Source organism: Pseudomonadota bacterium, from assembly GCA_023229365.1.
Lineage (GTDB): Bacteria > Myxococcota_A > Polyangia > JAAYKL01 > JAAYKL01 > JALNZK01.
Genome location: JALNZK010000041.1, coordinates 1 through 42,297, shown reverse-complemented (window position 1 = coordinate 42,297; position 42,297 = coordinate 1). Strand labels below are relative to the sequence as shown.

At 68.1% G+C, this 42,297-nt stretch carries 33 protein-coding genes; 21 read left to right on the top strand and 12 right to left on the bottom strand.

Annotated features, from left to right (window positions below; translation table 11 throughout):
• Both M0R80_16610 and nadA read right to left on the bottom strand, forming a co-directional pair.
• A partial coding sequence (locus M0R80_16610) for a pyridoxal-phosphate dependent enzyme (GenBank protein MCK9461251.1) occupies positions 1 to 540 on the bottom strand: 540 nt, incomplete at its 3' end.
• Positions 537 to 1,469, bottom strand: coding sequence for a quinolinate synthase NadA (nadA, locus tag M0R80_16605; GenBank protein MCK9461250.1), 933 nt, complete (start codon positions 1,467 to 1,469; stop codon positions 537 to 539). The genes nadA and M0R80_16610, both read right to left, overlap by 4 nt.
• 258 nt (positions 1,470 to 1,727) lie before the next feature.
• Between nadA and hcp the strand changes: the two genes are divergently transcribed.
• The 5 genes from hcp (at position 1,728) to M0R80_16580 (ending at position 7,225) form a co-directional block, all read left to right on the top strand.
• A complete protein-coding gene (gene hcp, locus M0R80_16600) occupies positions 1,728 to 3,368 on the top strand; it encodes a hydroxylamine reductase (GenBank protein ID MCK9461249.1) in 1,641 nt (546 codons plus the stop codon).
• Positions 3,369 to 3,371: 3 nt separating this feature from the next.
• The gene (nrfH, locus tag M0R80_16595; protein MCK9461248.1) at positions 3,372 to 3,917 is read left to right on the top strand and encodes a cytochrome c nitrite reductase small subunit; all 546 of its coding nucleotides are present in this window, start codon (positions 3,372 to 3,374) and stop codon (positions 3,915 to 3,917) included.
• 77 nt (positions 3,918 to 3,994) lie between these two features.
• On the top strand, positions 3,995 to 5,461 hold the full coding sequence (locus M0R80_16590) for an ammonia-forming cytochrome c nitrite reductase subunit c552 (protein ID MCK9461247.1): 1,467 nt from the start codon (positions 3,995 to 3,997) through the stop codon (positions 5,459 to 5,461).
• 2 nt (positions 5,462 to 5,463) lie between these two features.
• Positions 5,464 to 6,189 carry a 4Fe-4S binding protein gene (locus M0R80_16585; GenBank protein MCK9461246.1) on the top strand — a complete coding sequence of 242 codons (726 nt, stop codon included), beginning with the start codon at positions 5,464 to 5,466 and terminating at the stop codon, positions 6,187 to 6,189.
• Between the two features lie 85 nt (positions 6,190 to 6,274).
• Positions 6,275 to 7,225 (top strand): 4Fe-4S binding protein, encoded by a 951-nt coding sequence (locus M0R80_16580; GenBank protein ID MCK9461245.1) that lies wholly within the window; start codon positions 6,275 to 6,277, stop codon positions 7,223 to 7,225.
• Positions 7,226 to 7,240: 15 nt separating this feature from the next.
• Here the strand turns inward: M0R80_16580 and M0R80_16575 are convergent, their stop codons facing one another.
• Positions 7,241 to 7,957 (bottom strand): polyprenol monophosphomannose synthase, encoded by a 717-nt coding sequence (locus tag M0R80_16575; GenBank protein ID MCK9461244.1) that lies wholly within the window; start codon positions 7,955 to 7,957, stop codon positions 7,241 to 7,243.
• The gene (locus M0R80_16570; protein ID MCK9461243.1) at positions 7,950 to 8,489 is read right to left on the bottom strand and encodes a GtrA family protein; all 540 of its coding nucleotides are present in this window, start codon (positions 8,487 to 8,489) and stop codon (positions 7,950 to 7,952) included. The genes M0R80_16575 and M0R80_16570 overlap by 8 nt, the downstream gene beginning before the upstream one ends.
• 102 nt (positions 8,490 to 8,591) lie before the next feature.
• Here M0R80_16570 and M0R80_16565 point away from each other — a divergent pair, with 102 nt between their 5' ends.
• From M0R80_16565 to M0R80_16550, 4 genes are all read left to right on the top strand, one after another.
• On the top strand, positions 8,592 to 9,356 hold the full coding sequence (locus tag M0R80_16565) for a hypothetical protein (GenBank protein MCK9461242.1): 765 nt from the start codon (positions 8,592 to 8,594) through the stop codon (positions 9,354 to 9,356).
• Positions 9,357 to 9,393: 37 nt separating this feature from the next.
• On the top strand, positions 9,394 to 10,668 hold the full coding sequence (locus M0R80_16560) for a hypothetical protein (GenBank protein ID MCK9461241.1): 1,275 nt from the start codon (positions 9,394 to 9,396) through the stop codon (positions 10,666 to 10,668).
• Between the two features lie 24 nt (positions 10,669 to 10,692).
• Complete coding sequence (locus M0R80_16555) at positions 10,693 to 11,847, top strand: hypothetical protein (GenBank protein MCK9461240.1); 1,155 nt, start codon at positions 10,693 to 10,695, stop codon at positions 11,845 to 11,847.
• A 70-nt stretch (positions 11,848 to 11,917) separates the two neighbouring features.
• Positions 11,918 to 12,976 (top strand): hypothetical protein, encoded by a 1,059-nt coding sequence (locus tag M0R80_16550; protein MCK9461239.1) that lies wholly within the window; start codon positions 11,918 to 11,920, stop codon positions 12,974 to 12,976.
• Positions 12,977 to 13,359: 383 nt separating this feature from the next.
• On the opposite strand, the gene M0R80_16545 is transcribed toward M0R80_16550, so the two are convergent.
• Positions 13,360 to 13,590, bottom strand: a complete 231-nt coding sequence (locus tag M0R80_16545) for a hypothetical protein (protein MCK9461238.1) — start codon at positions 13,588 to 13,590, stop codon at positions 13,360 to 13,362.
• 219 nt (positions 13,591 to 13,809) lie between these two features.
• On the opposite strand from M0R80_16545, the gene M0R80_16540 reads away from it, so the two are divergent.
• Entirely contained in the window at positions 13,810 to 14,844 is a 1,035-nt protein-coding gene (locus M0R80_16540; protein MCK9461237.1) for a TonB C-terminal domain-containing protein, read from the top strand.
• On the opposite strand, the gene M0R80_16535 is transcribed toward M0R80_16540, so the two are convergent.
• A complete protein-coding gene (locus tag M0R80_16535) occupies positions 14,831 to 15,454 on the bottom strand; it encodes a CPBP family intramembrane metalloprotease (protein MCK9461236.1) in 624 nt (207 codons plus the stop codon). The genes M0R80_16540 and M0R80_16535 overlap by 14 nt on opposite strands.
• 122 nt (positions 15,455 to 15,576) lie before the next feature.
• On the opposite strand from M0R80_16535, the gene M0R80_16530 reads away from it, so the two are divergent.
• On the top strand, positions 15,577 to 16,839 hold the full coding sequence (locus M0R80_16530; protein ID MCK9461235.1) for an amidohydrolase: 1,263 nt from the start codon (positions 15,577 to 15,579) through the stop codon (positions 16,837 to 16,839).
• On the opposite strand, the gene M0R80_16525 is transcribed toward M0R80_16530, so the two are convergent.
• A complete protein-coding gene (locus tag M0R80_16525) occupies positions 16,801 to 18,444 on the bottom strand; it encodes a B12-binding domain-containing radical SAM protein (protein ID MCK9461234.1) in 1,644 nt (547 codons plus the stop codon). The two genes, M0R80_16530 and M0R80_16525, sit on opposite strands and share 39 nt — an antisense overlap.
• 158 nt (positions 18,445 to 18,602) lie before the next feature.
• Positions 18,603 to 19,670, bottom strand: coding sequence for a response regulator (locus M0R80_16520; GenBank protein MCK9461233.1), 1,068 nt, complete (start codon positions 19,668 to 19,670; stop codon positions 18,603 to 18,605).
• Positions 19,671 to 19,817: 147 nt separating this feature from the next.
• Here M0R80_16520 and M0R80_16515 point away from each other — a divergent pair, with 147 nt between their 5' ends.
• From M0R80_16515 to M0R80_16480, 8 genes are all read left to right on the top strand, one after another.
• Positions 19,818 to 21,857, top strand: coding sequence for a PAS domain S-box protein (locus M0R80_16515; GenBank protein MCK9461232.1), 2,040 nt, complete (start codon positions 19,818 to 19,820; stop codon positions 21,855 to 21,857).
• Positions 21,854 to 22,798 carry a diguanylate cyclase gene (locus M0R80_16510; GenBank protein MCK9461231.1) on the top strand — a complete coding sequence of 315 codons (945 nt, stop codon included), beginning with the start codon at positions 21,854 to 21,856 and terminating at the stop codon, positions 22,796 to 22,798. Before M0R80_16515 ends, M0R80_16510 begins: the two co-directional genes overlap by 4 nt.
• A 203-nt stretch (positions 22,799 to 23,001) precedes the next feature.
• On the top strand, positions 23,002 to 23,763 hold the full coding sequence (locus M0R80_16505; protein MCK9461230.1) for a hypothetical protein: 762 nt from the start codon (positions 23,002 to 23,004) through the stop codon (positions 23,761 to 23,763).
• Between the two features lie 91 nt (positions 23,764 to 23,854).
• Positions 23,855 to 24,664 (top strand): hypothetical protein, encoded by an 810-nt coding sequence (locus tag M0R80_16500; GenBank protein MCK9461229.1) that lies wholly within the window; start codon positions 23,855 to 23,857, stop codon positions 24,662 to 24,664.
• A 223-nt stretch (positions 24,665 to 24,887) separates the two neighbouring features.
• Positions 24,888 to 27,101 (top strand): protein kinase, encoded by a 2,214-nt coding sequence (locus M0R80_16495; protein ID MCK9461228.1) that lies wholly within the window; start codon positions 24,888 to 24,890, stop codon positions 27,099 to 27,101.
• A 77-nt stretch (positions 27,102 to 27,178) separates the two neighbouring features.
• Positions 27,179 to 30,865 carry a PAS domain S-box protein gene (locus M0R80_16490; protein MCK9461227.1) on the top strand — a complete coding sequence of 1,229 codons (3,687 nt, stop codon included), beginning with the start codon at positions 27,179 to 27,181 and terminating at the stop codon, positions 30,863 to 30,865.
• Between the two features lie 336 nt (positions 30,866 to 31,201).
• The gene (locus tag M0R80_16485; GenBank protein ID MCK9461226.1) at positions 31,202 to 34,414 is read left to right on the top strand and encodes a PAS domain S-box protein; all 3,213 of its coding nucleotides are present in this window, start codon (positions 31,202 to 31,204) and stop codon (positions 34,412 to 34,414) included.
• Positions 34,415 to 34,425: 11 nt separating this feature from the next.
• Positions 34,426 to 35,586: an EAL domain-containing protein gene (locus M0R80_16480; GenBank protein ID MCK9461225.1), complete on the top strand. Its 1,161-nt coding sequence runs from the start codon at positions 34,426 to 34,428 to the stop codon at positions 35,584 to 35,586.
• Positions 35,587 to 35,599: 13 nt separating this feature from the next.
• Here the strand turns inward: M0R80_16480 and M0R80_16475 are convergent, their stop codons facing one another.
• From M0R80_16475 to M0R80_16460, 4 genes are all read right to left on the bottom strand, one after another.
• Positions 35,600 to 36,547, bottom strand: coding sequence for a GGDEF domain-containing protein (locus M0R80_16475; protein ID MCK9461224.1), 948 nt, complete (start codon positions 36,545 to 36,547; stop codon positions 35,600 to 35,602).
• Complete coding sequence (locus M0R80_16470; protein MCK9461223.1) at positions 36,547 to 38,250, bottom strand: HAMP domain-containing histidine kinase; 1,704 nt, start codon at positions 38,248 to 38,250, stop codon at positions 36,547 to 36,549. The genes M0R80_16475 and M0R80_16470 overlap by 1 nt, the downstream gene beginning before the upstream one ends.
• Positions 38,251 to 38,376: 126 nt before the next feature.
• Complete coding sequence (locus tag M0R80_16465) at positions 38,377 to 38,670, bottom strand: hypothetical protein (protein ID MCK9461222.1); 294 nt, start codon at positions 38,668 to 38,670, stop codon at positions 38,377 to 38,379.
• Positions 38,671 to 38,853: 183 nt separating this feature from the next.
• Positions 38,854 to 39,615 (bottom strand): M10 family metallopeptidase domain-containing protein, encoded by a 762-nt coding sequence (locus M0R80_16460; GenBank protein MCK9461221.1) that lies wholly within the window; start codon positions 39,613 to 39,615, stop codon positions 38,854 to 38,856.
• A gap of 269 nt (positions 39,616 to 39,884) precedes the next feature.
• Here M0R80_16460 and M0R80_16455 point away from each other — a divergent pair, with 269 nt between their 5' ends.
• Positions 39,885 to 41,666, top strand: a complete 1,782-nt coding sequence (locus M0R80_16455; GenBank protein ID MCK9461220.1) for a sigma 54-interacting transcriptional regulator — start codon at positions 39,885 to 39,887, stop codon at positions 41,664 to 41,666.
• Positions 41,667 to 41,704: 38 nt separating this feature from the next.
• A partial coding sequence (locus M0R80_16450) for an HD domain-containing protein (GenBank protein MCK9461219.1) occupies positions 41,705 to 42,297 on the top strand: 593 nt, incomplete at its 3' end.

Below are 42,297 nucleotides of genomic sequence, written 5' to 3'. Positions count from 1 at the left end.
GTGGTCGTCGCCGGCGACGACCACGTCCACCGCGCCGTCCGTGTCCCGCCAGATCTCCTCGGAGGTGCGCGCCCTGTGCGCCGCCGGGTTCGCGGGGTTCTCGAACTGCTGCAGCATGACGTGGTTCGGGCGCGACGCGACGAGCTCCTCGGCCCGGGCGATCGCGCCCTGCATCCCCCCCGCGCCCGGCGTGAGCACGAGCTCGGCGCCGAACGCGGCGAGCAGCTTCCGCCGCTCCACGCTCATCGTGTCCGGCATCGTGAGCACGAGCCCGTAGCCGCGCGCGGCGCAGACGAACGCGAGGCCGACGCCCGTGTTGCCGCTCGTCGGCTCCACGAAGACGGTCCCGGCGGCGGCGCGACCCTCGCGCTCCGCGGCGTCGATCATGGCGACGCCGATGCGGTCCTTGACGCTCGAGCACGGGTTGAACGACTCCAGCTTGACGAGGATCGTCGCCCCGAGCCCCCGCGCCATGCGGTTCAGGCGCACGAGCGGCGTGTCGCCGACGAGCTCCGTCACGTCCTTCGCGATGCGTGTCATCTCCCGGGTCCTCCGTCGGCCGGCGCCAGCATCCGCTCCACGGCGGCGCGCGCCCTCCCGGCGACGTCCGGGGGAACCTCGACGCGCGGCGACATCTCCTCGAGCGATCGGATCATCTTGAGGAGATCGATCTTCTTCATGTTCTCGCAGACGGCGCCGTCGAAGAGCGGCACGAACCGCGCGCGGCGGTTCTCCTTCCGCAGGCGGTGGAGCATCCCGATCTCCGTCCCCACGATGACCGTGTCCGCGCTCGTCTCGCGCGCGAAGCGGACCATGCCGCCGGTGCTCAGCACCTCGTCGGCCAGGTCACGGACCTCGGATCGGGACTCCGGGTGCACGAGGATCGGCGCGCCGGGGTGGGCGGCCCGCGCCGCCGCGACGTGCGCCGGCAGGAGCCGCGCGTGGGTCGGGCAGAAGCCGGGCCAGAGGACGAGCGCGCGACCGAGCTTCCGCTGCACGTGATCGCCCAGGTACCTATCCGGGACGAAGACGACCTCGCGATCCTTCGGGAACCGCGCGACGATGTCGACCGCGTTCGCCGAGGTGCAGCACACGTCGCAGGCCGCCTTCACCGCTGCCGAGCTGTTGACGTAGCAGACGATCGCGGCGGCGGGGTGCTTCGCCCGAAGCCCCTCGACGTCCTCTGCCGTCACCATGTCCGCCATGGGGCAGCCGGCGCTCGCGTCGGGCAGGAGCACGATCTTGTCGGGGGACAGGATCGCGGCGGTCTCCGCCATGAAGTGGACCCAGCAGAAGACGATGACGTCGGCGGACGCGTCGCGCGCCGCGTAGGAGAGCTCGAGCGAGTCGCCCGTGAAGTCCGCGGCGTCCTGCACCTCGGGGAGCTCGTAGTTGTGGGCGAGGACGACGGCGTTGCGCCGGGCCTTCAGGGCCTCGAGCTTTTCCAGGAGCGGTGAGTTGTCGGGCATGCGAGCTCCTTCAAAAGTGTACTAAAAAGTATGAATAATCAGCCGAACGCCGCGGGTCAACCGAATACCTGATAAAAGGGTTGTGCTAAGATGGCGACTTCACCGCAGAGGGGATCGGCGGGCACGAGGAAAACGCACGAAAAAGACTCGGAGGGGGTTGACTCCGCGGCTGTAAGCGATAAACAGGAGTCGGAATACCTGAATAGAGACTGTCCGGCCGCGGTGGGGCGGCCCCAACACGGGAGAAGCGCGATGGGAATGTTCTGTTACCAGTGTGAGCAGACCGCGAAGGGGCAGGGGTGCACGAACGTCGGCGTGTGCGGCAAGGACGCGGACACGGCGACGCTCCAGGACCTCCTGATACACGCGACCAAGGGCGTCTCGATGTACGCGCACCGCGCGGCGGCGCTCCGGGCGCGCGATCGCGAACTCGACACGTTCGTCGTCGAGGCGCTGTTCACCACGGTGACCAACGTGAACTTCGACCCGGAGCGGCTCGTCGCCTTCATCGGGCGGGCCGGCGCGATGCGCGACAGGGCGAAGGCGCTCTACGCCGCGGCGTGCGACAAGACCGGCGCGAAGCCCGCGGCGCTCGGCGGGCCGGCCGCGTTCGAGCTGGCGGCGACCCGGGAGGAACTCGTCGAGGCTGGGCGCGCGGTGGGCTTCGAGGCGCGCAAGGGCGCGCGGGGCGACGTCCTGACCGGCCTCGAGGGGCTCTGCCTGTTCGGGCTCAAGGGGATGGCCGCGTACGCGGACCACGCCCAGATCCTCGGCCAGACCGACGACGCGGTGTTCGCGTTCTTCCACGAGGCGCTCGACTTCCTCGCGCGCGACAACGACGCCAACGCGCTCACCGCGATGGCGCTCCGGATAGGAGAGGTGAACCTGCGCGTCATGGAGCTCCTCGACGCCGCGAACACCGGCGCCTACGGACACCCGGAGCCCACGCGCGTGCGCGTCACGGGGAAGCGGGGCAAGGCGCTCCTCGTCTCCGGCCACGACCTCGCGGACTTCGAGGCGATCCTCGAGCAGACGAAGGGCAAGGGGATCAACGTCTACACGCACGGGGAGATGCTCCCCGCGAACGCGTACCCGGCGTTCAAGAAGCACCCGCACCTCGCCGGCAACTACGGCGGCGCGTGGCAGAACCAGGCCAAGGAGTTCGACGCCTTCCCCGGCGCCGTGGTGATGACGACGAACTGCATCCAGCGGCCGCGCGACGGCTACAAGGGCCGGATCTTCACGACCGGGCTCGTCGCCTACCCGGGCGTCGCGCACATCTCGAACCGCGACTTCTCGCCGGCCATCGCGGCGGCGCTCGCGGCCCCGGGCTTCGCCGCGGACGAGCCGGAGCAGGCGATCACGGTCGGCTTCGGGCGGAGCGCGGTGCTCGGCGTGGCCGACAAGGTGATCGACGCGGTGAAGAGCGGCGCCATCCGGCGCTTCTTCCTCATAGGAGGCTGCGACGGCGCGAAGCCGGGCCGCAACTACTACACCGATCTCGCCCAGGCCGTTCCCAAGGACTGCGTCATCCTGACGCTCGCCTGCGGCAAGTACCGCTTCAACAAGCTCGACTTCGGCGACATCGGCGGGATCCCGCGCCTGCTCGACATGGGCCAGTGCAACGACGCCTACTCCGCGATCAAGGTCGCCGTCGCGCTCGCGGACGCGTTCCAGACCGACGTCAACAGCCTGCCGCTGTCGATCGTGCTCTCGTGGTACGAGCAGAAGGCGGTCTGCGTCCTCCTCACGCTGCTCCACCTGGGCATCCGCAACATCCGGCTCGGGCCGACGTTGCCGGTGTTCGTGACGCCGCCGGTGCTCGACGTGCTCGTGAAGGGCTTCGCGATCGGGCCGACCACGACGGTCGAGGCCGATCTAAAGGCGATGCTCGGCTGATCGATGGCGGCGGGGCGCAGAGGGACCGGCTGGTTCGCGCTCGAGCGCGTCGCACCCCTTTGGCGATGGCCGATCCTCGTCGCCCTCGCGCTGCTCTTCGGCGTCGGGCTCGCCACGGCGCGCGCGTCCAACGCGACGTCGTACCTCTCGGACGACCCGGCGACGTGCCTCAACTGCCACGTCATGCGGAACGCCTACGCCACCTGGATGCACGGGAGCCACGGCCGCGTGACGGTGTGCAACGACTGCCACGTGCCGCACGTGAACCCGGTGGCGAAGATGGCGTTCAAGGGCGGCGACGGCATGCGCCACTCCTACGTCTTCACGACCCGAGGCGAGCCGCAGGTTCTGCGGATGAACCCGGGCGCGGTGCCCGTCGTGCAGGGGAACTGCGTGCGCTGCCACGCGGACCAGTTCGCGATGATCCGGCTCGCCGCGTCGGGAGAGCGGCGGTGCTGGGACTGTCACGAGAACTTCCACGGCGACGTGCGGAGCCTCTCCGCGACGCCGAACGCCCGCGTGCCGGCGCTCCCGCCGGCAGGCCTATGATGCTGGCCGCCTTCCTCTGCCCTCCCCTTGCGGGGGAGGGCTAGGGAGGGGTGAGATGAGGAGAGAGAGGAGCCCGCATGAACGACAACGCAACGCAACCGAAGGGCGGCCTGCCGCGCTGGGTCCCGGCCGCGCTCTTCCTGCTGATAGCCGCGGTCGTCGCGCTCGTCGCGATGCTCGCGATGTCGGTGATGGAGCGGCGCTGGGAGGCGGCGCGCCCCGAGATCGTCGTGCGGCCCCTCAAGGCGTTCGAGCCGGACAACGCCGTGTGGGGGCAGAACTACCCGCGGGAGTACGAGTCCTACCGCATGACCGAGGACTCGACGACCAGGACGAAGCACGGCGGCTCGTTCCCGCGCGACTACCTCGAGGAGGATCCGAACCTCGTGGTCCTGTGGGCGGGTTACGGCTTCGCCAAGGAGTACAAGCAGGCGCGCGGCCACTTCCACGCGGTGGAGGACGTGACCGCGACGCAGAGGATCAAGAAGCCGAGGAACCCGGGCACGTGCTGGAGCTGCAAGAGCACGGACGTCCCCCGCATCATGGCCGAGATGGGCGCGAAGGAGTTCTACGCGTCCAACTTCCACGACCTCAAGGGCGAGATAAAGAACCCGATCGGCTGCCAGGACTGCCACGATCCCGAGACGATGCGCCTGCGCATCACGCGGCCCGCGCTGCGCGAGGCGTTCGCGGCGCAGGGCAAGGATATCGACAAGGCGACGCACCAGGAGATGCGGTCGCTGGTTTGCGCGCAGTGCCACGTCGAGTACTACTTCCAGAAGGAGCCGCAGGACTACCTCAAGTTCCCGTGGGACGAGGGGCTCGGCGTGGACGGCGCGCTCGCGTACTACGAGGAGATCGGTCACGTCGACTTCGTGCACGCGATCTCGAAGACCCCGATCTTGAAGGCCCAGCACCCCGACTACGAGATGTGGCGCCAGGGGATCCACGCGTACCGGAACGTCGCCTGCGCGGACTGCCACATGCCGTACCGCACCGAGGGCGGCGTGAAGTTCACGGATCACCACGTGCAGAGCCCGCTCAACAACGTCGCGGGGAGCTGCGCCGTCTGCCACAGGTGGTCCGAGAAGGAGATCACCGAGCGCGTCACCGCGATCCAGGACCGTGTCTACGAGGCGCGCCTCCGCGTGGAGGCCGCGCTCGTCAAGGCGCACTTCGACATCGCCGCGGCGATGCAGGCGAAGGTCGGCGACGCCGAGCTGACCGAGGCGCGCGGGCGCGTGCGACGCGCGCAGTTCCTCTGGGACTACGTCGGCGCGGCCAACGGCATGGGGTTCCACGCGCCGCAGGAGTCGACGCGGATCCTGCTCGAGGCGGCCGACGAGGCGCAGCAGGCGCGGCTGCTCGTCGCGCGGCTGCTCGCGGCCAGGGGGATCGCGCTCGAGCCGAGCTACCCCCCGTTCGCGAGCAAGATCGACGCGACCGAGGTGAACCACGGCTTCGCGGACGGGCCCGCGCCCGCCCTCCTGGCCGCGCCGCCCGCGCCGGCCGCGGAGCCCGACGCCGGCCAGCAGGAGATTTGAGGATGGCGAAACGGAGCATCGTGAGGATCGACGAGGAGAAGTGCACCGGCTGCGGCGTCTGCGTGCCGGCCTGCGCGGAGGGCGCCATACAGATCGTCGACGGCAAGGCGCGGCTCGCCGCGGACAACCTGTGCGACGGGCTCGGCGCCTGCCTCGGCGACTGCCCGGAGGGCGCCATCACCATCGAGGAGCGCGACGCCGACGAGTACGACGAGGCCGCGGTCGCGAAGCGGCTCGGCCGGGCGCCGGCGCACGATCACGGGCACATGGGCGGCTGCCCGGGCTCGCGCGTCATGACGTTCGAGCGGCCGGCGGCCGCGGCGGTCGCGGCGGCGGGCCCGCAGGCCTCCGAGCTGCGGCAGTGGCCCGTGCAGCTCCACCTCGTCTCGCCGCGCGCGCCGTACTTCCAGGGGGCGGATCTCCTGCTCGCGGCCGACTGCACCGCGTTCGCGATGGGCGACTTCCACTCGGGGCACCTCAAGGGCAAGGCGCTCGCGATCGCGTGCCCGAAGCTCGACGAGGGGCAGGACGCGTACCTCGAGAAGCTCGTCGCGCTCGTCGACGAGGCGCGGGTGAACACGATCACCGTGCTCGTCATGGAGGTGCCGTGCTGCGGCGGGCTGCAGCGGCTCGTGGAGGAGGCGCTGTCGCGCGCGTCGCGCAAGGTGCCCCTGAAGCGCGTCCTCGTCAGCCTCCAGGGAGAGGTCATTGCCGAGGACTGGATCTGAAGACACCCGAGCGCCGCACGGCCTGCGACGCGGGCAGCCCTCCTCCAGGCTTTCGGAGGGCAGACCCGCTGCGCGGCCGGCGGCCTTGATCGCGTTTCTTCTGACGGCTGGGACTCTCGTCGTTGTTCATCTCGTCGTCGAGCCGCCGATGCTGCTCGCCGAGAGGTTCCTGCCGGGCGGCGGGTGGATCGAGATCGCGGCGCTCGCCGCCTGGGCCGCGTGGCTCGCGGGGAGGATGCTCGACCCGAAGGCGCAGCCCGCGTGGCGGCGGCGCGCCTGGCTGCTCTTCACGGTCGTGTTCTTCGCTCAGCTCGCGCTCGGGCTCGCCGGCTTCGCGCGTTTCCTGATGAGCGGCGCGCTCCACGTGCCGGTGCCGGCCGTGATCCTCGCCGGGCCGATCTACCGCGGCGAGGGGCTGTTCATGCCGATCCTGTTCGGCGCCGCGTTGCTCGCCGCCGGTCCCGCGTGGTGCAGCCACCTCTGCTACTTCGGCGCGATCGACGCGGCCGCCGCTTCGCGGGCGGTGCGCCCGGGCGCCCTCCCTTCCTGGGTGCGCGCGATGCGCTGGGTGATGATCCCGATCGCTGCCGGGATCGCGCTGGGGCTCCGCGTCGCGGGCGCGCCAACGTCGATCGCCGCTGCGGCCGCGCTCGCCTTCGGCGCGCTGGGTCTCGGCGTGACGCTCCTCTGGTCGAGGCGGGCCGGCTTCATGGCCCACTGCACCTGGTTCTGCCCCATGGGCGCTATCGCGACGACCGTCGGCAGGCTGTCGCCGTTCCGCTTGAGGCTCGACGACGGCTGCGACGGCTGCGGCGCGTGCGCGCTCGCCTGTAGGTACGGCGCCCTCACACCCGCCGACATCGATAGGCGCAGGCCCGGCCCGACGTGCACCCTGTGCGGCGACTGTGTCGGCAGGTGCCCCTCGCGAAACGCCGGGTACCGCTTCGGCCCCCTGCGCGGCGAGCGCGTCCGCGCGGCGTTCATCGTCGTCGCGGTCTCGCTCCAGGCCGTGTTCCTCGGCGTCGCGCGGGCGTGAGCGGAAGTCCGCGAGCTAGCGCAGCCGCAGCCGGATCACGTTGATCATCGCCTCGACGAAGATCCCGGCGCTCATCTTGGAGGTGCCGGCGCGGCGGTCGCGGAACAGGATCGGGAACTCCTCGACGCGCAGCCCCGCCTTCACGGCCCGGTACTTGATCTCGATCTGGAAGCCGTAGCCGGAGGTGCCGATGCGCCCGAGATCGAGCTTTTCGAGCGCCTCGCGCCGGAACCCGTTGAACCCGCCCGTCAGATCGCGGATCGGGACGCCGAGCACCGTGCGGGCGTAGACGCTCCCCGCGGCGGAGACGAGGCGGCGGCCGAGCGTCCAGTTCTCGCTCCCGCCTCCGGGCACGCGGCGCGATCCGACGACGACGTCCGCGCCCTCGAGGCGCCGCAGCATCTCGGGCAGGTAGGCGGGGTCGTGCGAGAAGTCCGCGTCGAACTCCACGACGAAGCGGAAGCCGCGATCGAGCGCCCACGAGAACGCCGCGAGGTACGCCTTGCCGAGCCCCTCCTTTTGCGCCCTGTGGAGCACGTGCACGCGCGGCTCAAGCAAAGACATCGCGTCCGCGATCCCGCCCGTGCCGTCCGGCGAGCCGTCGTCCACGACGAGCACGTTCGCGAGCGGGACCGCCTCGAGGACCGCAGCGGCGATCCGCTCGACGTTCTCCCTCTCGTTGTAGGTCGGGATGCAGACGAGCGCCCCGGCCCCCTTCGCGGCGTCAGGCACGTTCCTCTGCTCCTTTCCCGCGCTTCCACGTCCAGAAGAGGTTCGCGGCGAAGTTCCAGAGCGTCGCCACCGCGATCCCGGCGAGCTGCGACACGTAGATCCAGAGGCCGACGTCCGCCGGCGCGGCGATGGCGGCCGCGATCCCGGGCCGCGCGGCGGAGCCGCCCGCGTCGTCGACGCCGAGGATCCACGCGACGGCCGCGTTCATCGCCACGAACACCGACCACTGGATCAGGGCGCCGACGACCGACACGGCGTGGTACCTCAGCCAGCGCCGCCAGGGCCCCCCGGAGCCCTCCCGGCGATCGCGGAACGTCCACAGCTCGTTGACGAGGAAGTTCGTGTTGATCGAGATCTCGATGGCGAGCGCCGCCGCGAGGTTCGTCTGCACGCCGAGCGCGCCCGTGAGCAGCGCCAGGCAGCCCGCGTTCACGGCCACGCCGCTCACCCCGACCGCGCAGAACTTCGCGAACCGCGCGCTCGCGAACGGCTTCAGGATCCCGGGGAGGAGATCGGCGAGAGTCTTCGACATCGTGAGACGGTTTTTATCTCGAAAGGAGACACGGGACACGGGAATTCTCGGGACTCGTTCCCGCGGGCGTGCTGATCCCGGCGCCGTGGTATCATCTCGATTATGAAGTCGGATTGGCTATTCACTGTCGTTCTCGTCGGGCTGCTCTGTGTGAGCGTGTGCCAGTGCTCCTCGGGCGGCGGTCACCCCGCTTCGACCGACACCGACACCGACACCGATACCGACACCGACACCGACGCCGATACCGACACGGACGGCGACTCCGACGTCGATACCGAAGATTGGTACTGCGATACCGAGTGCGTACCCGAGGGCGAGGTCGAGGCGGTCCCGGACGACGTACCGGGCGAGGTGGACGCGATCTGCGCGGCCGGCTCCCATCCGGTGGAGTCGCCCGCCGCGGCGTCGCTCGGGCTGCAGCTCGTCGGAACGATGCAGGACGCAGACGGCGAGATCGTGATCCCGGAGCCGATCCTCGCGAGGGTCGTCGGAGTTCCCGAGCTCTGGTTCGAGCCCGATTCGCTCGGCTGGTCGGTCTTCGAGGTGACGGGGCTCGGGGCGACCGCCGACGGGTTCGGCTTCCACGTCCACTGGCCCGCGCTCGAGCCGCTGTCCTCGTGGGGGGACACGTGCCCGTTCCTCTGGGCCTACGTCCGGTTCTGGGTGAGCTGCGATCCGCTCGACGGCGGCGTCGCCGCAGACGCCGGCGCGCCGGACGGAGGGGCCGCAGATCTCGTTCGCGTCGAGTCGTTCAATTATCTCAAGCTGTGCAACGAAGAGGAGTTCTGGGATTCGCCGCTGGCGTGGCACTCGTCCGGGGAGGTGTGCCCCTACTGGTGTTACGAGTATTGCGTCGAGAAGCGGTGATCCGATAGGTTCGCACGCAGCCAAGGGGAGGGGTTAGATGACACGCGTTTCGAGCTTCGTACTGGCGGCAGCGGTCTCGCTCTCGGCGGCCGGGGCGGTCGCGCAGCAGGCGATGGAGAGCACTTGGACGGGAAAGGACGCGATCGATCCGGACGGCGATCTCGAGGAGTGGTCGAACGACAAGGCGCAGACGATCGTGCCGTTCGCGCAGCTCGGCGCGCGGCAGATCGTGGCCGGCGCCGGGCCGCACGAGGGGCCGGAGGATCTGGCGGCCGAGATCGGCTTCGCGCACAACGCGAAGGCGCTCTCCGCGGCGATCCGGGTGACCGATCAGGCGTTCGTCCGCCGCAGCCCCCGGGTGACGATCGACGACCACGTGGAGCTGTGGTTCGCGGCGCCCAGGAAGGGTGGCGGGTTCGACGTGCGCGGCATCGGCCTCTTTCCGGATCCGTCGCGCGTGCCGGCCAAGGTGGACGTGCTGTCGGTCCTCGCGTCGCCCGAGAAGGTGGGAAAGCCGGTCCGCGGCGCCAAGGCGGGCATCCGGGTCCGCGGGGCGCAGTACGATATCGAGGTCAGCATCCCCTGGAAGGTGCTGCCGGGGGGCGCCAAGGGGCGGCGCGATCTGCGCGTCGTCGCGTTCATTGTGGACAGCGACGCGCCGGACGACAAGGTCCACGAGACGATCATGGGCACCGGCCTGCGCAGCCTGCTCGAGACCCCGGCCGACATGCCGCTCCTGTTCCAGAGCGACTTGGGCGGCGAGCTGCGCGCGTTCAACGAGTCGATCGGCATGCCCCGCGATCTGCTCGCGACCCATGTCGTCCAGGCGAACATCTGCGGCAGCAAGGCCAAGGAGGAGGTCGATGTCGTCGACAAGTACCTCGTCGTGCTCGGCTGCAACCCTTTGAGCGGCCAGTTCTACTACCACGACACGCCGGTCTCCGGCGGGTACGGGATCCTCGAGCTCGACGCGGTGCCCCTGCTCGGCAGCGGGCGGGACGCGCTCGTCGTGAGGTACACGGAGAACGCGGGCGGCGCGGAGCGCGAGTGGGTGGAGATCTACTCGGTTGGCGACGACGGCGTGTTCACGGGCGTGTTCGCTGCGCTCATGGCGGTGCGCGCCGCGGACTACACGATCGAGAACGCGTACAAATTCGTGCCCGGAGGCAAGCAGAAGGTGATCGCCGTCTCGGCGACGAAGATCGAGGGGACGCTCCCGCTCATGGCGCCGGAGCTCGACGGCAACGCCATGGTCGTCGACAAGAAGCCGGTGAAGTACACGTTCGACGGAGTGCGGTATTCTCGCCAGTAGGGCGCGAATCGGACCTCGGGGGCGATGATGAAGCGGACCGTGCTGCTCGGGATGTGCGCTCTGGCGGCCGGCTGCTGGCAGAGCGCCGTGCTGACCTACGACGACGGGCCCGACTCGGGCGCGGCCGACGCGGACGCCGATTCGGACTCGGACGGTGACTCCGACACGGAGTCGGACACCGCGGACTGCTTCGCCGGCGACTTCACGATCACCGGAGAGGCGGACGTCGCGACCCTCGCGCCGTACCCCTGCATCACGGGCAGTCTTTCGGTCGACGACTTCACGCTCGTCGATTTTGAGCTCCCGAATCTCGAGTGGATCGGCGGAGAGCTCATGATCCAGGGCAACGACGCCCTGGAGAGTTTCGCCATGGGCAGCCTCACGACGATCGCGGCGGACGTGCACATCGGCAATAGCCCGGCGCTGACGGGCTTCGATTTGGGAAGCCTCGAGGCGGTCGGCAGCCTGTCGCTCGTCGCCAACCCCCTGCTGGCGAGCCTGGACGGGCTGGCCGGCCTGTCCTCCGTGGAGCATGCAGTCGCCATCGAGCAGTGCGACTCCCTGACGAATCTGGACGGGCTGAGCCACCTCTCGCCCACGGTGGGTTCGCTGATCATATGGGGCAACTTCGCGCTCGTCGATCTGGGCGGGCTGAGCGGCATCTCGTCGATCGAACGGGACATTTACATCGAGGAGAACGACGCGCTGACCGATCTGGACGGCCTGGACGGCGTCGCCTACCTGGGCGGGGATCTGTACATTTTCGGCAACGACGGGCTCACGAGCCTGGACGCGCTGTCCAGCCTCGCGTCCGATGTCGCCGAGCTGCAGATCGCGCACAACCCGTCGCTCGCCAGCCTGCACGGGTTGGGCCACGTCGGCTCGACCCAGCCGGGCGGGCGCGTGATCATTTGGGGCAACATCGCCCTGACGAGCCTGGACGGTTTGGACGGCCTCCACTCCGTGGGCGGGTCGCTGTTCGTCTATGAGAACCCCGTCCTCTCGAGCCTGGACGGGCTGGGCGGCGTGACGGCGGTGGGTGACGATCTCTACGTCCACGGCAACCCCGAGCTGCCCCAGTGCGAGGCCTGCGATCTCCTGGACCAGCTCGTCGACTTCACGGAAGACGTCTTCTTCTACGAGAACCACGCCGACAGCTGCCCGGACGACTGCGCGTGAACCAGCGCTCCTTGCCGCTCCGCCGAGGCCGTGGCACGATGTGAAAAGCAGCTCACAAAAGGGGGACGAGATGCGGGCGATCCAACTGTCGGTGGCGGCCGTGTTCGTGTTGGCGGCGATCACCCTGTCGGCTTGCTCCGACGACAACATCAAGCTGGACGTCGACGCCTCGACGGACACGGACGGAGACAGCGATTCCGACACGGATGCGGACACCGACGCCGACTCGGACACCGACACCGACTCGGACACCGACTCGGACACCGACTCGGACACCGATGCCGACACGGATACCGACACGGACTCGGACTCGGATGCGGACTCGGGCACCGACACCGACACGGAGTTCGACCTGACGCTCGATCTCGATTGCACGGACCCTTTGCCCGGGCCGGCGGCCGACGACACCTGCGATCTGCCGGGCGCGGACTGCGCGGACGGCGCCTGCTCCGAGCACTTCTGGGAAGCCACGACGATCGCCGACGACGTCATCGGGAACTACTGCTACCCCGACTGCACGCCGATCGAGCCCGACGCGGGCCCGGCGGTCGAGTGCGCGGGGAGCGCGTCGTATTGCGTGCCGTTCGACGCGGAGGCGACGGTCGCGGGCTGCGTCCCGCTCGGCCAGCTCAAGGCGGAGTGGGAGGTCAACTTGGTCCCCGAGGGCACCGACCCGGTCGCGGCCGATTGGCACGAGTTCCCGATCGCCGAGAGCTTCAACTGCGCGGAGCTCGGGTTCACGAGCGGCCTCGGCACCGTCGTGACCCACGCGACGTACGGCGAGTCGGCCGCGATCACCCTCCGGGTGGTCGTGGGCACCGCGCCGCCCCGCTTCGTTCTGCTCCGGGTGTTCATGCCGATCGACAGCTTCGTCGAGGGCGCGACGCTGGATCTGTCCGAGGACGCCGACGCGTTCAGGGGCCAGCTGCTGCACCTCGAGCTCGAGAGCATGTTCGATACGACCGTCGTGGCGGCCCAGGTCCGCGGCCTGCTCGCGGGCGGGCGGATCCACGTCGACGAGGTGGCGGCGCCGTGCGCCGGCGACGGCTGCCCGACCTCCACGGGCACCATGTCGCTCGGCTTCGTCCTGCTCACCGCGGATCTCGATCCGGCGCTCTTCGCGAAGTAATTCTTCAGACAGGGCTCAGAGATATTCGTCGCGGAGCACGAATACCAGCCGTAAGCTGCGGAGATGAGGCCAACGGCGACGGAAGAGACCACAAACGCGAGAGAGCAGGGCGTGATCGCGAGGGAAGCCGCGGGGATCGCGTGAGGACGAGTCACGATCGCGTGAGGACGGGTCACGATAACGTGAGGACGGGCCATGATCGCGTGAGGATGGGCCATGATCGCGTGAGGACGGGTCACTGCGGCGCTAGGAAGGAGTGGCACGAGCGACAGGACCGAGCCCGTCCGGGTCGGACGTGTCACGAACGCCGTTGGGCATCATTTTTCTGGTAAGGAATCGCGCGCGGGAGGGGAAGGAGAGACCGTTCGCCGGCTCAGAAGCTCTCAGATCGCGATCTGGAACGACGTGAAGTTCTGGGGCACGTCGACCTCGAGCACCTGCTTCACGAGGAAAGGCTCATTCTCGAAGAGCTCGTAGCCGTGCTTCAAGGCGTCGTCGATGCTCGCGAACACGTCGACGACATCATCGTCCTTTATCAGCACGAACTTGCCCTTGTGGTCCCCCAGCAGCTGGGCGTGATTCGCGCGATATGTTGCGAGCTCTCGTTCCAGCATGGCCTCCCCTCCCTCTTGCCTTAATAACGCAGCCTGTTCTTCCACGCCATACCTCGCTCTCATTGTCCACGGGATCCATGGGTGGATCCACAGCCTACACACTGAATCGGACGATCACGGAGGAAGTTGACGAAAATCGACCGGCTACGGCAGGAAAGCAGAGTCGGACGCCGCGAGAAATCCGGCTCCCCCCCCATGATCGGCTGTATACTCCCGCCGATGGACGGGGCGCAGCAGCGGAACGAGAGGAGACGGCGGCGGGCGAGGTGGACCGCCGTGATCCTGTCGCTCGTCGCGCACGGCGCGGTGATCGCCGCGATCGTGATCTCGTTCCTCCTGGCGGACAAGAAGGAGGAGGAGGAGGAGCGGGAGCTCGTGTTCCTCGAGGAGCCGCCGCCCCCGCCGCCGCCCGAGCCGATGGTCGTCGCGCCCCCGGCCGCGGCGCCCGAGCCGTCGCGCCCGCAGGCCCGCCCCAAGGCCGCGGCGCCCTCGGCGCAGCCCGAACCGTCGAGCTCCGAGCCGCTGCTCGGCCACCCGGACGCCCCGGTGTCGGACGAGCCGATCGCGACCTCGCCGGATCCGTCGTCCGAGTACTCGCCGACCGGCCCGATCGCGCCGGATCAGATCAAGACCGGCCTGAGCTGGAGCGCGTTCGAGAAGACCTTCGAGTCCACCGCCCTTGCCGCCCGCCAGGAGTACGAGGCGCAGAGCATGGAGAAGCGGCGCGGCGGCATGCGCTTCGGGAGCCTCTCGGGGAAGGTCAAGGCCGCGCTCGAGAACAACAAGAGCTGGGTCGCACAGGGCAACCAGGAGCAGCTCTCGCCCTCGGAGGTGCGGACGTTCCGCGCGTACCTCGAGTCCACGCACGACAAGATCCACTCCCTGTTCGCGGACGGCTTCCTGGCGGCGCTCACGAGCCTCGATCCGCGGGATCCCCTCAACAACATGGGGCTCGTGACGACCGTGGAGTTCGAGATCCTCGCGAACGGCAAGATCAACGAGGTGCACGTCCTCAAGACGTCCGGCCTCGCCGTGTTCGACGCCGCGGCCGTGGACTCGCTGTACCGGTCGTCGCCGTTCCTGGCGCCGCCGCGGGAGATCCTCTCGTGGAACGACCGCGCCTACTTCCGCTGGGGGTTCTACCGAAACCAGCGCAAGTGCGGCGTGTTCAACGCCGAGCCCTACAGGCTGCGCGCGCCGGACGCCGCCCCCGAGGCGATCCCCGAGGACACCCGGATCTTCACCGACGGTTGACGTCGCCGACGTCCAGCGTCGACGCGAACGACCGCGGCAGCTGGAGCGACGGGTCGTAGCTGTTGATGAAGTGCAGGTTCTGGTAGTTGATCGTGAAGTGCGCGAGCATCGGCGCGGCGAGGTTGCCCGACAGCCAGAACAGCCCGCCGAACGCGAAGCTCATCAGGAGCGCCTCGAACGGCCACGGGATGAGCTTCCGGCCCGGCGCCGCGTGCAGCGCCGCGAAGATCAGGCTCGCGGGGATGATCCCCACGACCGGCTGCAGCGCGCCCCGGAAGAACATCTCCTCGGCGACGGCGGAGAGCGCCGCGAAGGCGAACACCTCGACGTCGCGCAGCGGGCCGAACAGGCCGCGGAACTCGAGGTGCAGCGCGCGCGCCCACCGGAACTTGTACACCGAGAGCCGGGTGATCCTCGAGATGCCGAGGCCGAACGCCACCCCCGCCGCCCCGCCGAGCAGGATCCCGACCGCCCACGGCATCGGCGGGTCGAGCAGCGCGTGCGGGTGGTGGAAGATGTCCGGGGTGTCCCGAAGGACGCCCCAGATGACCGCCGCCGCGGCGAGGAGGCCGTAGACGAGCGCCGCCGCTTTGAGCCGGAATCGAGTCATCGCCGAATATCCATCTCTGTCACTAAGGTATGCACGGGCGTGCTGTCAACGTGGGTAAGAGCATCCGTTCCGCTGTCTTCGGAGCCGCGAAGGTGGAACAATGGGCCGGGAGGGCAAAGGACATGGATCAGGCGACCTTCTTCGACGTTCACTGCCACGCCATCACGCTGTCGCACCCGAACTTCCTCTCCTTCCTGGACGCGATCCGGGTGCGGAGCTCGGAGGTCATCTACAACCAGATTCGGTCCCCCAACTTCCTCGCCCGCGCCCTGTTCCGCAGCCGCGGCGAGACCGTGCGCAACCTGCTCGCCGTCATGGAGAACAGCCCGGGCGCGATCTTCGAGATCATGGAGGACGACCTCCTGGGCCGGTACGCGAAGGAGGGCGATCCCGAGCCGCTCGTGAGCGAGGGCGCGCTCCGCATGTCCGGCCGCCGCTTCGGCACGCTCGCGCTGTGCCCCCTCGTCATGGACTTCGACGGGAAGAGGCGGTCCGACACCGGGAGCTACTACTACAGGCCGCCGGAGGCCTCCATCGAGGCGCACGTCCGCGACGTCATGATCGGGATCCGGGACTACCGGCGCGACCGCCCGGACGGCCTGCTCGAGATCTACCCGTTCCTCGGCGTCAACACGGAGAACCACACGCCCGAGTCGCTTCACCTCTTCCTGGCGCGCCACTTCGGCGCGTGGCGGCCGGGGTGGGAGCGCGCGCGGGCGGTCTTCGGCGCCATGAAGGACTACTCGTCGAACTGGGGAAGCGTGTCCGGGATGCCCGGCGACGGGTGCCTGTTCTCGGGGATCAAGCTGTACCCTCCGCTCGGCTTCGACCCCTGGCCGGAGCCGGGCGAGGATCGGGAGAAGGTCGAGATCCTCTACGGCTTCTGCGAGCGGCGCGGGATCCCGATCACGACCCACTGTGATGATCACGGGTTCCGCGTCGTGTCCATGAAGGAGGCGTTCGAGCTCACGGCGCCGTCGAGGTACCTGCCGGCGCTCGAGCGCTTCCCGGAGCTCCGGATCGACTTCGCCCACTTCGGCAGGCAGTACACGACCGCCTTCCGGCGCCCGCCGCCGACCGAGTGGTTCGAGGCGATCGTCGGCCTCATCGACGAGTACCCGAACGTGTACGCCGACATCTCGTTCAACGGCGTTGAGCCGGAGTACTACGAAAGGCTGGTCGGGGCGATCGCCGCGCTCCCGGACACGACGCGGGAGAAGGTCGAGTCGCGCGTCATGTTCGGCTCGGACTTCGTCGTCAGCCTCATGAAGATCCGATCCTACGCCGACTACTTCCGGATCTTCGACGCCTCCCCCGTCGCGCCGGAGCTGCAGGAGATGATCTGCTCACGGAACCCGGCCCGGTTCCTCTTCGGGGAGGGGTGAGCGCGGGCGCAGCTCTTCGAGGGCGAGCCCGATGGCGCCCCGGAGCCCCTCGCCGTGGGCGCGAGCCGAGTGGCGTGCCGTCCGGCGCGTGGACGTGGCCAGCGCCGCCTCGAGGAAGGTCAGGACGGCTCGGGCCGCGCGGCCGACCCGGAGCTCTCGGCCCGCTTTGCGGGCCACCGGGCGGAGCGCGAGCTGGAGGGCGACCCGGACGTACTTCGCGAGCTCGGCCGGGTTTTCCACCTCGCGCAGGATGCGCAGGATGTACTCGGGCCGCGAGTAGAACAGCAGGCAGGCCCGCTTCGTCAGCGCCTCGATCTCGGCGCGCGTCAGGTCGGTCCACGGAGCGGGCAGGGGGCGCTCGTCGGCCCGGCCGAGCATCACCTCGCGCCAGTAGTCCATCCCGAGCGCGCGCTCCATGTGGATCTTCTCGAGCGCCGTGTGGGGCTTCATCGTGGTCATGCTGAACTGGGCGTAGTCGAGCGGCAGGGATCTGGCGAAGCGGATCGTCTCCATCGCGGTCTGCCGGGTCTCCCCGGGGTTTCCGATCATGAAGAACCCGAGCGCCATGATCCCGTGGTCGCGCAGCGCCGCGATCACGTCCCGCGCGGGGGTCACGTCGAGCTCCTTGTGGATGCCGCTCAGGATCTCCGTGCTCGCCGACTCGATGCCGATGAACAGGCGTCGGCACCCGGACTCGGCGAGCCGGGCGATGAACCGCTCGTCCACCCGGCCGCTCCGCCGCGATTCGAGCAGCGGCTCGAGCCGCGTGCGCGTCGACCAGATCACGTCCAGCTTGCCCGCGATCAGGCGGTCCGCGAGCTCGGTGACGCGCCCCTTGTCGTGCAGCATCACCGGGTCGAACCAGTCGAACTCGCGGATCTCGTGCGCCCGGCGCGCGGCGGCCATCTCCTCGAAGACGGCCTCCGCGGACCGCGCCACGAACCCCGTCCTGCGCATGCTGCAGAAGTCGCACGAGAACGGGCAGCCCACGGAGCTCATGCCCACCGTGTAGTTCTTCCTCTGGGAGACGTGCGACCAGTACAGGCCGTTGTCGAAGATCTCCCGGGTCGGGCTCGGCAGCCTGTCGAACGGCACCTCGTCCCGCTGCGGGTTGAACACGAGCGCTCCGTCCGCGCGGTAGGCGAGCCCGGGGACCTTCTCGTAGCCCCGGCCGCGCTCGAACGCCGAGAGGAGCTCGGGGAGGAACGGCGACACCGAGCCGTGGCACATGAAGTCGAAGCAGGCGTGGGACATGATCTCGCGCGGGTAGTAGGCGGTCTCGTAGCCTCCGACGAGGGCGGGGAGCCCGGTGTCGGCCTTGAGCCGCTCGGCGAAACGGAGCACGTCGCGGAACGTCTGCGCGGCGTGGGCGGGAAAGGCGAGCAGGTCCGGATCGAACCCGCGGAGCCCGGCGAGCGTGCCCGCGTAGCCCGTGCCGTCCGCCGCGGCGTCGAAGAGCTTCACCTGCCAGCCGGCGGACAGGGCCTCCCGCGCCACGTAGCCGTAGCCGATGTACGGAAAGACGCCGAACTCGTCGTCCACCGTGGGGAGGTTCTCGTTGAACGCCTTGTGGTAGAAAGGCGGATAGACGAGTGCGAGCTTCATCTGTTGCTGAGCTAGCATACGCCCGTCCGTCCGACAAGCGACGACGGGGTGGAGCGTGTCCGGCTCGTTGCTCGCCGCGCTCCTGGTTGCGCTGGCGGTGTTTCGACGAAAGGCTTCGCGGTCAGCCGGCCGTCGGAGCTCGCGACGCGGCCGGGCGCCTACTCCTCGTCCTGGAGGTTGTCGAAGATCTCGGCGAAACGGTCCGAGCATCGCAGGAAGGCGCCGTGGACGTCCGGATCGAAGTGGGAGACCATCGTCCGGCCGTCGCCCTTCGTCAGGATCTCCATCACCTTCGCGTGGTCGAACGGAGGCTTGTAAGGGCGCTTGCTGCGCATCGCGTCGTACTGGTCGCAGATGTTCATGATGCGCCCCGACAGCGGGATCTCCTCGCCCTTGAGCTGCTTCGGGTACCCCGTGCCGTCCCACCTTTCGTGGTGGGAGAGCGCGATCTCGGCGCCCATCTTCGTGAACGGCGTCCGCCCGTATGCGAGGATGTTGTTGCCGATCTCCGTGTGCTTGCGCATGAGCACCCACTCCTCGGCGGTCAGCGAGCCGGCCTTGAGGAGGATCGAGTCCGGGACGCCGATCTTCCCCACGTCGTGCATGGGTGCCGCGTAGAAGATCTCGTCGAGGAAGGTCCGCTCCAACCCCAGGCAGGAGGCGATCTCCCACGTATAGTTGGCGACGCGGCGGACGTGCGCTCCGGTGTCCTCGTCGCGGTACTCGGCGGCGCGCGTCAAGGTGAAGGTGATATCCCGATACGCCTCGCGGAGCCTGATCGTCGCGTTCTTCACCAGGCGGTCCGACGTCTTGGCGTGTTCCGCGAGGAGGTCGCCGTACTGCTTGAGCTTGAGGAGGTTCCGGACGCGGGGCAAGAGCTCGTCGCGATCGATAGGCTTGAGGAGAAACTCCTCCACGCCGCACTCGGGGGCTCGGATTCTGGACTCCCGGTCGTCGGCTCCCGTGACCATGATGATCGGGATCGACTTCGTCGCCGCAGCGGACTTCAACCGAGTCGTGACCTCGAAACCGTCGATCCCCGGCATCCGCAGATCGAGGAGGATGAGATCCGGAGGTGCGGCGGATACCGCTTCGAGCGCCGATCCCCCATCGGGCACGGCCGTCGTCTGGTAGCCTTTGCCCTCGAGAAGGCGCACGAACAGCTCCCGCTCCTTCTTCTCGTCGTCGACGACGAGGATCCTCGATCTCACTTCCTTTTTTTCCATCTGACCCTCTCCTGAAGGAAAGTGCTCACCCACCTTAACATAGTACGGCTCCTGCCGTAGCTACTTAATAGAAGACCGACGAATAGTTGTCGACGACGCCGAGGCCTGCGCCGGCGAGGCCGGGAGCGCCTCGTCCCGGGGAAGACGATGGATGCGGAGACGAACACACTGAAGGCCGAAATCGTCTACTTGCGCGACGCGGACATGCAGTGGCACGCGTTGTTCGATTCTCTGAAGTGCGCCGTCTGGTTGATGGACCCCGACATGAAGGTCCTGTACGCGAACCGGGCCACGCGCGCGCTCTTCGGTGTCGAGCCGGAAGCGATCGTCGGCAGGCACTGCTGGGAGGTCGTCCACGGGACGTCCGCGCCGATCCCCGAGTGCCCCGTGCTGCGCGCGATCAAGACCCTCGAGAGCGAATCCACGCTGCTGCGGTTCGGCGAGCGTTGGCTCGAGATCACCGGGAGCCCGGTCGTCGACGGCGACGGGCGGATGACCGGGATCGTGCATCTCGTCGACGACGTCACCGGTCGCGTGCAGGCCGGTGACGCCGGCCGTCAGAGCGACGAGAAGTACCGACTGCTCGCCGAGCACGTCAGCGACGTCATCTGGACGACGGACCTCGAGCTCCGGTTCACGTACTTGAGCCCGTCGCACGAACGGATGAGCGGATACTCGGTCGAGGAGTCTCTCGGGACGAAAGCGGACGGCATCCTCACGCCGGCGTCGGCCAAGGCCGTCGCCGAGGCGTTGGCCGAAGAGCCCGAACCCGAACTCCGCGGCGGCGCCGATCCGAAGAGGACCCGGCACATGGAGCTCGAGCAGACCAACAAGGACGGAAGCGTCATCTGGACCGAGGTCAACATGTCGTTCCTGCGGGACGGGCACGGGCGCCCTGTCGGGATCATGGGCGTGAGCCGCAACGTCACGGAGAAGCGCAGGCTTCAGACGAGCCTGTCGCAGGCGGATCGCCTCGCGAACATGGGCATGCTGGCCGCGGGCGTGGCGCACGAGATCAACAACCCGCTGTCCTACGTGCTCTACAACCTGGAGACCCTGGCGCTGGATCTCCCCCGGATAGCGGACGACCTGTCCAACTGCCGCGCGGGGCTCGTGGAGCGGTTCGGTCAGGAGGCGGTCGACGAGCTCCTGCGCGAGAGAACGAGCGTCCTCCGGCCCGAGCTGCTCGCGGACCTGAAGGAGCAGCTGCGCGAGGCGCTGACGGGCACGGATCGCATCCGGGCCATCGTGCGGGGGCTCGGGACGTTCTCGAGGGTCGAGAGGGGCGACGTGAGCCCGATCGACGTGCGGCAGTCCGTGGAGCACGCCGTGAACATGGCCCGCAACGAGATACGATACCGGGCGCGCCTCGTCACCGACATCGGGTTGACGCCGCCTATCATGGGGTCGGACGGGAAGATCGCGCAGGTCGTCCTGAACCTCCTCGTGAACGCCGCCCAGGCGATCGGCGAGGGCGACGTGGCGCACAACGAGATCCGCGTGCGGACCTGGGCCGAGGACGGCGGGGTGCTCATCGAAGTCGCCGACACCGGCGCCGGCATCCCGAAGGAGAGCCTGGAACAGATCTTCGAGCCGTTCTTCACGACCAAGCCTGTCGGCGTGGGCTCGGGGCTGGGGCTCTCCATCTGCAGGAAGATCGTCGAGGACTTCGGCGGCGAGATCCGCGTGGCGAGCGCGGTCGGGACCGGGACGCGGTTCACGATCCGGTTCCCCGCCGTGGCCGCGGACGACGAGGACGTTGCCGCCGTGCTGCGCCGGGCGAGCTCGGCCCCGCCCGAGGCCCGCGGGCGCATCCTCGTCGTGGACGACGAGGCCGGGATCCGCAAGGCGATGGCGCGGATCCTCGGGAGCAAGCACGAGATCGTGACCGCGGCGTCGGGCGAAGAGGCGCAGAAGATCCTCGCCGAGGACCAGGCGTTCGATGTCGTGTTCCTCGACGTGATGATGCCGAGCGTCACCGGGATCGACGTGCACGCCTGGCTGGCGGCACGGAGCCCGGATCTCGCCCGGAGGGTCGTCTTCTTCACCGGCGGCACGTTCACGACGCGCGCCAACGAGTACCTCGCCGGTGTCTCGAACCAGCGGTTCGAGAAGCCGTTCGACGTCGCGAAGCTGATGAAGAGGGCGGCCGAGCTCGTCCGAGAGGCGAAAGGCGGTGCTCCGTGAAGGAACAGGGGGGACAACCGAGACGGCGACGCGTCCTCGTGATCGAGGACAGCGAATCCCAGGCGCTGCGCCTGTCGCTCCTCCTGCAGAACAACGGGTACGAGCCGGTCGTCGCGGCGAACGGCCGACAGGGCCTCGATCTTCTCGACCAGGGAGGAATCTCCATCGCGATCACGGACTGGGTGATGCCCGAGGTGGACGGGCCGGCCTTCTGCAGGGCGGTTCGCGCGCGGGAGCCGAGCGGCTACGTGTACGTAATCCTGGTGACCGCCAAAGGCGAGACCTCCGTCGTGGTGGCGGGCCTCGAGGCCGGAGCCGACGACTTCATGTTCAAGCCGATCGACGCGGCGGTGCTGCTCGCGCGCCTCCGCACCGCAGACCGCATCCTGGACCTGGAGCGCTCGCTCGTCGAACGGAACCGCGAGATCGAGAAGCTGGCGGTCACCGACGCCCTGACCGGGCTGTACAACCGGCGTTACCTCGTCGACCGGCTGGAGGAGGAGCGGCGCCGGAGCGCGCGCTACGGGCACGTCCTCTCGCTGATCATGGGAGACGTCGATCACTTCAAGGCGGTGAACGACCGGCTCGGGCACCAGGCCGGCGACGCCGTGCTCCGCGCGGTCGCCGACGCGCTCGTCCGCGGGACGAGGCAGGGTGTGGACTGGGCGGCCCGGTTCGGCGGCGAGGAGTTCGTCGTGGTGATGCCGGAGACCGAGCCCGTCGGGGCGATGATCGCCGCGGAGAGGCTCCGGCGCGTGGTGGAGGGGCTCGCGGTCGACGTGGCCGGCAAACGGGTCACGGTCACGATGAGCTTCGGCGTGGCGAGCCTCGACCCCGCCTCGGCGGCTAAGGACGCCTCCATCAGCGAGCTCCTCCAGCTCGCGGATGCCCGGCTGTACGAGGCCAAGGGCCGAGGGCGCAACCGGTCGGTTTCGGATTGATCTGGTGCATGTCGTGAGGTGATCGGCGATCCCGACGGCGGCAAGCAGCGGGTGCGGAAGCGGCTCGCGTAGCTCTGGGGCCGCCCGGCGCATGGCTCCAGCGTGCGGAAGAGCGGGCCTTTGGGGGAGGCGGATCCTGTGGAGATTATTTTTCGTCATCCGAGCCAGGCCCGAGACACTATCATGGTGACAGGGAGGACCTCATGCCGAAGAGCGCCATGTCTGTTGCGTTGATGCTTGGCTTGATCGCCGTCTGTGTCTCAGGTTGCGGCGAGATGTACGAGAGCTCCGACGTCTTCGGAAGAGACGGCGACGGAGGCGCTTCCGCGGACGGCGACTCGGATGCGGACACCGACACGGACGCCGACGCGGACACCGACGCGGACGCCGACGCGGACGCCGACGCGGACGCCGATTGCGGCTTTGTCGATACTCCCTGCTGCGAAGACGGCACGTGCGCCGGCGAGGAGCTCGTCTGCACCGACTTCCCCGGCCTCGACGACGGCGACTTCGCGTGCGCGGCCGAGTGCGAGGTCGACATGTGCGGCGCAGAGGGGTTCCCCGAGCTGGCCTGCCTGAACGTCGGCTGGTCGGACCTCGGGACGTGTGTCGGCGATCCGGTCTCGTTCCAGGAGGAGGCGCTGCCGGAGGAGAACGCCTGCGCAACGGGCGAGTTCAGCGGCGGGAGCCTGTGCTGCCCCGCGCTGTTCGGCGGCGACGGGGCCGGATGGGGCTCGGAAAAACCCGAGATGTGCAACGGGATCGACATGTCGGAGCTGGAGCTGACGTCTGGCGAGGCGAGCGAGTACGTCGCTACGGGGGTCGGGGTCTGCCTCATGGGGGCTGGCGAAGCCCTTTACTGCGGCCTGCCGTGCGGGTTTTCCAACACCTGCGGAGAGGACCACTCCTGCTACCCGCTCGACGGCGGCAGCGGCGCGTGCTTCCGGTACGCTTGGTCGGAGTGACGAGAAGGGTCGGTATTCGTCGTGGAACGCGTCTTACAAGAAGTTGCCGGAGTAGAAGCGCCTTGGTGGCGCTGTTGCGAAGGAGGGAAGGATGGATATTCGTATCGGAAGGCTCTGCGCGGCGGCGTTTGCGGGAGCGTTGAGCGCCATGCCCTTCGTGAGCGCGGCGCAGGAGTGTTATCGACCGGCGGAGTGCGAGCCCGTCGAGCTGTGCATCAACACCGTGTGCACCGCGAGCGAGGACTCGCTCCCTCCATGCGACATGGCCGAACCGGAATGCGCCGTGGACCCGCCGTCCGTGTGCGATGACGGGTACTGCAAAGTGGACGCCGTCTACTGCCAGAACCCGGCCGGCTCCTGCTACATGGAGAACGCCTGGTCGGCGTGCTCTTGCGGAGACGGTACCGGATCCTACGGTTCGGGTGAGCCGCCGGATCCGCTCCTCACGGACGAAGAGCTCTACGCGCAGTGCGGCGAGATCCTCGTGCTCGACTGCGGCGAGGACGCGCCGGACCTCACGGACGAGTGCACCGAAGAGCAGCTCGCGACGTGCACCGCCTACTACGACAAGCGGAACGCGCTGCTCGAGGCGTGCGGGAACGAGACGGACGAGCCGAGCTTCTTCGCGATGGCTCAGTGTTGTGACTTCCTCGAGGACGGCCACGAGGAGTTCCTGGCGGAGATCGACTGCATCATGGATCTCGCCCTCGAGGATTGCGCGGAGATGTACCCGGCCTGCTACCCCGGTGGAGCCGACGGGGGGGTGGACGATACGGGTGCGGACAGCGACGCGGATGCCGATCTGGACGGCGTGAAGGACTCGGGATCCTCCGACAGCGGCTGCTCGGCCGTTCTCGGAACGCCCGGACGCGCATCGCTCCTCGTCGCCATCCTGGGCTGATGGACGGCTCGATTTAGCTCTCACCCTCGAACCCTCGCCTCTTGCGGATCTCTCCGACCAGCGATCATGTTGGCGCCGTCTCTTCGCCGCCTGCGGCTTCGAGGTGGTCGGCAACCCCGACGGCGGCGAGCATAAAATGGAGGGAGTCTGTTTTTCGTGGTCGCCGAAGTGGTAAAGTAATGGGGGAATTTTGCAACGGTACAAGAACTAGCATTGAGTCCCGTTGGTAAGGATCGTCGGCGTGGGCGAACGGTTGTTGGACGGCGTGATCGAGGACCTGGTAACGGCTGTGCACCGTCGGCGCCCCGAGTCTCACGAGCTGCTCGAAAAAGCCGATTACCTCTTCGCCTTGGCCACCCAGCTGGACTGGACCGACGACGTTGCCGCCGACATCGAGGATCTCAAGCGCCACCTGGCGGCCGGCTGGGAGCGGCGCCTCTGGGAAGCCTCGACAAAGGCCAAGCGGCACCTGCTTTCAGGCGATCCGGGGAGCGCCGCCGGCGCCCTCAAGGAGGCCGTTCGCGAGATCGCGATGGGTGCCGAGTGGAGACCGCTCGCGTTCTCCAGCTACGACGACCTCGTCGATCCCGAAAGCCTCGAAGCGGGCGGCACGACGCGGGACGATGCCCCTCCTTCGGACGCCGCCGCGCACGCGTCGGACACGATCCCCGCGGCGGAGTTCGACCCCCTGATCGGCACCGTGCTCGACGGGCGTTACCTCGTCACCGGCGCGCTCGGCGAGGGCGGCATGGGCCGCGTCTACAGGGCGACCCATGTGCTCATGGACAAGCAGGTCGCGCTCAAGGTCATCCACACCGATCTCGTGCATGTCGAAGACATCACGCAGCGCTTCGAGCGCGAGGCCAAGTCGTCGAGCCGGCTCACGGATCCGCACTGCATCACCGTCACCGACTTCGGCCGGACGCCCGACGGGACGCTGTTCCTCGTGATGGAGCTGCTCGACGGCGAATCGCTCGAGACGCGGATGAGCGGCGGCAGGTGCCTCACGGTGGAAAAAGCGCTCGACGTGGTGAAACAGTTGCTCCGCGGGCTTGGCCACGCCCACGCCCAGGGCGTCGTGCACCGCGACCTGAAGCCCGAGAACGTCTACCTCACGACCCACGGCGAGGAGACCGATTTCGTCAAGATCATCGATTTCGGGATCGCGAAGCTCGTGTCCACCGAGGAGGGTGGGGAGAACCTCACGCGCAAGGGCGTCGTCTTCGGCACGCCGAAGTACATGTCTCCCGAGCAGGCGGCCGGCGACAAGATCGATCAGCGCACCGATCTGTACACCGTGGGCGTCATGCTCTGGGAGATGCTCACCGGCACCGCGCCGTTCGAGGCGGACTCGGAGATCGACGTCGTCTGGAAACACCTCACCGCGCCGCCGCCGCTCCTCGCCGATCGCGGCCGCTTCCCGCGCGGCCTGCAAGAGCTGATCGATCGCGCCATGGCCAAGCGCCCCGACGACAGGTTCGCGAGCGCCGAGGAGTTCCTCGAGGCGATCGGGAGGCTCGATCCCGAGGCGGAACCGCCGACCGGCGTCTTCGAGCTGGTACACAAGCTCGAGCAGCGCGCCGTGCGAGTGTCTCCGCCTCGCCGACTCTCCCGCCTCCCCGGGCGTTGGCGCCTCGTGATCGCTTCGGCGTGCGCGCTGCTCGTCGTCGGGATCATCGTCGCGACGGCGGTCGGCGGAGACGACGAGGAGAAGCCCGAGCCGGTCGTCGTCGTCCAGCCGGAAAGGACCAGCGAGAAGCACGAGATAATCGATGAATCCGCGGAGCTCCTGGACCGCGCGGCCGCCCAGATCAGGATCGGAAGGGGAGCGGAGGCGGTGATCACGGTGAAGGAGGCGCTCGTGCTCAAGCCGGGGCACCCGCCCGCGCTGCTCCTCCTCGGCCACGCGGAGCTCTCGTCCGGCGAGCGGGACCAGGCGATGAAGGACTATGAGAAAGCGCTGGCTGCCGATGCCGCGCTCGCGGCAGACGTCCGGCTTCAGGAGAACCTGCGCGAGGGGCTCAAGTGGGCCGTGCAACGCGAGAAGGCCGCCTGGCTCCTCGCGGCGTACGGCGGTCGGGCGGAAATCGAGTTTCTCACGGGGCTCGCGAGCTCCGCGCTCATCGAAGGCGACGTGCGGCGGGCGGTCCGCAGCGCGCTCGCCGAGACGAATCACGGCGCGGGGATCGACTGGCTCGCGTCCCTGACCGCGGACTTCAACGAGCTGACGAGCTGCAAGCAGCGCAGGGAAGTGATCGAGCAGATGGCGAAGACCGGTGATGCGGGATTCCTTCCGCTCCTCGCGAAGCACCGCCCGATCAAGACCAAGAAGCGGTTTGGGCGGACGAAGACGACAAACGCCTGCATCGGTGATGCGGTCGAGGCTGCGATCTCCGCCTTGAAATCCGGTGGCAGCTCCGACGCCGACGGCCCGTAGGAGTCGAATCGGAATCCTGTGCCTCACACACCGCGTTCTGTTAGTATTGCCAATCCATTTCGGAATCGGAGGATGTGATGGGGGGCTCCGGCCCGAGCACCACTGGCTTCTCCAGATTGTCGCACGTCGCCCTGGCGGCGATGTTGCTGGCCCTCGCGGCCGGGGGCTTCGCCTATTACAAAAGCGAGGAGCGGCGCATCGGCCGGGAGGCCTACGCGGAGATCCATGCCATCGCCGCGCTGAAGGCGGATGAGATAGAGCTCTGGCGAGCGGAGCGTCGCTTCGACGCGTCGAAGCTCGAGGGGAACCCGTTCCTCGCGGACGCGGTGGCCGCGTTCCTGGAGGCGCCGCTCGACGAGACCCAGGTGTCCAGGTTGCGAACGGTCCTGCGTTTGGAAACACGCGGGAGCATCTACACGGACGCCCTGCTGATCGGGAACGACGGAAGGATACGGCTGTCGGTCCGGGATCGGCCCGATCCGGTGAGCAAGGAGCTGAAGGCGGCCATCGACGAGGCGGTGGCGAGGCGCTCGCCGGTGCTCGCCGATCTCTACAGGTGCCCGCGAGGCGTCGTGTACTCGGACGTGGTCGCGCCCGTGCTCCGAGGCGACGGGAGCCCGATCGCCGCGATTGCGCTGCACGCCGACGTCGATGCCCTCCTCTTCTCGCTCGTCCAGTCCTGGCCCACGCCGAGCCCGAGCGCGGAGACGTTGCTCGTCCGGCGGGAGGGCGACGAGGTCGTGTTCCTCAACGAGCTGCGGCACCGGAAGAACACCCCGCTCGCGCTGCGCTATCCGTTGACCCGCACGGAAGTTCCGGCCGTGCAGGCCGTGCTCGGAAAGCGCGGGCAGTTCCGCGGCGCCGACTACCGCGGCGTGGAGGTGATCGCCGACATGCTGCCGATCGAGGGCTCGGACTGGTTCATGGTGGCCAAGGTCGACGCCGACGAGGTCCTGTCCGAGGCCCGCTACCGCGGCGGGATGGTCGCCCTCTTCGTCGCCCTGGCCGTTCTCCTGGCCGCGGCCACGGCACGCGTCGGTCGTCGGCGGCGCGAGGCGGGCCACTTCCGGAACCTGTACGCGGCGGAGCGGAGGCTGCGGGAGGCCGAGGAGGAGCTGCGCACCGCCTTCTACTCCATCGGCGACGCGGTCATCACGACGGACAGGGAGGGCAGAGTCCGGCAGATGAACCCCGTGGCCGCGAGGCTCACCGGCTGGAACGAGGCCGAGGCGCGGGGCCGGCCGCTCGCGGATGTGTTCCACATCGTCCACGAGGAGACGCGCGCAGCGGCCGAGGACCCGGTCGCGCGCGTGCTGCGCGAAGGCCAGATCGTGGGGCTGGCCAACCACACGGTGCTTATCGCCCGAGACGGGATCCAGCGCCCGATCGCCGACAGCGGCGCGCCGATCCGCGACGAGAGCGACGCGATCACCGGCGTCGTGCTCGTCTTCCGGGACCAGACCGACGAGCGCGCGGCGCAAGCGGCGCTGCGAACAGCCCAGGAGCGCCAGCGGGCGATCCTGTCCGCCGTTCCCGACATCGTCATGGAGGTGGACGACCGCAGGATCTACACGTGGGCGAACGGGCCGGGCAAGGAGTTCTTCGGGGACGACGTGTTCGGCAAGGAGGCCGCCGTCTATTTCGTGGGCGAGCAGAACGTCTACGAGCAGGTCTTGCCCTTGTTCGAGGGAGCCGAGCAGGTCGTCTACCTCGAGAGCTGGCAGCGGCGCAGGGACGGGGAGAAGCGGCTCCTCGCCTGGTGGTGCCGAGTGCTCAAGGACGAGCAGGGGAACGTGACGGGCGCCCTGTCCACCGCGCGCGACATCACGGATCAGAAGATCGCGGAGGAGGCGCTGCGCGAAAGCGAGACACGCTTCCGCGGCGTCTTCGAGAGCTCGACCACGGGCAAGTCGCTGACCGCACCGAACGGCAGGCTCCTCCGCGTGAACCCCGCGTTCGCTTTGATGCTCGGACGCTCGATGGAGGAGATGCAGCGCGCCAACTTCGCCGAGCTGACGCACCCGGACGACCTGGCCGAGAGCCTGGAGTGCGTCCGATGCCTGGTGGCGAACGAGCGATCCAGCTACAGGATGGAGAAGCGGTACCGGCACCTGGACGGCCACTTCGTCTGGACGGACGTGGGCACGACGCTGCTGCGGGACTCGGCCGGCGCTCCTTTGTACTTCGTGACCAGCATCAACGACATCACCGAGCGCAAGCAGGTCGAGGAAGCGCTGCGCGCGAGCGAGGAGAAGTACCGGGTCCTCGTGGAGAACGCCGAGGAGGCCATCTTCGTCGCCCAGGGCGGCATGCTGCGGTTCGCCAACTCGAACACGAAGAAGATGCTCGGATACCCGGCGGAAGAGCTGTCCACGCGACCGTTCGCCGATTTCATCCATCCGGACGATCGCGCGCTGGTCATGGACCGGCACGTCCGGCGGTCGCGCGGCGAGGAGCTGCCGTCCCGGTACGTCCTCCGGATTTTCAACTGGGCCGGCGACACGATCTGGATGGAGCTGAACGTCGTGGTGATCGTGTGGGACGGCGCGCCCGCGACCTTGAACTTCGCGACCGACATCACCTATCGCAAACGCGAGGAGGCGCGGCGAGGCGAGCTCGAAGAGCAGCTGCGGAGCGCCCAGAAGATGGAGGCGATAGGCGGCCTCGCGGGCGGCATCGCGCACGACTTCAACAACCTGCTCTCCGTGATCCTGAGCTTCGCGGACTTCGCGCTGGCCGGCGTTCCCAAAGACGATCCGGTACGCGACGACCTGCTCGAGGTGAAGAAGGCCGGCGAGCGCGCCGCGATGCTCACGCGGCAGCTCCTCGCGTTCGGCCGCAGGCAGATCCTGCAGCCCGCGCCGCTCGACCTGAACCGGGTCGTGGCGGAGTTCGAGAAGATGCTCCGGCGGACCATCGGCGAGGACATCGACTTCGAGCAGATCCTCGCACCGGACCTCGGCCTCGTCCACGCCGATCCGGGACAGATCGGGCAGGTGCTCATGAACCTGGTGATCAACGCGCGGGAGGCCATGCCGGAGGGCGGCAAGCTCACCATCGAGACCGCCGACGTGGAGCTCGACGGGGAGTACGCCGCGACCCACGCGGACGTGAAGCCGGGCCCCTACGTCCTGCTCGCGGTCACGGACTCCGGCTGCGGGATGGAAGCCGAGACGCGGGAGCGGATCTTCGAGCCGTTCTTCACGACCAAGAGCGGCAAGGGGACGGGCCTGGGTCTCTCCACGGTCCACGGCATCGTCAAGCAGAGCGGCGGCGACGTCTGGGTGTACAGCGAGCCCGGCATCGGGACGACCTTCAAGGTCTACCTGCCGAGGCTGATCGAGCACGCGACCTTTACCCCGCCGAGCCGCGGCCCCGAGGCGCCGGCCGCGGGGACCGAGACCGTCCTCGTGGTGGAGGACGAGGAGGCGGTGAGGAACCTCGTCGTGCGGATCCTGCGTGGCGCCGGCTACGCCGTCCTGCCCGCCTCCAACGGGGCCGAGGCGCTCGACGTCTGCGGGGCGCACCCGGGCGAGATCCACCTCGTCCTGACCGACGTCGTGATGCCCGACATGAACGGAAAGGCGCTCGCCGACAGGCTGGCGGAAGCGCGCCCCGGGATCAGGGTGCTCTACATGTCCGGGTACACGGACGACGCGATCGTCCACCACGGCGCGCTGGACCAGGAAACCAGCTTCATCGCCAAGCCTTTCAACGCGGCCGATCTCGCGCGCAAGGTGCGCGAGGTGCTGGACGGAGAGTGAGTTACGCACACTATTTCCGAAGACAGGCCATTTCCCCGCGCGGGGAGCGAGTGCCTGGCCTTCTCAAAATGGTGGAGCGTTTCCCTCATTATGATTGGGAGAGTCGGGTATTCGAGCGCCTTCGACATGTAAATACTGGAAACCACTCGTGTCCCTCCGTGGCCCGATAGATGCAGCAACCGCGTGCAGATAGAAGGCTCGCACCGGGGAATCGGAGCTCCGCCAACGGCGGATCCCATGTCGTCTCGCCGTCGATGCGTTGGGGCGCCCGATGCTCGATAATCCGGACGTCTTCGGTATCCGGGGGCGGATCTCCGTTTCCGGTGGAGGGACGCCATGAGCGAGAGCAGGTCAGGCCCCGATCGGCTCGAGGTGCAGAACGCGCTGCGCGCATCGGCAGAGAAGCTCCGGGCCGTCATCGAGAACGTCCCGGCCGGCATCTCCATCAGCACGCCGGGCCGCCGGATTGTCGAGGCCAACCCGGCGCTGTGGAAGATGTTCGGGTTCTCCTCTAAAGAGGAGTTCACGGAGGGCTCCGCCTCGCAGCACTGGTACGACCCGCTGGAGAGGGATCGATTCGTCGAGTTGATGCAGCGGCAGGGAACGGTCAAGGAGCACGAGACGCGCTTCGTCCGGAAGGACGGCTCCGCCTTCTGGGTCGTCCTCACGTCGACGAACTACGCGGCCAGCGATGGCGAGACCTGGATGATCACGGCCACTATCGACATCTCCGAGCGCAAGCGGATGGAGGAGGCGTTGCGGCAGAGCGAGAGGAAGTACCGCGGGCTGTTCGAGGAGTCCGGCGACGCCATCTTCATCGCCGACGCGAAGACCGCGATCATCCTGGACGTGAACAAGCGGGCCGAGAAGCTGCTCGGCATGCCGAGGCACGAGATCATCGGCATGAACCGGGCCGATCTGCACCCCAAGACCGAGGAGTTCGCCCGGGAGTTCGAAAGCCACGTCGAGGCCGGCAAGGTCAATGATGCCGAGTCGACGGTGATCGACAAGAACGGTCGGCACATCCCGGTCCGCATCAACGCGACGACCTTCGAGCTCGGAGGCAGGAAGGTCATCCAGGGGATCTTCCGGGACATCTCCTCGAGCAAGCGGATCGAGCACGACCTGGTGGCGTCCGAGGCGCGGTACCGCCGCCTGTTCGAGGCCGCCAAGGACGGCATCCTGATCCTCGACGCGGAGACCGGACGGATCGTCGACGTCAACCCGTTCCTGGTGGAGCTGACGGGCTACTCGCACGAGGAGTTCCTGGGCAAGCACCTCTGGGAGATCGGCTCGTTCCGGGACATCGCCGCCTCCAAGGAGTCGTTCGCGGAGCTGCAGACGGAAAAGTACGTCCGCTACGAGGATCTTCCGCTCAAGACCCGTGACGGGCGGAAGATCGCCGTCGAGTTCGTCAGCAACGTGTACCTGGTCGACGACAAGAAGGTCATCCAGTGCAACATCCGCGACATCACCGGGCGCAAGCGGGCCGAAGAAAATCTGGCGCGGAATTTCGAGACAGAGGCCGCGTTGAACTCCTTGCTGTCCCTCTCTCTTGAGGACAGTTCCATCGAGGAGCTCCTGCCCCGCGCATTGGAGCTCATCCTCTCGCTCAAGTGGCTCGCGATCGAGTCAAAGGGCGCGATCTTCCTGGCCGACGAGGCGGGGAAGACGCTACGGCTTCGAGCCGAAAAGAACTTCTCCCAGGACTTGATCGCCGCGTGCACGGCGGTCCCGTTCGGGCGCTGCCTGTGCGGAAGAGCCGCGGCCGAGCGGGCAATCCAGTTCGCGGATCGGGTGGACGAGCGGCACGACGTACGCTACCCGGGCATCCAGCCGCACGGACACTACTGCGTGCCCATCCTGTCCGGTGATCGCGTCCTGGGCGTCATCAATCTGTACGTCAAAGAGGGTCACGCCTGGAGCGCGTGGGAAGAGGGCTTCCTGAAGGCCGTGGCCAACACGCTCTCCGGAGCCGTTGCGCGAAAGCGGGGCGCGGAGGCGCTTCGGGAGAGCGAGGAGCGGTTTCGAGTCCTCTTCGATCAGGCGGCGGACACCATACTTCTTTTGGAGATCACGCCCGGAAGCGTCCCCGTGATCCGGGATGCGAACCGCTCGGCCCTGACGGCTCTCGGCTACCAGCCGGAGGAGCTCGTGGGCCAACCGGTGTCTTTCATCGAGGCGGGCGCCGATGCCTCCAGGCTCGCGAATGAGAGAAGGCGAGGCATCCTCTCCGGAGCGGGGAAGCTCTTCGAGGTACAGCACCGGTGCAAGGACGGCACGATCCGGGATCTCGAGTGCTCGGTGACGGAGATGCGGATCGGTTCGAAGGTCCTCGCCATCTCGGTCGAGCGCGACATCACCGATCGCAATAAAGCCGAAGCGGTGCGCGAGAAGCTCGAGGAGCAGCTGCGCGCGTCGCAGAAGCTGGAGGCGATAGGCTCCCTGACGGGCGGCATCGCGCACGACTTCAACAACCTCCTCTCCGTGATCCTGAGCTACACCGGCTTCGCGCTGGACGCGGTGCCCGAGGGCGAGCCTCTGCGAGAGGACCTCCTGGAGGTGAAGAACGCCGGCGAGCGCTCGGCGGCGCTCGTCCGCCAGCTCCTCGCGTTCAGCCGCAAGCAGATGATGGAGCCTGTCCCGCTCGACCTGAACCAGATCACGGCCGAGCTCGAGAAGATGCTCCGCCGAATCCTCGGCGAGGACATCGACTTCGTGCAGGCGCTCGCGCCCGACCTCGGGCTCACGTTCGCCGACCCGGGTCAGATCGAGCAGGTGCTCATGAACCTGGTGGTCAACGCCCGCGACGCCATGCCCACGGGCGGCAAGCTCACCAACGAGACCACCAACACCGAGCTCGACGACGAGTACGCGGCGAGCCACGTGGCCGTGGAGCCGGGGCCGTACGTCATGCTCGCGGTCACGGACACGGGCCGCGGCATGGACGAGGGAACGAAGGCGCGGATCTTCGAGCCGTTCTTCACCACCAAGGAGAAGGGCAAGGGCACGGGCCTCGGGCTCTCCACGGCGTACGGCATCGTTCGGCAGAGCGGCGGCGATATCCACGTCTACAGCGAGCCCGGACTGGGGACGACGATGAAGATCTACCTCCCCAGGAAGACCTCGCCCGCGGTCGTCGCGCCCAAGGTCTCGATACCCCCGACGCGGTTGACCGGGAGCGAGACGATCCTCGTCGTGGAGGACGAGGAGGCGGTGATGAACCTCGCGAAAAGGATCCTGGATACGGCGGGCTACACGGTGCTGACCGCGACGAGCGGGGACGAGGCGCTGGCGACGTGCGAGCGGCACGCGGACCAGATCCACCTCGTGCTGACCGACGTCGTGATGCCCGGGATGGGTGGGAGGGAGTTCGCCGAGCGGCTCGCGAAGCTCCGCCCCGGGATCAAGGTCCTCTACATGTCCGGCTACACGGACGACGCGATCGTCCACCACGGCACGCTCGACGCGGGGACCAAGTTCGTCGGCAAGCCGTTCAACTCAACCGATCTGACCCGCAAGGTGCGGGAAGTGCTGGATGAAACGTGAGAGGAAAAGGAATGGAAAATACATCCCAGGGCCGTGTCCTCGTCGTCGAGGACGAAACCGCGCTGCGTCGCGCGTTCGCGCGGATGCTCGAGGACACCGGGTTTGCGGTGGTGCAGGCGGGCGACGGCCAGCAGGCGATCGATGCCCTCGCCGGCGGCGCCTTCGAGGTCATCCTGACCGACATCGCCATGCCCGGCATGGACGGCATCCAGCTCCTGCGCGCCGTGAGGGAGCGCGATCTCGACGTTCCGGTGATCCTGATCAGCGGCAACCCGACCGTCGAGTCGGCGGTCCAGGCGGTGCAGTACGGGGCCCTGCAGTACCTCATCAAGCCCGTCGATTCCCGCAGCCTGATCGCGGTCGTCGAAAAGGCGGCCAAGCTCGGCCGCATCGCGGTGCTCAAGCGGGAGGCGGCGAGCCTCGGGCCGGTCGACAAGCTGCTGGGCGATCGCGTCGCAATGGAGACGAGCTTCGCGCGGGGTCTGGACACGCTGTGGATGGCCTTTCAGCCGATCGTGGATTGGAGAGAGAAGCGGATCGTCGCGTTCGAGGCGCTGGTGCGGACGAACGAGCCGACGCTGCCTCACCCGGGCGTGCTGTTCGCCGTCGCCGAGCGGCTCGATCGCGTGCACGAGATCGGGCGCACCATTCGCGGCGCGATCGCTAAGACGCTCTTCGAGAGCCCCCCGCCCGCCGAGGTCGATGTCTTCATCAACCTTCATCCCGGCGACTTCCTCGACGAGACGCTCTTTTCGCCCGACGCCCCGCTCGCGGCGTTCGCCTCGCGCGTCGTCCTGGAGGTCACCGAGCGGGCGGCGCTCGACGAGAAGGCCGGCATCGCGGAGCGCGTCGGCCGGCTCCGGAAGCTCGGGTATCGCATCGCCATCGACGACCTCGGCGCCGGCTACGCCGGGCTCTCGTACTTCACGCAGCTCACGCCGGACGTCGTCAAGATCGATATGTCGTTGGTTCGAAACATCCACGAGGACCCCGTCAAACAGAAGCTCGTCGGCTCGCTGACCCAGCTGTGCAAGGAGCTCGGGATGCGCGTCGTCGCCGAGGGCATCGAGACCGCGGCGGAGCGTGATACATGCGTCGAGCTCGGCTGCGATCTCCTCCAGGGCTACCTGTTCGCCAAGCCGGGCAGGCCCTATCCGGAAGTCACGTGGTGAAGCGCCGAGCCAGCTATCCGATCTGCAACTCGGTCGCGACGACGCGGTTCCTGCCGGCCGCCTTGGCCGCGTACAGGTTCACGTCCGACTGCCGGACGAGCTCCGCGGGCGCCACCTCGGCGCCGCCGGGCGTGGTGCAGACGCCGACGCTGATCGTGACCGGGATCCGCTCGCCCTGCGGTGTCCGGATCAGGATCCGCTCGACCTCGGCCCTCAGCCGCTCGCCGAGCGCGAGCCCGCCCACCTGCCCTATCCCGCGCGCGATGACCGCGAACTCCTCGCCTCCGTACCGGGCGAAGATGTCCTCCTGCCGCAGCATCCGGAGCAGCGCCCCGCCCACGGATTGCAGGACCTGATCGCCCGCCTGGTGCCCCCAAGAATCGTTGACGTTCTTGAAGTGATCGAGGTCGAGCATGGCGAGCGTGACCGACATCGCGTGGCGCTTGGCGTAGGAGAGCTCCGCGGCGATCCGCTCGTCGAAGTGCTTCCGGTTGAAGGCGCCGGTGAGCGCGTCGCGCACGGACGATTCGTACATCTGCTGCTGGAAGGCGACGTCGAGCCTGTCCTGCAACACGAACTTGAGGATGGTGCGGCGGCCGACGAGCACCTTGTCGCCGTCGGCCAGCTGGTATCGGGAAACACGGACGCCGCCCACGAAGACGCCGTTCGTGCTGTCGAGGTCCTCGAGGACGAACGCGCCCGACTCGTCGCGGAAGACCCGCACGTGGCGCCTCGAGATGCCGTCGTCCCGGATGATCCCGTCGCATTCGGGATCCCGTCCGATGACGGTGGGGCCATCCTCCCTGAGGGGAATGCTGTCGCCCATGTCCATGCCCCCGATGACGACGAAGGCGGCCTGCCGGTCGGAAAGACCGCGGCCGAGCTCGTTCGCCGCGACGAGGTCGAGCTGCAGGGTCATCTCCGTCGTCTGGCGCGGCCTGCGGCTCTGCTTCGATTCCATCAGCGTCCCCTGGATCTGCGGATCGTCACGACCTTGTTGAAGCTGTCGTGGTCGTCGTCCCTGACGCGCTCGTCCTTCTGCGCGACCTCCTTCGCCGCCGTGGAGATCTCCACCGGGAAGTGGGCCCAGAACGTGGTGCCCATGCCCGGCAGCGACATGACCTCCAGCTTGCCGCCGATCTGGGCGAGGAGCTTGACGACGACCGAGAGCCCCACGCCGTGGCTGTACTTGGCGCGCGCCTCCTTCGCGGATCCGTCGGGCTCGAAGATCTTGCGGATGTCGTCCTCCTCGATCCCCCTCCCGGTGTCCGACACCTTGACCGTGAGGAACCCCGGCTTCCCGTCCAGCTCGATCACGATGCTGCCGCGCTCGGTGTACTTCGCGGCGTTGGTGAGCAGGTTGTCGATCACCCGGTCGAATAGCAGGAGGTCGGTTTCGATCCTGGGCGGGGTCTCGCGCGACGCGAGCGTGCTCACGCGGATCTCGCGGCCGATGACGAGCGCCCGGACCCGGCGCCGGAGCTGATCGAGCAGCGGCTCGGTCTCGACGTTCTGGGGAGCGAGCCGCAGGAGCGGCGCGTCGGCGCGCACCAGGGTCATCAGATCCTGGAACATCGCGCTCATCTGCACCAGGGCCTTGCCTTGCTCTTTCAGGTTTTCGACGAGCTCCGGGCTCAGGCCGTCGGTGTCTTCCAGCATGCTCTCGTTCAACGCTCGGATCAGGAAGAGCGGGCTCTGCAGATCGTGGGACACCCCGCGCAGGTTGGTCTGCAGGTCCTCGCGGATGTTCTGGAGCCGGCGCACCACGGCCTCCACGCTCGCGGTGCGCTCCGCGACCTGCTCCTCGAGCACGCGGGTCCACTCCTTCTGCCTTTGGTTCAGGGCCAGCACCTCGCGCCGCGCGTCCGCGTCCTCGGCCGCGAGGCCCACGAGCGCCTCGTTCATCTCTTCGCCGATCGCGAGGTTGGCCTTGTTCGAACGGCGCAGCTCGAGGACGTACCCGACGAGCCCGCAGAGGATCGGCAACCCGAGCCACAACGTGAGGGTGCCCAACCCGGCGAGGCTCAGGGCGAACGCCGCGGCGGCACCGGCGAGCGCGCCTATGAACATGGGCAACGGGCGCCGGTGCTCGTACCACTGGTACTTGAGCTCGCAGCAGTCGTTCCCGAACGCGACGCACTTGCGCTCGGTGATCCGTGCCCCGGGCAGCCCCCACATCGTCGGCAGGGCCGAGCTCTGTGCCTGACGCGACAGGCAGACGAGTCGATCCTCCCTCTTGGTGCTGTAGTGGCGGTATTCGAGGAAAGTGCGGCCGGATGCGAGCACCTCGAAGCGGCCAACCCGAGACACGAGGTGAAACTGGGACATCGCCTTGAGAAAGACGGCGAGCGGCGACAGGGCACGGAACGCGAACCTGAACACCCCGTACGATTCGCTCATCCGGTAGATGCAGGCGCGCTGGAACTCCTCGTCGGACCCGGCAACCTCGCGCACGCCTTTGAGGAACGCCTCGAACGATTCGAGGCTCGTCCACCGGCTCTTTCCGTCGAAGTCGCCGACGGCGAGACCAGCGGCGGTCAGGATCCGTTCCAGCACGTCGGTCCCGTGCTTCTCGCGGAGGTAGCGCGTCAACGGAGTGAAGATCCGGAGGTTGACGTCACCGGTTGTCGATGGAGCGACGGAGAGGCGTTTTGATCTCGCCACGCTCACGGCTCACCTCCCCCCCAGACTGTCACTTACTTCTAGCTGCTCTTCGTGCCTGCCTATTCAAGCGATTGAAGAATAATACACCTTTTCTGCATCTCGGGTAACAGGCTCAATCCCGAGATCTCACCCGACCCCGAGAACCCGCAGCAGGGTCGAGGTTTCGGCGAGCTTGGAGACGATGGCGTCGACTCCAGGGCCTGCCGACAGCGACGCTTGGTGAAAGCCGGTCAGGATGATCGCCCGCTCGATCGAGGGGTGCTCCTTCCTCCACCGTGGCACGAGCTCGAGCCCGGGGGGATCGTCCTCCCCGAGGGACTGGTCGCACACGAGGTGCGTCACTCTTGTTTTCTCGAGGACGGCGTCTCCCTCGGCGCCACTCGTCACCACGTGGACCTCGTCGAAGTGTCTGCCCAGCACTCGGGACAGAGCTCGCCCCACGTTGGGTGTGTCATCTACGATCAAAAGTGTTCTTTTCGAAGCCATGGGGTCCCTGTGAGATGATGTTGTCTTTTTGTAGATATGAATATGCATGAGAATAGTGGCGAATGCTAACGAACTCGTCATTTTCCCGAGCTCGCTGCGGGCGGCTGGCGCCGCTGGCTACGGGCGGGCTCTCCGGACGTAGACCAGGCCGAGAACGAGCAGCATGGCCAGCACCGGCGACATCGAACCGGGCCGCCCCGGCGCCACGCTCGCCGTGCACGACATCGTCCCCGCTTCGTCGTCGAGCTCGACGCCTTCGTACAGCGCCTCGGCGCCGTCGATGTCGTCTTCGTCCAGGTCGCCGTCCCATTGGCCGCCTTGGGCGATGGTCGGGTACATTCGCGCTTCGACGACCTCCGAGTGGCCCAGCCCCAGCATGTGACCGGCCTCGTGGGAGGCGACCGCGAAGACGTCCTGAGTGTCATCCGAGCCGTCCGCGCTCCAAGGTCCGGCGCTCTGGTAGAAGACGATGTCGGCCCCGACGATCGCGCCGTTCGATGCGCCGTAGCTGACGTATGTCGTCGCGTTGGCGTCGTCCTTGCCATCGGGAGCGGCGCTCTCGACGAGAATGCAGCTGACGCCGTCGGCCTTCACGCCGCCCGCGCCGCAGTCTCCTTCGACGAATTCGAATTCGAACGGGAAATCCACGGAATCGGCCCAGACCCCGAATGCGTCCTTTATCGAATCCTGGATTTCATGGACTTCCCCGAGGCGGGACAGGCTCCCGTCGAGGACCACGGTCACGCGGGGCTCCATCCAACGGACCGGGTCGCCGTCCGGGGATTCGAAGTACGAGTACCCGAACGCGTTCGCCGACCCCAGGAGCAGCGCGCCGGCTGCCGCCAGGAACGTGATGGAATTGGGTGAGTATCGTTGCATGACGTGACCTCCGGACCGACATAGAGCAAGGAGGGGGCCAACCCGATGGGCGCGCCAACTATCTGTTTTCAAAAGAAAACGGGCCGCTGTACCTGTCGGTCACGCCGAATCTGCGCGCTAAAAGAGCGCGAATCGGGCAAAAACGGCGCGATTCGCCTCGTACTTCGGACAAACCCCGTTGCGCTGCGCTCGAAAAGAGCGGTACGCTTGCGGGTAGGGGTTTCATCCAAGTGGAGTCCGACTTCCGAAAGCGGGATCGCGAAAGCGACTTGGCGGCGGCAGAATACCCGCCCGGGCCGTATTTCTTCGTCTTTTCGGGAGACTCGGTACGGCGACTCCCGGTGCTCGTTCCCGGACAAGTCTCGCTCCTGCGCTCGGCCGGCGACGAAGGACGATTCGAGGACGACGGGCCCGAGGCGAGCGCGGTGGGCATCCGGATATCGGAGACCGAAGCGGTGCTCGAGATCCGCGACCCGTCTATCGAGGTTCGCGTCAACAGCGAGCAGGTCGCCGGGACCAAGTCGATCATCTCGGGCGACACGATCTCCGTCTGCTCCCTGACCGTCGTGTTCCATAGGCCGGCGAGCCGGACCGCGTCGCGCACCGTCCTGGACGGCGCAACGCTCTTGGACCGCCTCCGCCAGGAGATCGAACGGTCCCTGCGCTACGGCCGGCCGCTGTCCGTGCTGGTCGTCGACACCGGACACGATCCGCCGGATGCGCTCGGGATCCGCGACGCGATACTCGGCGCCGTGCGGTTCGTGGACATCGTCGGTTGGGACGGCGGCCGAGAGGTGGTCGTCGTCTTTCCGGAAACCTCCGCCGAGGCCGGAGTTCCGGCGCAGCGCGTGCTGGACGCCGCCAAGCGCCTGGCCCCATCGGTCCGGGTCGGCCTGGTGTCGTGCCCGGACGACGGCGCGGACGCCGAGACCCTCCTCGCCGGCGCGCGGCTCGCGACGACGTCCGTCGGTTCGAGCGCGGTCGCCGCGATACGGGACGCCGTCACCACGTACGAAATCGGAAGCTCCCGGATCCTCGTCGCCGACCCGAAGATGCGACGACTGTTCGAGCTCGTCCGCGATCTCGCGCTCGCGGAGATCCCGGTGCTCATCACGGGCGAAACCGGCACCGGCAAGGAGATCGTCGCGCAGGCGCTCCACGCCTGGTCGCCACGAGGGACGCATCCCCTCGTCTCCGTCAACTGTGCCGCGGTGACGGAGTCTCTCCTCGAGAGCGAGCTCTTCGGCCACGAGCGCGGGGCGTTCACCGGCGCCACGTCGGCCCGCACCGGGCTCCTCGAGAGCGCCCGCGGCGGCACCGTCTTTCTCGACGAGATCGCGGAGAGCACCCCGCGCGCCCAGGCCGAGCTGCTGCGCGCGCTCGAGACGCACCGCATCCGCCCGGTGGGATCCGTCGCGGAGAGGCCCATCGACGTGCGGATCATCGCGGCGACGAACCGCAACGTGGAGAAGGAGATCGAGGCCGGGAGGTTCCGCAAGGATCTCTACTACAGGCTGGGCGCGGCGATGCTCTCCGTTCCGCCGCTGCGCGAGCGCCCGCTCGAGATCCCGCTCATCGCCCGGACGTTCCTCGTCGATGCCTGCCGCCGCGCCGGCAAACCGGTGCTGGAGATCTCGAGCCGGGCCATGCAGCGCCTCGAGCTCCACGACTGGCCCGGCAACGTGCGCGAGATGAAGAACCTCATGGAGTTCGTCGCCGCGTCGGTCTGCGGCGGCACGCTCGACGCGGAGATGCTGCCGGAGCGGATCGGCCAGCGCGCCGCCCCGTGGCTCGTGGGCCGGACGCCTGAGCCGCGCGCGCGAGACGTCGCCGGCGCGACCTCTGCCGGAGAGGGCTTCAGGAGGCTGGAAGACGAAATCCAGGAGCTCGAGCGCAGGCGAATCGAAGAGGCCCTTGCCGCCGCGAACGGTGTTCGCGCGAAGGCCGCGACGCTGATCGGCATGCCGTTGCGGACGATGGTCTCCAAGATCCGGCTGTACGGGCTCGGGTCGATCCCGAGCGGCCGTGGAAGACGACGGCGCGATCCATGACCGGGAGCGGCCCAAGGGACTTGTTCGAGATCCTCTATGTGCCAGAGGTCGTCTCGGCAGGAGGTGATCCGGCCGTGGGGCAGCTCGAGTCGCTCGTGCGCCTGGCCGCGGGGTACCAGTTCCGCGAGGACGGCGTCGTCGAGCACCTGCGGCGCGTCTGCGCGTACGTCGGGGCGCTCGCAGCGGCCTGCAATTGGCCCGCGCGCGAGACGCTCCTGCTCCGGCATGCCGCCCTGTTCCACGACGTCGGGATGACAGACGTGCCGGAATCGATCCTGCGCAAGGAGGGCAAGCTGACCGATGTCGAGACCGCCATGGTCAAACGGCACCCGGAGCTGGGTCGTGCTCTGCTCGGCGACGTCGACACGCCCCTGCTCCGAGAGGCGGCCGCGCTCGCCTGGACCCACCACGAGGCGTTCGACGGCAGCGGTTACCCGCGGGGCATTCGGGGCGACGCGATCCCGGCCGGGGCGCGCATCCTGGCCGTGGCCGACGTGTTCGACGCGCTGACCACCCGGCGCGCGTTCAAGGATGCGTATCCTATCGATGTCGCCGTCGAGATCATCAGCAAGGGCTCGGGGCACCGCTTCGATCCGGAAGTGGTCACCGCGTTTCTCGAGCGCCGCGCGGA

Bases quoted from the DNA above. Each gene is read 5' to 3' on its own strand.
- nadA (MCK9461250.1), bottom strand. From the start codon at position 1,469: ATGCCCGACAACTCACCGCTCCTGGAAAAGCTCGAGGCCCTGAAGGCC.
- hcp (MCK9461249.1), top strand. From the start codon at position 1,728: ATGTTCTGTTACCAGTGTGAGCAGACCGCGAAGGGGCAGGGGTGCACG.
- nrfH (MCK9461248.1), top strand. From the start codon at position 3,372: ATGGCGGCGGGGCGCAGAGGGACCGGCTGGTTCGCGCTCGAGCGCGTC.
- M0R80_16590 (MCK9461247.1), top strand. From the start codon at position 3,995: ATGAACGACAACGCAACGCAACCGAAGGGCGGCCTGCCGCGCTGGGTC.
- M0R80_16585 (MCK9461246.1), top strand. From the start codon at position 5,464: ATGGCGAAACGGAGCATCGTGAGGATCGACGAGGAGAAGTGCACCGGC.
- M0R80_16570 (MCK9461243.1), bottom strand. From the start codon at position 8,489: ATGTCGAAGACTCTCGCCGATCTCCTCCCCGGGATCCTGAAGCCGTTC.
- M0R80_16565 (MCK9461242.1), top strand. From the start codon at position 8,592: ATGAAGTCGGATTGGCTATTCACTGTCGTTCTCGTCGGGCTGCTCTGT.
- M0R80_16560 (MCK9461241.1), top strand. From the start codon at position 9,394: ATGACACGCGTTTCGAGCTTCGTACTGGCGGCAGCGGTCTCGCTCTCG.
- M0R80_16555 (MCK9461240.1), top strand. From the start codon at position 10,693: ATGATGAAGCGGACCGTGCTGCTCGGGATGTGCGCTCTGGCGGCCGGC.
- M0R80_16550 (MCK9461239.1), top strand. From the start codon at position 11,918: ATGCGGGCGATCCAACTGTCGGTGGCGGCCGTGTTCGTGTTGGCGGCG.
- M0R80_16545 (MCK9461238.1), bottom strand. From the start codon at position 13,590: ATGCTGGAACGAGAGCTCGCAACATATCGCGCGAATCACGCCCAGCTG.
- M0R80_16540 (MCK9461237.1), top strand. From the start codon at position 13,810: ATGGACGGGGCGCAGCAGCGGAACGAGAGGAGACGGCGGCGGGCGAGG.
- M0R80_16535 (MCK9461236.1), bottom strand. From the start codon at position 15,454: ATGACTCGATTCCGGCTCAAAGCGGCGGCGCTCGTCTACGGCCTCCTC.
- M0R80_16530 (MCK9461235.1), top strand. From the start codon at position 15,577: ATGGATCAGGCGACCTTCTTCGACGTTCACTGCCACGCCATCACGCTG.
- M0R80_16525 (MCK9461234.1), bottom strand. From the start codon at position 18,444: ATGAAGCTCGCACTCGTCTATCCGCCTTTCTACCACAAGGCGTTCAAC.
- M0R80_16520 (MCK9461233.1), bottom strand. From the start codon at position 19,670: ATGGAAAAAAAGGAAGTGAGATCGAGGATCCTCGTCGTCGACGACGAG.
- M0R80_16515 (MCK9461232.1), top strand. From the start codon at position 19,818: ATGGATGCGGAGACGAACACACTGAAGGCCGAAATCGTCTACTTGCGC.
- M0R80_16505 (MCK9461230.1), top strand. From the start codon at position 23,002: ATGCCGAAGAGCGCCATGTCTGTTGCGTTGATGCTTGGCTTGATCGCC.
- M0R80_16500 (MCK9461229.1), top strand. From the start codon at position 23,855: ATGGATATTCGTATCGGAAGGCTCTGCGCGGCGGCGTTTGCGGGAGCG.
- M0R80_16490 (MCK9461227.1), top strand. From the start codon at position 27,179: ATGGGGGGCTCCGGCCCGAGCACCACTGGCTTCTCCAGATTGTCGCAC.
- M0R80_16485 (MCK9461226.1), top strand. From the start codon at position 31,202: ATGAGCGAGAGCAGGTCAGGCCCCGATCGGCTCGAGGTGCAGAACGCG.
- M0R80_16480 (MCK9461225.1), top strand. From the start codon at position 34,426: ATGGAAAATACATCCCAGGGCCGTGTCCTCGTCGTCGAGGACGAAACC.
- M0R80_16475 (MCK9461224.1), bottom strand. From the start codon at position 36,547: ATGGAATCGAAGCAGAGCCGCAGGCCGCGCCAGACGACGGAGATGACC.
- M0R80_16460 (MCK9461221.1), bottom strand. From the start codon at position 39,615: ATGCAACGATACTCACCCAATTCCATCACGTTCCTGGCGGCAGCCGGC.